This is a genomic window from Thiocystis violascens DSM 198 (assembly GCF_000227745.2).
GTDB lineage: Bacteria > Pseudomonadota > Gammaproteobacteria > Chromatiales > Chromatiaceae > Chromatium > Chromatium violascens.
Genome location: NC_018012.1, coordinates 3,021,957 through 3,079,627, shown reverse-complemented (window position 1 = coordinate 3,079,627; position 57,671 = coordinate 3,021,957). Strand labels below are relative to the sequence as shown.

At 62.4% G+C, this 57,671-nt stretch carries 48 protein-coding genes (2 of these 48 cut by a window edge); 31 read left to right on the top strand and 17 right to left on the bottom strand.

Annotated features, from left to right (window positions below; all coding sequences use genetic code 11):
• The 8 genes from THIVI_RS13635 to glnA all read left to right on the top strand — a co-directional run.
• Positions 1-909, top strand: the 3' portion of a protein-coding gene (locus THIVI_RS13635) for an IS5 family transposase (protein WP_041447215.1). 201 nt of this gene lie to the left of the window's left edge; only the last 909 of its 1,110 coding nucleotides appear in the window; its start codon lies off the left edge, out of view; it ends in the stop codon at positions 907-909.
• A gap of 52 nt (positions 910-961) precedes the next feature.
• Positions 962-1,780, top strand: coding sequence for a CbbQ/NirQ/NorQ/GpvN family protein (locus tag THIVI_RS13630; RefSeq protein WP_014779155.1), 819 nt, complete (start codon positions 962-964; stop codon positions 1,778-1,780).
• A gap of 180 nt (positions 1,781-1,960) precedes the next feature.
• The gene (locus tag THIVI_RS13625; RefSeq protein ID WP_014779154.1) at positions 1,961-3,154 is read left to right on the top strand and encodes an efflux RND transporter periplasmic adaptor subunit; all 1,194 of its coding nucleotides are present in this window, start codon (positions 1,961-1,963) and stop codon (positions 3,152-3,154) included.
• A 12-nt stretch (positions 3,155-3,166) separates the two neighbouring features.
• Positions 3,167-6,271, top strand: a complete 3,105-nt coding sequence (locus THIVI_RS13620; RefSeq protein ID WP_014779153.1) for a multidrug efflux RND transporter permease subunit — start codon at positions 3,167-3,169, stop codon at positions 6,269-6,271.
• A 202-nt stretch (positions 6,272-6,473) separates the two neighbouring features.
• Positions 6,474-7,175 (top strand): FHA domain-containing protein, encoded by a 702-nt coding sequence (locus THIVI_RS22855; RefSeq protein ID WP_014779152.1) that lies wholly within the window; start codon positions 6,474-6,476, stop codon positions 7,173-7,175.
• 118 nt (positions 7,176-7,293) lie between these two features.
• Positions 7,294-8,496, top strand: coding sequence for an efflux RND transporter periplasmic adaptor subunit (locus tag THIVI_RS13610; protein WP_014779151.1), 1,203 nt, complete (start codon positions 7,294-7,296; stop codon positions 8,494-8,496).
• Positions 8,493-11,636: an efflux RND transporter permease subunit gene (locus tag THIVI_RS13605; protein ID WP_014779150.1), complete on the top strand. Its 3,144-nt coding sequence runs from the start codon at positions 8,493-8,495 to the stop codon at positions 11,634-11,636. Before THIVI_RS13610 ends, THIVI_RS13605 begins: the two co-directional genes overlap by 4 nt.
• Before the next feature lie 820 nt (positions 11,637-12,456).
• On the top strand, positions 12,457-13,860 hold the full coding sequence (gene glnA / locus THIVI_RS13600; RefSeq protein ID WP_014779149.1) for a glutamate--ammonia ligase: 1,404 nt from the start codon (positions 12,457-12,459) through the stop codon (positions 13,858-13,860).
• 234 nt (positions 13,861-14,094) lie between these two features.
• Here glnA and THIVI_RS13595 read toward each other — a convergent pair whose 3' ends face one another.
• Complete coding sequence (locus THIVI_RS13595; RefSeq protein WP_157174450.1) at positions 14,095-14,247, bottom strand: hypothetical protein; 153 nt, start codon at positions 14,245-14,247, stop codon at positions 14,095-14,097.
• Between the two features lie 283 nt (positions 14,248-14,530).
• On the opposite strand from THIVI_RS13595, the gene glnL reads away from it, so the two are divergent.
• From glnL to THIVI_RS13580, 3 genes are all read left to right on the top strand, one after another.
• Complete coding sequence (gene glnL / locus THIVI_RS13590; protein WP_014779147.1) at positions 14,531-15,610, top strand: nitrogen regulation protein NR(II); 1,080 nt, start codon at positions 14,531-14,533, stop codon at positions 15,608-15,610.
• Positions 15,603-17,027, top strand: a complete 1,425-nt coding sequence (ntrC, locus tag THIVI_RS13585; RefSeq protein ID WP_014779146.1) for a nitrogen regulation protein NR(I) — start codon at positions 15,603-15,605, stop codon at positions 17,025-17,027. Before glnL ends, ntrC begins: the two co-directional genes overlap by 8 nt.
• 76 nt (positions 17,028-17,103) lie before the next feature.
• Complete coding sequence (locus THIVI_RS13580) at positions 17,104-17,499, top strand: hypothetical protein (protein WP_014779145.1); 396 nt, start codon at positions 17,104-17,106, stop codon at positions 17,497-17,499.
• A gap of 160 nt (positions 17,500-17,659) precedes the next feature.
• Here the strand turns inward: THIVI_RS13580 and THIVI_RS13575 are convergent, their stop codons facing one another.
• Positions 17,660-17,881 (bottom strand): hypothetical protein, encoded by a 222-nt coding sequence (locus tag THIVI_RS13575; protein ID WP_014779144.1) that lies wholly within the window; start codon positions 17,879-17,881, stop codon positions 17,660-17,662.
• Positions 17,882-18,015: 134 nt separating this feature from the next.
• Here THIVI_RS13575 and THIVI_RS13570 point away from each other — a divergent pair, with 134 nt between their 5' ends.
• Positions 18,016-18,480, top strand: coding sequence for a tRNA (cytidine(34)-2'-O)-methyltransferase (locus THIVI_RS13570; RefSeq protein WP_014779143.1), 465 nt, complete (start codon positions 18,016-18,018; stop codon positions 18,478-18,480).
• A 39-nt stretch (positions 18,481-18,519) separates the two neighbouring features.
• On the opposite strand, the gene THIVI_RS13565 is transcribed toward THIVI_RS13570, so the two are convergent.
• From THIVI_RS13565 to THIVI_RS13550, 4 genes are all read right to left on the bottom strand, one after another.
• On the bottom strand, positions 18,520-19,530 hold the full coding sequence (locus tag THIVI_RS13565; RefSeq protein WP_014779142.1) for an NAD(P)H-dependent glycerol-3-phosphate dehydrogenase: 1,011 nt from the start codon (positions 19,528-19,530) through the stop codon (positions 18,520-18,522).
• Positions 19,527-20,009, bottom strand: coding sequence for a protein-export chaperone SecB (gene secB, locus THIVI_RS13560; RefSeq protein WP_014779141.1), 483 nt, complete (start codon positions 20,007-20,009; stop codon positions 19,527-19,529). The genes THIVI_RS13565 and secB overlap by 4 nt, the downstream gene beginning before the upstream one ends.
• Before the next feature lie 58 nt (positions 20,010-20,067).
• On the bottom strand, positions 20,068-20,499 hold the full coding sequence (locus THIVI_RS13555) for a rhodanese-like domain-containing protein (RefSeq protein WP_014779140.1): 432 nt from the start codon (positions 20,497-20,499) through the stop codon (positions 20,068-20,070).
• 178 nt (positions 20,500-20,677) lie between these two features.
• Entirely contained in the window at positions 20,678-21,046 is a 369-nt protein-coding gene (locus THIVI_RS13550; RefSeq protein WP_014779139.1) for an ArsR/SmtB family transcription factor, read from the bottom strand.
• A gap of 106 nt (positions 21,047-21,152) precedes the next feature.
• Here THIVI_RS13550 and THIVI_RS13545 point away from each other — a divergent pair, with 106 nt between their 5' ends.
• The 7 genes from THIVI_RS13545 (at position 21,153) to THIVI_RS13515 (ending at position 29,700) form a co-directional block, all read left to right on the top strand.
• Complete coding sequence (locus tag THIVI_RS13545) at positions 21,153-22,490, top strand: murein hydrolase activator EnvC family protein (protein ID WP_014779138.1); 1,338 nt, start codon at positions 21,153-21,155, stop codon at positions 22,488-22,490.
• A gap of 212 nt (positions 22,491-22,702) precedes the next feature.
• On the top strand, positions 22,703-24,025 hold the full coding sequence (locus THIVI_RS13540; RefSeq protein WP_014779137.1) for a S41 family peptidase: 1,323 nt from the start codon (positions 22,703-22,705) through the stop codon (positions 24,023-24,025).
• A gap of 20 nt (positions 24,026-24,045) precedes the next feature.
• The gene (locus tag THIVI_RS13535; RefSeq protein ID WP_014779136.1) at positions 24,046-24,600 is read left to right on the top strand and encodes a DJ-1 family glyoxalase III; all 555 of its coding nucleotides are present in this window, start codon (positions 24,046-24,048) and stop codon (positions 24,598-24,600) included.
• Between the two features lie 324 nt (positions 24,601-24,924).
• Positions 24,925-26,040 (top strand): MraY family glycosyltransferase, encoded by a 1,116-nt coding sequence (locus tag THIVI_RS13530; protein WP_014779135.1) that lies wholly within the window; start codon positions 24,925-24,927, stop codon positions 26,038-26,040.
• Entirely contained in the window at positions 26,037-27,887 is a 1,851-nt protein-coding gene (locus THIVI_RS13525; protein ID WP_014779134.1) for a polysaccharide biosynthesis protein, read from the top strand. Before THIVI_RS13530 ends, THIVI_RS13525 begins: the two co-directional genes overlap by 4 nt.
• Positions 27,888-27,991: 104 nt before the next feature.
• Positions 27,992-29,140, top strand: coding sequence for a phosphotransferase enzyme family protein (locus tag THIVI_RS13520; protein ID WP_014779133.1), 1,149 nt, complete (start codon positions 27,992-27,994; stop codon positions 29,138-29,140).
• 80 nt (positions 29,141-29,220) lie between these two features.
• Positions 29,221-29,700 (top strand): division/cell wall cluster transcriptional repressor MraZ, encoded by a 480-nt coding sequence (locus THIVI_RS13515; RefSeq protein WP_014779132.1) that lies wholly within the window; start codon positions 29,221-29,223, stop codon positions 29,698-29,700.
• A gap of 27 nt (positions 29,701-29,727) precedes the next feature.
• On the opposite strand, the gene THIVI_RS13510 is transcribed toward THIVI_RS13515, so the two are convergent.
• A complete protein-coding gene (locus tag THIVI_RS13510; protein WP_014779131.1) occupies positions 29,728-30,390 on the bottom strand; it encodes a PilZ domain-containing protein in 663 nt (220 codons plus the stop codon).
• A 667-nt stretch (positions 30,391-31,057) separates the two neighbouring features.
• On the opposite strand from THIVI_RS13510, the gene THIVI_RS13505 reads away from it, so the two are divergent.
• From THIVI_RS13505 to sdhB, 3 genes are read left to right on the top strand one after another with little or no spacing between them, the layout of a single operon-like run.
• Positions 31,058-31,690 (top strand): succinate dehydrogenase/fumarate reductase transmembrane subunit, encoded by a 633-nt coding sequence (locus THIVI_RS13505; RefSeq protein WP_014779130.1) that lies wholly within the window; start codon positions 31,058-31,060, stop codon positions 31,688-31,690.
• Positions 31,687-33,573, top strand: coding sequence for a succinate dehydrogenase (quinone) flavoprotein subunit (sdhA, locus tag THIVI_RS13500; RefSeq protein ID WP_014779129.1), 1,887 nt, complete (start codon positions 31,687-31,689; stop codon positions 33,571-33,573). The genes THIVI_RS13505 and sdhA overlap by 4 nt, the downstream gene beginning before the upstream one ends.
• Entirely contained in the window at positions 33,570-34,337 is a 768-nt protein-coding gene (gene sdhB / locus THIVI_RS13495) for a succinate dehydrogenase iron-sulfur subunit (protein ID WP_014779128.1), read from the top strand. Before sdhA ends, sdhB begins: the two co-directional genes overlap by 4 nt.
• A gap of 132 nt (positions 34,338-34,469) precedes the next feature.
• Here sdhB and THIVI_RS13490 read toward each other — a convergent pair whose 3' ends face one another.
• Both THIVI_RS13490 and THIVI_RS13485 read right to left on the bottom strand, forming a co-directional pair.
• Complete coding sequence (locus tag THIVI_RS13490) at positions 34,470-34,940, bottom strand: hypothetical protein (protein ID WP_014779127.1); 471 nt, start codon at positions 34,938-34,940, stop codon at positions 34,470-34,472.
• 293 nt (positions 34,941-35,233) lie between these two features.
• A complete protein-coding gene (locus THIVI_RS13485; RefSeq protein ID WP_041447597.1) occupies positions 35,234-35,536 on the bottom strand; it encodes a hypothetical protein in 303 nt (100 codons plus the stop codon).
• A 273-nt stretch (positions 35,537-35,809) separates the two neighbouring features.
• Between THIVI_RS13485 and THIVI_RS13480 the strand changes: the two genes are divergently transcribed.
• The 3 genes from THIVI_RS13480 (at position 35,810) to THIVI_RS13470 (ending at position 38,266) form a co-directional block, all read left to right on the top strand.
• Positions 35,810-36,409 carry a histidine phosphatase family protein gene (locus THIVI_RS13480; protein WP_041446998.1) on the top strand — a complete coding sequence of 200 codons (600 nt, stop codon included), beginning with the start codon at positions 35,810-35,812 and terminating at the stop codon, positions 36,407-36,409.
• A gap of 265 nt (positions 36,410-36,674) precedes the next feature.
• Entirely contained in the window at positions 36,675-37,730 is a 1,056-nt protein-coding gene (locus tag THIVI_RS13475; RefSeq protein ID WP_014779124.1) for a 3-deoxy-7-phosphoheptulonate synthase, read from the top strand.
• A 44-nt stretch (positions 37,731-37,774) separates the two neighbouring features.
• Positions 37,775-38,266, top strand: a complete 492-nt coding sequence (locus THIVI_RS13470) for a DUF4124 domain-containing protein (protein WP_014779123.1) — start codon at positions 37,775-37,777, stop codon at positions 38,264-38,266.
• 44 nt (positions 38,267-38,310) lie between these two features.
• Here THIVI_RS13470 and THIVI_RS13465 read toward each other — a convergent pair whose 3' ends face one another.
• Complete coding sequence (locus THIVI_RS13465) at positions 38,311-40,509, bottom strand: xanthine dehydrogenase family protein molybdopterin-binding subunit (RefSeq protein ID WP_014779122.1); 2,199 nt, start codon at positions 40,507-40,509, stop codon at positions 38,311-38,313.
• The gene (locus tag THIVI_RS13460) at positions 40,502-40,966 is read right to left on the bottom strand and encodes a (2Fe-2S)-binding protein (protein ID WP_014779121.1); all 465 of its coding nucleotides are present in this window, start codon (positions 40,964-40,966) and stop codon (positions 40,502-40,504) included. The genes THIVI_RS13465 and THIVI_RS13460 overlap by 8 nt, the downstream gene beginning before the upstream one ends.
• A 283-nt stretch (positions 40,967-41,249) precedes the next feature.
• Here THIVI_RS13460 and THIVI_RS13455 point away from each other — a divergent pair, with 283 nt between their 5' ends.
• From THIVI_RS13455 to THIVI_RS13430, 6 genes are all read left to right on the top strand, one after another.
• Positions 41,250-41,735: a hypothetical protein gene (locus THIVI_RS13455; RefSeq protein WP_014779120.1), complete on the top strand. Its 486-nt coding sequence runs from the start codon at positions 41,250-41,252 to the stop codon at positions 41,733-41,735.
• 509 nt (positions 41,736-42,244) lie between these two features.
• Positions 42,245-43,333: an efflux RND transporter periplasmic adaptor subunit gene (locus THIVI_RS13450; protein WP_041447596.1), complete on the top strand. Its 1,089-nt coding sequence runs from the start codon at positions 42,245-42,247 to the stop codon at positions 43,331-43,333.
• Positions 43,330-46,446 (top strand): efflux RND transporter permease subunit, encoded by a 3,117-nt coding sequence (locus tag THIVI_RS13445; protein ID WP_014779118.1) that lies wholly within the window; start codon positions 43,330-43,332, stop codon positions 46,444-46,446. The genes THIVI_RS13450 and THIVI_RS13445 overlap by 4 nt, the downstream gene beginning before the upstream one ends.
• Positions 46,443-49,484, top strand: coding sequence for a PAS domain S-box protein (locus THIVI_RS22850; protein ID WP_014779117.1), 3,042 nt, complete (start codon positions 46,443-46,445; stop codon positions 49,482-49,484). Before THIVI_RS13445 ends, THIVI_RS22850 begins: the two co-directional genes overlap by 4 nt.
• A gap of 369 nt (positions 49,485-49,853) precedes the next feature.
• Positions 49,854-50,807, top strand: a complete 954-nt coding sequence (locus THIVI_RS13435; protein WP_014779116.1) for an acetylxylan esterase — start codon at positions 49,854-49,856, stop codon at positions 50,805-50,807.
• 258 nt (positions 50,808-51,065) lie between these two features.
• A complete protein-coding gene (locus THIVI_RS13430; RefSeq protein ID WP_014779115.1) occupies positions 51,066-51,794 on the top strand; it encodes an esterase family protein in 729 nt (242 codons plus the stop codon).
• A 58-nt stretch (positions 51,795-51,852) separates the two neighbouring features.
• On the opposite strand, the gene THIVI_RS13425 is transcribed toward THIVI_RS13430, so the two are convergent.
• The 6 genes from THIVI_RS13425 to lpxA all read right to left on the bottom strand — a co-directional run.
• Positions 51,853-52,701: an HDOD domain-containing protein gene (locus tag THIVI_RS13425; protein ID WP_014779114.1), complete on the bottom strand. Its 849-nt coding sequence runs from the start codon at positions 52,699-52,701 to the stop codon at positions 51,853-51,855.
• A gap of 52 nt (positions 52,702-52,753) precedes the next feature.
• The gene (locus THIVI_RS13420) at positions 52,754-54,688 is read right to left on the bottom strand and encodes a GspE/PulE family protein (RefSeq protein ID WP_014779113.1); all 1,935 of its coding nucleotides are present in this window, start codon (positions 54,686-54,688) and stop codon (positions 52,754-52,756) included.
• A gap of 243 nt (positions 54,689-54,931) precedes the next feature.
• Entirely contained in the window at positions 54,932-55,309 is a 378-nt protein-coding gene (locus tag THIVI_RS13415; protein WP_014779112.1) for a c-type cytochrome domain-containing protein, read from the bottom strand.
• A gap of 344 nt (positions 55,310-55,653) precedes the next feature.
• Positions 55,654-56,235, bottom strand: coding sequence for a ribonuclease HII (gene rnhB / locus THIVI_RS13410; RefSeq protein WP_014779111.1), 582 nt, complete (start codon positions 56,233-56,235; stop codon positions 55,654-55,656).
• Complete coding sequence (gene lpxB, locus THIVI_RS13405; RefSeq protein ID WP_041446996.1) at positions 56,232-57,401, bottom strand: lipid-A-disaccharide synthase; 1,170 nt, start codon at positions 57,399-57,401, stop codon at positions 56,232-56,234. The genes rnhB and lpxB overlap by 4 nt, the downstream gene beginning before the upstream one ends.
• Before the next feature lie 179 nt (positions 57,402-57,580).
• Positions 57,581-57,671: the 3' end of an acyl-ACP--UDP-N-acetylglucosamine O-acyltransferase gene (gene lpxA, locus THIVI_RS13400; RefSeq protein WP_014779109.1), read on the bottom strand. 680 nt of this gene lie beyond the right edge of the window; only the last 91 of its 771 coding nucleotides appear in the window; its start codon lies beyond the right edge, outside the window — the gene reads right to left on this strand; it ends in the stop codon at positions 57,581-57,583.

The following is a 57,671-nucleotide window of genomic DNA, read 5'->3' as shown; positions in this document are numbered from 1 at the left end:
CTCGAGGCGCAAGCGCGCGCAACGCCGCGTCGGTATGGGTATACGGATGCGCATCGTCGCCACGACCCCGACCAAAGCTACCCAAGTTGTCTGACCGATGCGGAGTGGGACTTGGTCGCCGCTCTCTTTGAGATGCCGGGCGGGCGGGGTCAACCGCCCCGCGTGTCGCGCCGGAGCATCCTGGAGGCGTGTTGCTACGTGGTGCGCACGGGGTGCGCGTGGCGGATGCTGCCGCACGATTTCGCGCCTTGGCAGAATGTCTACAAGACGTTTCGCCGTTGGAGTGCGGCTGGGAAGTTTGAGCAGATGCATGATCGACTGCGGGGGCAATGGCGCGAACGCGAGGGGCGTGAGATCGCGCCGACGGCGGCGGTGCTGGATGCGCAATCGACCCGCGGCTCGCCGCAGGGTGGACCGAGCGGCTTTGATGCGGGCAAGCAGGTCAAGGGGCGCAAGCGCAGCCTGGTGGTCGATACCTTGGGGTTCGTGTTGGCGGTGAGCGTGGTCGCGGCCAATCTTCAGGACCGCGATGCCGCCTCGGGCGCCGTCGCTGACGCGGCCGCCAAGTACCCCCAGATCAACACGCTGTTTGTCGATAGCGCCTACGCCGGTCAATTTGCCCAAACCACCGAGCAGACCCACGCGATCCGCGTGGAAGTCGTGCGCCATCCAGCCAACAAAAGCGTTGGCTCCTGGCACGTGGACGGGGCGCCTGACCGAGTGGTGATCGCCAACGCCGACGGCTTCGTTCCGCTGCCGAAGCGCTGGGTTGTCGAGCGCACCCATGCGTGGAATGAGCGTGCCCGTCGATTGATCATGCATCATGACCGTCTGCCAGCGGTCTCCGAAACCTGGGTTTGGCTGGCGGAGGCGCGCATCCTGCTGCGGCGGTTGACCACAACGGTTTGATTTTGTCTACACCCTCTTAGATCATTCATCAAACCACACCCGGAGACCGCCGGTGCAGCATGAGCTACGCGTCCTCAAGCCCGAGGAATATTTTATCGAGGACGAACCCTACTACGCGCCGGTCGGCGACGAGATCGCGGTGTTCGAGGCGGCCTATCGCCACGGCCTGCCGATCCTGCTGAAGGGACCGACCGGCTGCGGCAAGACCCGTTTCATGGAGCACATGGCCTGGCGCCTGAAGCGTCCGCTGATCACCGTCTCCTGTCACGACGACCTGACCTCCTCGGATCTGGTCGGGCGCTTTCTGGTGCGCGGCGGCGAGACCGTCTGGGTGGATGGACCGCTGGCCCGCGCGGTGCGCGCGGGCGGAATCTGCTATCTGGACGAGGTGGTCGAAGCGCGCAAGGACACCACGGTGGTGATCCATCCGCTGGCTGACGACCGGCGGGTGCTACCGATGGAGAAGGTCGGCGAACTGCTGGAGGCGCCGTCCGAGTTCTGTCTGGCGATTTCCTATAACCCTGGCTACCAGAGCGTGCTGAAGGATCTCAAGCAGTCGACCCGGCAACGTTTCGTGGCGCTGGAATTCGACTATCCCGGCGCGGTGCTGGAGCAGACGATCATCGAAAAAGAGTCCGGGATCGATGCCGCGCGGGCGCGTCAGTTGGTCAAGTTCGCGCACATGACGCGCAACCTGAAAGGACAGGGACTGGACGAAGGCGCCTCGACCCGGTTGCTGGTGCATGCCGCCAAGCTGATCGTCGGCGGTGTCGATCCGGTGGTCTCCTGCCGCAGCGCCATCGCCCAGGCGCTGACGGACGATCCGGACATGCTCTCGGCGATCAATGAATTGAGCGCATCGCTGTTTTGACGCCTGATCGGGATCGGAATGCTCGCCCCCCAGAGCAAGCCGCCCCTGGGACCGCCGCTCGGCACAAGGGGACGACATTCCCTCACGGACTCGACTCCGCCTATAATAATGAACGATGGCGTCCACTAATTTGCGGCATACTATCCGCCCCACGGCGATTGCGAGTCTGGAGTGTTCATAATGAGGTCGATGTTATTCCGTCTGGCGGCGCTCGCGGCGTGCGCCACTCTGCTGGTTGGCTGCGATAAGCCATCGGGTCCGGCTGCGGGTCCAGGCGCCCAGATGCCCACGCCCGAGGTTTCGGTGGTCATAGCCCACGCCCAATCGGCACCGCTGACCCGCGAACTGGTTGGCCGGCTGGCGGCGACCCGCACCGCGCAGGTACGGGCGCGGGTGGCGGGCATCGTCCTTGATCGGACCTATACCGAAGGCACCGATGTCAAGCAGGGCCAGATTCTGTTCCAAATCGACCCGGCCCAGTTGAAGGCCAAGCTCAACGCCGAGGAAGCGGCCCTCGCCAAGGCCGAGGCGGACGCCGTCAACGCCGCCCTAACGGCGCAGCGCTATACGGAATTGCGCGAGAAAAAAACCATCTCGCAACAGGATGTCGATACCGCCCAAGCGGCCGAACGCACCACGGCGGCGGCGGTTCAGCAAGCGCGCGCCAATGTGGAAAGCGCCCGGCTCGATCTGAGTTACGCCACCGTGCGCGCGCCCATCGCCGGACGCGCCGGGCGCGCACTGGTGACCGAGGGCGCGCTGGTCGGTCAGGGCGAAGCCACGCTCTTGACGACGGTGGAACAGATCGATCCGATCTATGTCAATTTCAGCCAGTCGGTTCAGGAACTCACCGAATTGCAGCGCGAGGCGGCCGGCGCCCAAGGCACTAAAACACCCGCCGCCAAGGCGAAAGTCGAAGTTCTGCTGCCCGGCGGGACGGCGTATCCCGAAACCGGGGCGGTGGATTTCTCCGATCTGGCGGTCGATCCCGGCACCGGCGCCGTCTCGCTGCGCGCCACCGTGCCCAACCCGCACCGCGTCCTGCTGCCAGGGATGTTCGTCACGCTCCGTCTGACCACGGGACAACTGGAACACGCTTTCCTGCTGCCGCACGCCGCGCTATCTCGCGATGCCAAGGGCGCTTCGGTGATGGTTCTGGAGGCCGATGGCAAGGTGGCGCTGCGCCGGGTCGAGACCCACGGCATGACCCGCACCGACTGGATCATGACCGGCGATCTGGCCGACGGCGACCAGGTCATTGTCGCGGGCCTGCAGAAGGTCAAACCGGGCGCGATCGCTAAGCTGGCGCCAGTGGAAACCCCGGCCAAAACACCCTCCGGCTCGCCGCCCGGCCCCGCCGGCGCCAAAGGCTGAGGATCCGCCACCATGCCACGCTTTTTCATCGACCGCCCAATCTTCGCCTGGGTCATCGCGATCCTCATCACCCTGGGCGGCACCGTCGCCATCTTCAAGCTGCCGGTGTCGGCCTACCCGCCGATCGCCCCGCCGCAGGTCAGCATCAGCACCTCCTACCCCGGCGCCAGTGCGGAAGTGGTCGAGAAGACCGTCACCTCGGTCATCGAGCAGCAACTCACCGGCGTCGATAACCTGCTCTATTTCGATTCCACCTCGCGCGCCAACGGCACGGCGCAGATCACCCTGACCTTCGAGAGCGGCACCGATCCGGACATCGCCCAGGTCCAGGTCCAGAATCGTCTGAGCGTGGCCGAGTCGCGCCTGCCCGAGGAGGTCGTGCGCAACGGCATCACCGTGGCCAAGGCCAATAACGACTTCCTGATGGTGGTCGCGCTCAAATCCACCGATCCGGCCATCGACAGCAATGCGCTGGATAACCTCATCGCCGCCCAGATTCTGGATCCGATCCGGCGTTTGGCGGGGGTGGGCGGGGCGACCCAGTTCGGTTCGGGCTATGCCATGCGCATCTGGCTCGATGCCGACAAGCTGCGCGGCTACGGACTGAGCGCCGCCCAGGCGCTGAACGCGGTGCGCGCCCAGAACATCCAGGTGGCCGCCGGCTCCATCGGCGCCGAGCCGGCCCTGCCCGGACAGGGCTTTACCGCCTCGGTCAGCGCCGCCAGCCGATTCACCAGCGCCGGGGAATTCGGCGACATCATCCTGCGCGCCAATGCCGACGGCAGCCATGTGCAGCTCAAGGATGTCGCGCGCATCGGTCTGGGGGGCGAGTCCTTCGGGCGCGAGGTGCATCTGGCCGGGGACGCGGTCGCCGGCTTCGCCATTCAGCTCGCCCCGGAAGCCAATGCGCTGGACGTGGCCGAGGCGGTGCGCGTCAAAATGGACGAGCTGGTCCGCTATCTGCCCGATGGCGTGGGCTGGGTCACCCCTTACGACAGCACGCAGTTCGTGCGGATCTCGATTCAGGAAGTGATCAAGACTCTGGCCGAGGCGGTGGTGCTGGTGTTCCTGGTCATGCTGCTGTTTCTGCAGAATCTGCGCGCGACCCTGATCCCGACCCTGGTGGTGCCGGTCGCCATCACCGGCGCCTTCGCCGGCATGTATCTGGCGGGATTCTCGATCAATGTGCTGAGCCTGTTCGGGCTGGTGCTCGCCATCGGTCTGGTGGTGGACGACGCCATCGTGGTGGTCGAGAACGTCGAGCGGCTGATGACCGAGGAAGGTTTGTCACCGAAAGAGGCGGCACGCAAGGCGATGGATCAGATCACCGGCGCGGTCATCGCCATGACCCTGGTGCTAGCGGCGGTCTTCATCCCGATGGCACTGGTCGGTGGCAGCGTGGGCGTCATCTATCGTCAGTTCTCGCTGACCATCGCCATCTCCATGGGCATTTCCGCGCTCATGGCACTGAGTTTCACCCCGGCGCTCTGCGCCACCCTGCTGCGCCCGGTCCACGACAAAAAGCCAAATTGGTTCCTGCGTGGCTTCAACAGCGGCTACGGCTGGGTCGCCCGCGCCTATCTGGCGCGGGTCGGCGGTGCGATCCGCCACGCCCCTCGCTGGATGGTCGCCTTCATCGCGCTGGTGATCGTTGCCGGGTATCTCTACGTCAAACTGCCGACCAGCTTCCTGCCGGAAGAGGATCAGGGCTACGCCTTCGCCATCATCCAGCTTCCGCCTGGCGCCAACATGCAGCGCACCGCGGCGGTCCTGAAGGAGATGGAATCGATCCTCAAGCGGCATCCGGCAGTGGATCGGGTGCTGCACGTGGCCGGGTTCAGCTTCGTGGGTCAGGGCGAAAACGTGGGACTGGGGTTCATCCGGCTGAAGCCCTGGGACGCGCGCACCGATCCGGCCGAGCAGATCAAGGCGTTCATTCCGGCGGCCAATGGCATGCTGCAATCCATCCAGGGCGCGCGCATCTTCGTCGTCAACATGCCGACGATCCGGGGGCTGGGGCGCTTCGGCGGTTTCGACTTCCGGTTGGAGGACCGCGCCGGTCTCGGGCATGATTCCTTGATGCAGGCACGCAATGCGCTGCTCGGGGCGGCGGGTCAGAATCCGGTCCTGGCAGGGGTGCGACCCAATCAACTGGAAGACGCGCCAGAGGTACAGCTCACGGTGGACCGTCTTCAGGCGCAGTCGATGGGGCTCGACCTGGGTGACATCTACAGCGCCATCCAGCTCATGCTGGCGCCGGTCTATGCCAATGATTTCAACTATCAGGGGCGCGTGCTCAAGGTGCTGTTGCAGGCGGACGCCGCCTATCGCAGCCGTCCGGAAGACCTGGAGCGCTATTACATCCCGAGCAGTCAGGGCGGGCTCGACGACATGGTCCCGCTGAGCAGCGTGGTCACGCCCACCTGGGGCACCGCCCCGCCGGCCATCGACCACTACAACGGCTATGGCGCGATCCAGATCAACGGCGGCGCGGCCCCCGGACACAGTTCCGGTCAGGCCATGGCCGCGATGGCGTCGATCGTCGAGAACGATCTGCCGTCAGGCATCGGCTACGAATGGTCGGGCGCCTCGCTCCAGGAGATCATTTCCGGACAACAGGCGCCGATCCTGTTCGCGCTCTCGCTGCTGGTGGTCTTTCTGGCGCTCGCCGCGCTCTACGAGAGCTGGTCGATCCCTGCGGCGGTGATGCTGGTGGTCCCGCTGGGCATGCTAGGCGCTCTTAGCTTCACTTGGTTGCGCGGGCTGGAGAACGATGTCTATTTCAATGTCGGTCTCATCGCCGTGATCGGTCTTTCGGCCAAGAACGCCATTCTGATCATCGAGTTCGCCAACACCCTGCGCCAGTCCGGGCACAGTCTGCTGGAATCCACCCTGGAAGCCTGCCGGCTGCGTTTCCGGCCCATTCTCATGACCTCCATTGCCTTCATCCTGGGCGTCACCCCGCTGGTCATCTCCACCGGCGCGGGCGCCAACAGCCGTCACGCCATCGGCACCGGCGTCATGGGCGGGATGGTCGGCGCCACCCTGCTCGGGGTGCTGTTCGTCCCGGTCTTTTATGTCGTCGTGCGGCGATTGATGGGGGATAAACTGGAATGACGTCCAGGATAACGAACCGTTGTCGTCGAGGCGATAACGGGTGGGCGACTTGATCGCCGACGCGGATTGACTGCTCTCGCGGAGCGGGTGTGACGGCTTGACCCGAACTGATAGCATCTCACAGGACACCCTGGAAATCAGGTAGACGAGTACGCGTCCAGCCCGTTCGATAACCCCAGTCTCTAAAAAGGAGTTGCGACCCATGCCCTTTCTTCGACTGTATTCCGGCACGCACCTTCAAAAGCAGTGGCCATTGCTGACGGACCGACTGACCATTGGCCGTGCGAGCGATAACGACATTGTTTTGCAAAACCCGAGTATCTCCAAATACCATGCTGTGATCGAGAAGGAAGGCAACGCCTTCGTGCTGGTTGACAACCGCAGCGCCAATGGCGTCTTTATCAAAGGTCAACGGATAGAGCGGCAAACCCTCGCTTTCTGGGACGAAATCCAGATCCATCCTTATAAACTGGTCTATATGGCTCTCGCGAAACTGCCAGGGGAGGAAGAGGGGCTGGAGGCGCATGAAGCCGGCAAGATCCAGAAGGATGCGACCATGATGGTCAATAAAGACGAGATCGTCAGGTTGCTCGATCAGATGAAACAGCAAAAGTCTAATGTCGTGTATCTCATACGCGAGGGCGCGGCCGATCGGCTTGTCCTGGACACCTCGACCTTCACCCTCGGACGTGCGCGCGACAGCGATATCCGCTGCGGTGGCTGGTTTTCCCCTGCCTTGGCGGCCAAGATCGAGCGCCGCCTCGATGGCCACTATCTGGTGCCCGCAAAACGTGGTCGCGTCATGGTAAACGGACTGGCGATCCACGACGCCGTTCGACTGGCGGAAAACGATCGGCTTAATGTCCAAGGTGTGGCATTGCGTTATTACATCCGACCGCTCTGAGAATGGCTGCGCGAGACAGAGGCAGCTTGCGTTCATCAGGGTCTCGCGTTAGCTTCGCACGTCTTTCTCGCGCCGGTCTGGCGTGCCTGGATTTCTCTCATTCTGGAGCGGTTTAACGATGCCAACTCATTCCCCCGATTCGGCTTTCCAGGCGCGGCGGTCCGTCCCGGACGCAGGTTCTCGCGGCGGCTGGCCCGTGCGCTTTCTGGTGGCCGGGATCGCGCTGACGTTCCTCGGTTGCGGGAAGCCCGAGCCGGCCGCCACCCCGCAGATGCCGCCCCCGGCGGTGGTCGCGGTCGCGGCCAAGTCGCAGGCCATCGAGGACGAGGCGCGCTTCGTCGGCCGGGTGGTGGCGGTGAACCGGGTCGAGCTGCGCGCGCGGGTGGAGGGGTTTCTGAAGGAGCGCCGGTTTACCGAGGGCGATCCGGTCGCGGTGGGCGATGTCCTCTTCCTGATCGAGCCGGAACAATACGAGGCCGTCGTGGAGCAGCGTCAGGCGGACGTGACGAAGGCCCAGGCCGACGCGCAGAACGCCGAGGCCCAGCTCAAGCGCGGCCAGGAACTGCTGACGCAGAAGAATATCGCCCAGGCCAAGGTCGACGAATTGCAGGCGGCGGCCTCCGTCGCCAAGGCGAGCATCGCCCAGGCCAAGGCCGCGCTCACGGCGGCCCAACTGGATCTGAGCTATACCCGGATCACGGCCCCGGTTGCCGGACGGATCGGTCTGGCGCAATACACCATCGGCAATCTGGTCAGTCCCTCCTCCGGGGTGCTGGCGACCATCGTCAGCCGCGATCCGATGTATGTTCAATTTCCCCTGACGCAACGTGAACTGCTCCAGGCGCGACGCGATGTCAAGGAGCGGGGTATGGACAGCAAGAACGTCGTGGTGAAGGTCCGTCTGCCCGACAAGACGCTGTACGAGCATCCGGGACGCCTGGATTTCGTCGATGTCACCACCGACGCGGGGACCGACTCGGTGATCCTGCGCGCCGCGTTGCCCAATCCCGACGGCTTGCTGGTTGACGGTCAGTACGTGGGTCTGGTGCTCGAAAGCGGCGAGCCCAAGTCGGCGATCCTGATCCCTCAGTCGGCGATGCAGATCGACCAGCAGGGCGTCTATGTTCTGATCGTCGATGGCGAGAGCAAGGCGCAGGTGCGCCGCGTCGAGACCGGTCCGGTCAAGGGGGCGAACATCGCCGTGACCAAGGGACTTGAGGAGGGCGAGTTAGTCATCGCCGAGGGCATCCAGAAGGTGCGTCCTGGCCAGGTGGTCAAGGCCGCGCCGGCGCAGGCGCCGAACGAGGGCGCGGCGCCATGATCTCCGATACCTTCATCGACCGACCGCGACTGTCGATCGTCATCTCGGTCGTCATCACGCTCGCCGGGCTGATCGCGATCACCCAGATTCCGATGGCGCAGTTTCCGGACATCGTCCCGCCGCAGGTCTCGGTGACCGCGTCCTATCCCGGCGCTAGCGCGTCGGTGGTGGAATCCACCGTCGCCCAGCCGATCGAGTCCCAGGTCAACGGCGTCGACAACATGCTCTACATGAAGTCGACCAGCGGCAACGACGGCAGTTATTCGCTGAACGTGACCTTCGCGCTCGGCACCGATCCCGACATCAATACGGTCAATGTGCAGAATCGGGCGAATCTCGCCACCGCCCAGCTTCCGGAAGAGGTCAAGCGTCAGGGGCTGACGGTCAAGAAAAAATCCACCGCCATGCTCCAGGTGGTGGCGATCTACTCGCCAAAACACGCCTATGACGCGCTGTTCCTGAGCAATTACGCGACCATCAACGTCATCGACACCCTGGCGCGGGTGCCGGGCGTGGGCGAGGTCTCGCAGTTCGGGCCGCTCGACTACAGCATGCGCATCTGGCTGGATTCGGACCGGCTGACCGCGCTCAGTCTCACCCCGTCCGACGTGATCTCGGCGATCCAGAGTCAGAACGTTCAGGCGGCGGTGGGTCGCATCGGCGCGCAGCCCATGACCCCGGACCAACAGTTTCAGATCACCCTCCAGACCCAGGGTCGGCTGAGCGACGCAGGCGAGTTCGAGAACATCGTGGTGCGCGCCAATCCGGACGGTTCCAACGTCCTGGTCAAGGATCTCGGGCGGGTGGAACTGGGCGCCAAGCAGTCCGACCGGATGAGCCGGCTGGATGGCAGCGAAACGGCGGCGATGGCGATCTATCTGGCCCCCGGCGCCAATGCGGTGGCGGTGGCGGATGGCATCCAGGCGGCGATGGATAAACTCGCCGAACGCTTCCCCGACGATCTGGACTACGCGGTCGTCTACGACACCACGGATTTCGTCAAGGCGAGTCTGGAAAAGGTGATCCACACCCTGTTCGAGGCGTTCGCGCTGGTGATCCTGGTGGTGTTCGTCTTTCTCGGCAGTTGGCGCGCGACCCTGATCCCGCTGATCGCCGTGCCAGTCGCCCTGATCGGCACCTTCGCCTTTCTGCTGATGATCGGTTTCTCGGCCAATACCATCTCGCTGCTGGCCGTGGTGCTCGCCATCGGGATCGTGGTCGATGACGCCATCGTGGTGGTCGAGAACGTCGAACGCATCATGGAGGAAGACGGCCTGGCGCCGCGCGAGGCGGCCAAGAAGGCGATGGGCCAGATCACCGGCCCCATCATCGCCATCACCCTGGTGCTGCTGTCGGTCTTCCTGCCAGTCGCCTTCATTCCCGGCATCACCGGGCAGTTGTTCCAGCAGTTCGCCGCCGTGGTCGCCTTCTCGATGCTGATCTCGGCGATCAACGCCCTCACCCTGTCGCCGGCGCTGTGCGCCATCCTGCTCAAGCCGACCCATCACAAACGCGGACCCATGCGGTATCTCATGCGCGGGATCGACCAGGTTCGCGATGGTTATGCCGCGATCGTCGCGCGTCTGGTGCGCTTCTCGCTGCTCGTGTTGGTGCTGGTGGCGGGCGTCGGACTGGCCACCGGTTGGCTGTTCAAGATCACCCCGACCGGCTTTCTGCCCGAGGAGGATCAGGGCGCCTTCATGGCGCAGATCCAGTTGCCCGAGGGTGCTTCGGTCAACCGTACCCTGGAGGTCGTCAAGCAGGTCGAAACGCTGATCGGCCAGGATCCGGCGGTCGCCCATGTGCTGACGGTGCCGGGTTACAGCATCCTCGACGGCGTGGTGCAGTCCAACAGCGCACTGGCGGTGATTCGGCTCAAACCCTTCGAGGAGCGGACCACGCCGAACCTCAAGGCGACCGCCGTCATTGACCGGGTCGCTGTCCAGACCGCCAGCATCCCGAGCGCCCGTGTCATGCCCTTCAATCTGCCGCCGATCATCGGGCTCGGCACCGGGGGCGGGTTCGAGTACCAGCTTCAGGATCTCCAGGGCCGCACGCCGGTCGAGCTGGCCGCCGCCATGCGCGGTTTGGTGCTGGCCGCCAATCAGGATCCGGCGCTTTCGCGGGTCTTTTCCACTTGGGCGACCAATAACCCTCAGGTTTTTCTCGATATCGACCGCGAGAAGACACAGACGCTGGGGGTTCAGGTCAATGACATCTTTACCGCGCTCCAGGCCACGCTGGGTGGTTATTATGTCAACGACTTCAACAAATTCGGGCGGGTTTGGCAGGTACAGATCCAGGGCGAGGAGGGTGATCGGCAGCAGTTCGACGATGTCTATCGCATCCATGTCCGCAATAGTCAGGGAGAAATGGTGCCCATCCGGGCGGTGATGACCCCGAAACTCATCCTCGGCCCGCAACTCCTGCAGCGCTATAACAACTACCGCAGCGTCACCATCCAGGGCGGACCGGCTCCGGGGCGCAGCTCCGGCGAGGCGCTGACCGCCATGGAACGGCTCTCCGCCACGACCCTGCCGAGCGGCTATGGGTTCGAGTGGACCGGCACCGCCTTCCAGGAAAAAGAGGCCGGCGGCAAGACGCCGATCGTGCTCGGTCTGGCGGTGCTCTTCGCCTATCTGTTCCTGGTCGGACTCTATGAAAGCTGGTCGATGCCGGCGGCGGTGCTGCTGTCGGTCACCGTCGGCGTGCTGGGGGCGATGTCCGCGCTCTGGATTGCCGGGTTGCCTAACGATCTTTACGCCCAGGTCGGTATCGTGGTGCTGATCGGACTGGCGAGCAAGAACGCCATTTTGATCGTCGAGTTCGCGATGGAGGAGCGGGCGGGCGGCAAACCCTTGCTGGAAGCCGCCACCCATGCCGCGCGGATGCGGATTCGCGCCGTGCTCATGACCAGCTTCGCCTTCATCCTCGGGCTGGTTCCGCTCATCATCGCCAGCGGGGCCGGGGAGGCCAGTCAGCGCGGGGTTGGCACCGCCGTCTTTGGCGGTATGCTCGCCGCCTCAATGGTTGGCATCTTTCTGATTCCGATGCTGTATGTGGTGTTTCAGCGGTTGCGCGAGAAGGTGCATGGCGGGGGAATGGATAGGGACACCGAGATGCACGGCGCGAGGAGATAACGGCTGCCGTATCCTGACCGTAGGAGCCCGCTTGCGGGCGACGGGCGAGCCCTCGAAAGATCTTGATGCCAGTCGCCCGCAAGCGGGCTCCTACGGTGTGATTCCAGCGATTCTCCGCAGTGTTGATTGTGGCTGCGTCCGAAGCCGAGACCGATAAGACCTAATGCGACCAGTGCGAGGTTGGGAGATAGCGGGATCGCATCCAGGGCATCGACGTGGATGCCGAGCCATCCGTCCGTCCGTCCACAAATCTCCGCCGTGGTCGAGCCGACGCACACCATTACAGACGCACGGGCGGAGCGCCACCCAGTGGTGGCCGCCCATCTGGGAAGTTTGGATAGATGCGCGCACTATATTAGTGCGTGATATCATCATGGCTCGCTATTTGAGTGCGTGACGATCCACGGGTGTGATCGGTGCGTTTCAAGTGAGGGCGTCTGGACGTACTCGAAATGGTCTGCTGAACATGAGGGATTGGCCGAGCGTCGCTGACCATCATTGATGCAAGCCGGCCTTGGCAAAGCCAGACGCATCCTGGATCCGCCTTGGGCAAAGCCTGCCCATTTCTGGCTCTATCATTGCATGCGTTCGTCGAAGCCCAGGATTATGCTGCTCATGGCCGGATTGATTTGGGTTGGACGAGAAGCCGCCTATTCTTCGTCAGCTTGAGCGGTTTTTTCGCATCGAGCAAGGCAGTCCATCGCCTGTCAGGTTCCGGGGCCGGATGCCGGTTTTTTCTGAATTTACAACAACACGCAAGCGCCGCACATCGTTATCAACCGGTCTCGATTTTCAATTACACAGCATCGGAGACAATTCTATGACAGACGTCATCAAGATGATCAAAGACAACGAAGTGAAGTTCGTCGATCTTCGCTTCACGGATACCCGCGGGAAGGAGCAGCACGTCTCCATGCCAGCCAGTGTGATCGACGAAGACATGTTCAGGGACGGCAAGATGTTCGATGGCTCGTCGATCGCCGGGTGGAAAGGCATCGAGGCATCCGACATGGTTCTGATGCCGGAGCCCGATACCGCCGTGATGGACCCCTTCACCGACGAAAATACCCTGATCATTCGCTGCGATATTCTCGAACCCGAGACCATGACCGGCTATGAGCGCGATCCTCGCTCCGTCGCAAAGCGCGCCGAGGCTTACCTGAAGTCAACCGGCGTGGCGGATACCGCCTACTTTGGCCCGGAGCCCGAGTTCTTCATCCTGGACGACGTCCGCTGGGGCGCCGACATGAGCGGTTGCTTCTACAAGATCGACTCGGAAGAGGCCGGCTGGAACTCCGAGCGCGTCTTCCCGGATGGCAACATGGGTCATCGTCCCGGCACCAAGGGCGGCTATTTCCCTGTTCCGCCGGTCGATTCGCTGAACGATCTGCGCGCGGCCATGTGCTTGACGCTCGAGGAAATGGGCGTTCCGGTCGAGGTCCATCATCACGAGGTCGCCACTGCGGGACAGTGCGAGATCGGCACCCGCTTCGATACGTTGGTCCGCCGCGCCGACAAGAACCAGATCACCAAGTACGTGATCCAGAATGTCGCGCATGCCTATGGCAAGACGGCCACCTTCATGCCTAAGCCGATCGTCGGCGACAATGGCACCGGCATGCACGTTCATCAATCGTTGAGCAAGGACGGCCAGAACCTCTTTGCCGGCGACAAATACGGCGGTCTGTCCGACACGGCGCTGTATTACATCGGTGGCATCATCAAGCACGCTCGCGCGCTGAATGCCCTGACCAATGCCTCGACCAATTCCTATAAGCGACTGGTCCCTGGATTCGAGGCCCCGGTCATGCTGGCCTACTCGGCGCGCAACCGCTCCGCCTCCATTCGCATCCCGTTCAGCGCCAGCCCCAAGGGCCGCCGCATCGAGGTGCGTTTCCCGGACTCCACCGGCAACCCCTACCTGGCATTCTCGGCCATGATGCTGGCCGGTCTGGATGGTATCCAGAACAAGATCCATCCCGGCGATGCCATGGACAAGGATCTCTACGACCTGCCGCCCGAGGAGGCGAAGTCGATTCCGACCGTCTGCTATTCGCTGGATATGGCGCTGGACGCGCTGGATCAGGATCGCGACTTCCTGACCGCCGGGGGCGTCTTCAGCGACGATTTGATCGACAGTTACATCACCTTGAAAATGGCTGAAGTCACCCGGTTGCGCATGACCACGCATCCGGTTGAATTCGACATGTATTACAGCCTGTAAAGGACTTCGGCGGAGACATTCGATCTCTCAGTGCAAGGACGCACGAACAGCAAGCATGTACTTTGGCCGATGTACATTTCCCGATGCTAGGCTATCCCATGCGGATGACGCGCAGTTTCCTGGTCCTTATTCGGCGTTTGCGATTGTCTTACCGAGCGCGAACGAGACCCTCATTCAGGAAACCGGCGATCTCTCCATCGCGTTCATCCTCGATCTGCCGCTCGTTGAGGGTCACTAGATCGATGTGTTGCTCGATGAGGCGATGATTCCGCTGACAAAGCCGGCAACCCCATTAAATTGACCGGCGTCGCCTTCGGTAGCCATCGAATACGGATACGCAATAACGAAGGCTTCACCGTCGCCCAGACGCCCCTCCACATATTTCATCTTCGCAAACCCGAGCAACCAGGGCAATCGCCCTGAGGATCGACGCGACGTCGATGCCATGCGATCACGAACGAGTCGCTGGTCCGTCAGGACATGATTCTCCGGATCTCGAAATTGGTATGAATTCTGCTTTTTACAATGGAGCACCATCATTGCGCCCGAATGGCCCACTCCGTTGGATTCCGGTATCGAAACCCTAAACATGACCGAAGATCCGGACCATCGGTGCTTTCAGCCTTGGTTCCGGTCGGAGGCGAAGCAGACAGCCACACGGATCCATCCAATGACAATTCGACACTTGGGCAAAACGACTCTCGAACGGATGATTCTTGACCATCTGAATACCGCGGTCATGTTATTCGACAAACAGTTGTGCCTGACGTATCTCAATCCGGCGGCCGAAATCCTGTTCGAGGTGAGTTCGAGGCACTTGGTTGGTCAGCATGCGGCGCATCTGCTTCCCTGCCCCGACAGCAATGTCGAGCAACGTTTGGCCTCCGCGCTTTCCTCGCGTCATCCATTTACGGAACACGAGATCAATATCACGGTTGCCGATCGCACCAAAACAGTGAACTGCACCGTTCTGCCCCTGTTCCATTTTGACGCGGAAGACGAGGTGCTGGTGGAACTGAATCAGGTCGACCGTCAATTACGCATTACACGCGAGGAGCATCTGCTGTCGCAGCATCAGGCCACTCAGACACTGATCAGAGGCTTGGCGCATGAAATCAAGAATCCACTTGGCGGTCTACGAGGCGCGGCGCAGTTACTGGAACGGGAACTCCCCGATCCCGGATTGCGTGAATATACGCGAATCATTATCGACGAAGCCGATCGCTTGCAGGCCCTGATGAACCGGATGCTCGGCCCGAATCGGATGCCGCGTCGCGCAATGGTCAACATTCACGACGTGCTTGAACATGTCCGTGGGCTGATCCTCGCGGAATCGCCGCTCGGTCCCGACATTCAACGCGATTACGATCCCAGTATTCCAGACTTTATGGCCGATCAGGATCGTCTGATCCAGGCGTTTCTGAATCTTGCCCGCAATGCCGCCGCGGCCGCTGGTGTCCATGGCCATGTTGAACTCAAAACCCGGGTATTAAGACAATTCACGATCGGAAACCGCCGCCATCGACTGATTCTATTGGCTCAGATACGTGATGACGGCCCTGGCATCCCTGACGAAATTCGCAATCAGATTTTTTTTCCCATGGTCTCCGGTTATCCCGGAGGCAGTGGACTTGGGCTGCCCATCGCCCAGGAACTGGTCAGTCAGCACGGTGGACTGATCGAGTGCAATAGTCGTCCAGGCGACACGGCGTTTATCGTTTATCTGCCGCTGGAGTCAGACCATGACTAGAGAACCCAAGGTATGGGTCATCGATGATGACCGATCGATTCGCTGGGTGCTTGATCGCGCACTCCGCAAGGCGGAGATGCATGTGACCTGTTTCTCGAACGGAGTGGGGATCATCGAGGCGCTGCAACGGGAACAGCCCGATGTCATCCTCACCGATATCCGCATGCCGGGTATCGATGGCCTTGACCTGCTCCGTCAGGTGACGGCCCGCTATCCGGGGCTACCCGTCATTATCATGACCGCGCATTCCGATCTGGACAGCGCGGTCTCGGCGTTTCACAGCGGTGCGTTCGAATATCTTCCCAAGCCTTTCGACCTTGACGAAGCCGTCTCCCAGATCAGTCGCGCCTGCCGCCGCGGGCGCGATGAACGCACCGAAGAGGTCGCGGAAGCCAAGGCACCGGATATCATCGGCGAGGCTCCCGCCATGCAGGAAGTCTTTCGCGCCATTGGCCGTCTTGCAAGATCCAACATCACCGTTCTCATCAATGGCGAATCCGGAACCGGCAAGGAACTGGTCGCGCGCGCCTTGCACCGGCACAGCCCAAGAAGCGATCGGCCGTTCATCGCGCTGAACATGGCGGCCATTCCGCGCGACCTCCTGGAATCCGAGTTGTTCGGCCATGAGCGCGGCTCCTTTACCGGGGCACAGGCACGACGCGAGGGACGCTTCGAGCAAGCCGATGGCGGCACGCTGTTCCTGGATGAAATCGGCGACATGCCCGCCGAAATGCAGACCCGCCTGTTGCGCGTCCTGGCCGATGGCGAGTTCTATCGGGTTGGTGGCATGGCGCCAATCCGGGTCGATGTCCGCATCATTGCCGCCACTCATCAGAATCTGGAAGAGCTTGTTCGCCAAGGCCGCTTCCGAGAGGATCTCTTCCACCGTCTCAATGTCATTCGCATCCACTTGCCAGCCCTGCGGGATCGACGCGAGGATATTCCGTTACTGATGCGTCACTTCCTGGCCCAAGCCGCCTTGGAATTAAGCTGCGAACCCAAGAGCCTGTTACAGGGTGCGATCGATCACCTGAAACGACTCGATTGGCCGGGCAATGTGCGACAACTGGAAAACGCGGCGCGCTGGCTGACCGTCATGGCGTCGAGCAAACACATTCAGGCCGAAGACCTGCCGCCCGAGTTGAATGCCACCTTCGTGGAGCCATCGAACGATGACTCCTGGGAACTGGTTCTGCGCCGCTGGTCTCGCCAGAAGTTGAATCAGGGGCAGGAAGCGCTACTTGATAAGGCATTACCGGCCTTCGAGAGGATTATGATTCAATCGGCCCTGGAACATACCGGCGGCCGACGTCAGGAAGCCGCCCGCCTTCTCGGCTGGGGGCGAAACACCTTGACAAGAAAAATCAAGGAGTTAAGCATCGACTCTGGAGATCCGCCCGCCAACGAAGACAGTTAAACGGCTTCAGGTATCGCGAGAGTCCTTTGCGAAAACACTACATTTATTCGTTCGACATGTGGATCGGGAGATCGATTTGGACAGCACCAGCATTGAACTCAAAGGCGCCGAGATTTCCTCGATCGACCTGGATCAAGGATGTCTTCGCATGCGGATCGCACGCGCCTCTCTGATCAAAACCTTGACTGGATCGACCGAGAGAACCCGCTGGTGGCAGGCTGGAGTCTTGCGCATGGATGACGCGGTTCTGTCGTCGCCACTTCCGATCGGCCCCTTGGTTTGCGCTGGCGGAGATCTTGACGAAAACATTTACACATATCGAGACATGATTCCCATCCCGCTCGCCAGCCGAGGTTACATCCGCTGCGAACTGCGCTTCGAGGGCGCGGCCTTGCCTTTCGTCGTCACCGCATCTGCGGTAGAACTCGAGATGAAGGGCACTCCAAAATACCTTGAGCATCTGAGGACATAAAAAACCCGCGCGATGGCGCGGGTTTTATGGCGATTTCAAGATCGCCTTACCCGTGGAGATCTGTCTCTCGGTCACTTAGACCGAGTCCACACCGGGGTTTTCACGTTCATGCCAAACCCGGTCGAACACTTGCGACCATATCTGGCATGATGAATGCAGCTTAGCGTACTGAGCCAACGATTTCGTGAGCAATATCCACGACACGATTGGCCATGTCGAGATATTCCTGGCGATAGTCCGCCAGCAACCCTTCAGTGGAAGCCCAGTAATCCTTTCCGGACACACCGTGTTTGTGTTCGTAATCGATAAACTGCTTCTGCATTTCAAGCATCTTATCGATCAGTTCCTGTTTTTCTGATTTCAGCGCGGCGATGTCGCTCATGGATGTGTCCCCCATCGGTTGTGGGTCTGTTATGGAAATATAATTCAGTAGATACCGAAGCTGTAATATAGCATGCGCGATTGAACAGAAGTCAATCCGACAAAACTTCTAGGTTTACCCCTCGGATCAGTCACGTGTTTGATGTCATTCTCTACGAACCCGAGATTCCACCCAATACAGGCAACGTCATGCGCCTGAGCGTCAACGCGGGAGCACGTTTGAATTTGATTCAACCGCTCGGATTCTCCCTGGATGATCGTTTGCTGCGACGGGCGGGACTCGATTACCGCGAATGGGCGGATGTTCATGTCCACGCATCGCTGGACGACTGCCTTGATAGTCTCTCCCGACCGCGCGTGTTCGGCGTCAGCACCAAGGGCGACGTTTCTTATACGTGCCCCCGGTATCAGGCTGGCGATGTGATGCTCTTCGGCCCCGAAACACGCGGACTTCCAGACACCATACTTGAGGCTTTACCAAGCGAGCAGCGCATCCATATCCCGATGTATCCCGGTAACCGCAGCATGAATCTATCGAATGCGGTTGCCGTCGTTCTGTTCGAGGCTTGGCGTCAACACAATTTCGCGGGTGCGCGATAGTGCGCCAACCCACTGAGTACGAATCAGCTTTTACGTCAGTCAACCGATCTCCGGTCTGGGCTCGCGCTCCAGCAATGCGCGCGTGGCCTGATCCGGCGAAACCTGCTCGTAGAGAACGCGGTAAACCTGCTCGCTGATGGGCATCTCAACGCCGAGCTTCTCGGACATGGCGTGAATCGATAACGCCGTCACCACCCCCTCGACCTCCTGGCCAATGTCAGCCAGCGCCTCCGTGACGCTCAGCCCGCGCGCGAGGGCCAGACCCATGCGACGGTTACGCGACTGATTGTCCGTGCAGGTCAGCACCAGATCGCCGACGCCGGCAAGCCCGGTAAAGGTCTCGGCGCGTCCGCCCAGCGCGGTACCGATGCGAATGAGTTCAGCCAGCCCACGAGTGATCAGAGCGGCGCGGGTATTGGCGCCGAATCCCAGGCCATCCGCGATGCCGGTCGCGATCGCGAGCACATTCTTCGCGGCGCCACAGACCTCGACGCCCACCATATCCTCGCTGGTATAGGCGCGGAAACGTTCGCAATGCAGGAGACGCGCAATCCGTTCCGCAAAGACCGCCTGGCTGGACGCGACTGTGACGGCGGTCGGCAGCCCCCGAGCGACTTCCAGGGCAAAACTGGGGCCGGAAACCACGGCAAATTGCCGCGCCCCCAGTTCCTCCTGAGCGGCTGCATGCAGGAGTTGACCGGTCGCCGGATCAAGACCTTTTGTCGCCCAGGCAACCCCGATACGCTCGGGGAGTCTCTCGGACAAGGCGTTGGCCACAGGTCGGAAGGCATGACTCGGAACCGCGATCAAACAATCGGTCGCCCCATCGAGCGCCTCGTCCATGGAGTCGGTCGGCATCAGCTCCGGCGGCAAGGGAAAGCCTGGAAGAAACTGGCTGTTCTCGCCATTCCTGCGCAGTGCCTCGATTTGCGCCGCCTCATGCCCCCACAATCTCACGTGATGGCCATTTCGACACAGCAGTATTCCGAGCGCGGTACCCCAGGAACCCGAGCCGAACAGCGCAACGGTTGCGGAGGATGCTTGGCTCAATGTTGGCTCGGCGTGACGCCGCCGGCTTGGGACTGCTCCAGTGCCTGCTGTTGATGTTGGGCAAAGAGCGCATCGAAATTGACGTGCTGAAGGACGAGCTGCGGGAAACTGCCCTTGACGACAAGGTCGGAAACCACTTCGCGGGCATAAGGAAAGAGCAGCGTCGGACAATAGGCGCCCAGCATGGGGCCAAGCTCCGCCTCCGAAAAGCCATTGAGGCTAAAGATGCCGGCCTGTTGGACTTCGACAATGAAGGCCGTCTTCTCTCCCACCATGGCGGACACCGTCACCGAGAGGACCACTTCGTAAAGATGCTCGTCGAGATGATTGATTTTGGTCGTGAGGTTGAGATCGTGTTTCGGCTTCCATTCTCCCCGAAAAATCTCTGGCGCATTCGGCGCCTCGAAGGACACATCCTTCGCATAAACGCGCTGAACGGAGAATTGACGTTCTGTCGGTTGCTGCTCGTGTTCGGCCATGCTGGATTCCTGATGAGAGTGGGAACAAAGGTAACGGATGCCGACACCGAATCCAAATTCAGCGTTTTTTGCGGGTCAGCGGCAGGCTTGCGGACTCCCAGGCCATGAGACCGCCTCGAAGATTGTACACTTCCTCGAAACCTTCCTTGCGGAGCTGGGTGCAGGCCATGGACGATTGCGATCCGGATCGACAGCTGACGATGATTGGTTTTCCTTTATACTTTGCCAGGGTTGCCATCTGATTTTTAAACCCATTCATCGGTATATTCAGGGCGTTGATGATATGTCCCTTGGCATAATCCGCCGCCGGCCGCACGTCGATGACCGCGGCATCCCGATGATTCATCATCTCTGTGGCCTCCATGGGATCGACGCTGCCTTTGCTGCCAACCAGAATATTGTGGGTCAGTAGCCCGAGAATCACGGCCAACGCCAAAAACAGGTACCAGTGATTCACTACGAACTCGGCGAGTTGGTCTAATAACGGCATCGGTCTGCTGTCTCATGTAGGGTTGTAGCGCCACTTTAGGCAAGCGACGAATGAGTCGCGCGATTGACCGGCATCCGTGAACGCATCTCGCGTACGCGCACACCCTGTCATCGGCTTGAGGCAAGTTTTGAAGTATAAGGATCGCGCGTGCGCGCGTCATCTCGGGATCGGCCGGGCGTTAGCGGACGTGGTGGCAGAAAACCTCGCGCATCATCCCGATCAGACGCAGCGTGCGTCCGTCGCTGACCCGGTAGTAGACGCGATTGGCATCCTTGCGGGAGGCGAGGATGCCCTTGTCGCGGAGAATGGCCAGATGCTGGGAGATATTGCTTTGGGACGTTCCGACATGGTCGACGATTTCCTGGACGCTGATCTCCCGATCGCCAAGCGTGCACAGGATCTTCAGTCGCAGCGGATGAGACATTGCTTTCAGCGAACGGGAAGCACGTTCGATATCGTCGTCATCCGCGAAGAGATCCATCTCCTCCCGGTCGTTTTCCGGCAGGTTCAAGATCGGTCTGGGAGGATGGCTCAGGTTAGTCGCCATTGCATCGCATCTGATTAATTTATCACCATACAATAATAAACTCTTTTCTTGCCGACTGCGAAGCGTTCGCGCCATCGACACCTGGTTCGCGACCGTTCGGGTTCTGATGATCCTGGTCTCTCCGATGTTAAATGCCTGGCACCACCGCGACGATCGCGTCCGCGAAGTATCCGCCCGCACGGCGTCCGCCTGCTTTCCCCGACGGCTCCAGGGTCGCCGATCGTTCTGCGTCGCGTGCCTCCTGCTGGCTGGACTCTCCCTCGCGCAAGCCGAGGACGAACGCGAGCCCTCGCTCGAAAGACGCAGCCAGGAGTTACTCGACATCGAGGAACGGGCCGCGGCGATCGGCGCGGAATTGATCGGGCGCAAGGCCGATCGGCTCGCGCTCATCGACGAACTGGAAGCGCGCGAGCGCAATGTTGCCGAACTCAGTTTGGCCAACCGCGAACTCGAACGCCTAGTGAGGGAACAAACTCGCGTTGCCACGGCGCTCAGGGCACGTCAGGCGGAGGAGCGCCAAGCCTTGCGGAAGGAGCAGGATCTGCTGATCGAACTGGTGCGCACCGCCTATGTGATGGGGCGCGCGGATCGCTTGCGCCTGCTCCTCAATCAGGAAGATCCGACCCAGGCAAGTCGCGTCCTGTCGTATTTCGCCTATTTCAATCGAGAGCGGGTGAGGCGCATCCTCTCGGTTCGGCAACGCGCGGAACGTCTCGCCGACCTGGCGCGCGACGCCGAACAGGAAGCCGAACGGCTGGCCGAACTGGCCAGGAGCCAGGAAGCGACGCGTCAGCGGTTGGAGCAGGCAAAGCAACAACGCGCCCTCGTTTTGGCGCAGTTGGAGGAAACCATCGCAAACCGGGCGGAAAATCTGCAAACTCTGCGAAAAGACGCCGAATCGCTCCGACTGCTGGTTGAACACCTGCGCCAACGGGCGCAAATTCGGGCTGAACTAGGCATTCATCGAGCACCGTTTCGAGAGCGCAAGGGCGAACTCGCCTGGCCAATCCTGGAGGGTCGCATCCTGGCGAGTTTCGGGGCGCCCAAGGAAGACTCGGAGTTGCGTTGGGATGGCGTGTTGCTGGCGGCACGGGAGGGCGAGGAGGTGCGGGCGGTGAACGACGGGCGAATCGTCTATGCCGATTGGCTGCGCGGCTTTGGGATGCTCCTGGTGATCGATCATGGCGACGGCTTCATGACGCTGTACGGCCATAACCAAACCCTGCTGCGAGAGCTTGGCGAGTGGGTCGCGACCGGCGAGGAGATTGCCCTCAGCGGGAACAGCGGAGGACGCGACAAGCCGGTACTCTATTTCGCGATTCGACATAACGGACAGCCGCAGGATCCCGTCGCCTGGTGCGGCGGATCGGGTCGGCAGGGAGGCATGGCGGCGGCGCGCGCGATCGCTATCGAAGGCGAGATTCAGCGCTCCCCCGCTTTGTGAAGCGCGAACAAACATGCGATGCTAAGGTTGTCGCATCGAAACCGCGTCCAGATTAACATGCGCCGTTTTGTGCCTGGATGCGCTGGACTGGATCGTGCCAGCAAGCGTCGCCCACCGACGCGGTTTCCCAATTCTCCGGCGATTCCAACGAAGTGTGCCTGTCCCGACGAACGGCACGCAGTCTCAAACCAACTATTGATTGAATCATCACCATGATGCGCCCTCGGTTTGCATTGCTGTTTAGCATTGGGTTCCTTGTCTGTGTGGCGGCCCGTCAAGACGGGATTGCCCATGCCGAGGCGCCCGTCGCCGCTCCGGTTAAAGACCAGGCGCAAAGCCTCCCGCTCGATGAATTGCGGACATTTGCCGATGTCTTCGGACGGATCAAAGAGGACTATGTCGAAGAGGCTCAGGACAAATCCCTGATCGAAAATGCGATCCGCGGCATGCTGGCCGGACTCGACCCCCACTCCGCCTACCTTGACACAGAGGAATATCGCGACCTGAAGGTCGGCACCAGCGGAGAATTCGGCGGCCTGGGCATCGAGGTCGGCATGGAGGACGGCTTCGTCAAGGTGATTGCCCCCATTGACGACACGCCGGCCCAGCGCGCTGGCGTACAGTCGGGCGACATGATCATCCGGATCGACGACAAGCCCGTGAAAGGCTTGAGTCTGAACGACGCGGTCAAAATGATGCGCGGCGAGCCGGGAACCAAAATCCAGCTCACGGTGATGCGCGGCACCGATCAAAAACCTTTCGAGTTGACCATCGAACGCGCGGTCATCCAGGTCGAGAGCGTCAAAAGCCGCATCCTGGAGCCAGGCTATGGGTATGTCCGGCTCTCGAATTTCCAGGGGCCGACGACCGATGACATGCTCAAGGCCATCGAGGAACTGAAGCTCGCGAGCGGCGGCGCGTTAAAGGGCCTGGTGCTGGATCTGCGGAACAATCCCGGCGGAGTCCTGAACGGCGCGGTGGGTGTCAGCGATGCCTTTTTGACTGGCGGCCTGATCGTCTACACGCAAGGACGGGTCAAGGACAGCAAATTGCAGTTCAAGGCCGGCCCCGACGATGTCCTGGCGGGCGCCCCGATCGTCGTGCTCGTCAACGGCGGCAGCGCATCGGCCTCCGAGATCGTCGCCGGCGCCTTGCAGGATCACAAGCGCGCCATCGTCATGGGCACCCAAACCTTCGGCAAGGGTTCGGTCCAAACGATCGTTCCGATCGATGACGCCACCGCGCTCAAATTGACGACCGCGCGTTATTACACCCCGTCGGGGCGCTCGATTCAGGCCCAGGGCATCACCCCGGACATCACGCTCGAACGCGGCGAATTCAAACCGCTGACCGATCAGGACATGAGCGCGCTGAAAGAAGCGGATCTGGTGCGCCATCTCGGTCAGGAAACGCCGAAGCCCGACTCGAAAGAAAATGCCGCCAACGCGCCGCTGATCGCCGAGGACTATCAATTGGCCGAGGCGCTCAATGTGCTCAAGGGATTGAATATTCTTGGCCGCCCAGCCAGCAAATAAACCTTTGCCGGAGAAAGATCATGCCCAGGGTACTCGTTCCCCTCGCGCAAGGTTGCGAAGAGTTGGAAGCCGTGACCATCGTCGATCTCTTGCGTCGAGCCGAGATCGACGTGGTCACCGCCAGTCTGCATGACGGCCCCGTCACCGCGAGCCGAGGCACGGTGTTGCTGGCCGATACCGCGCTGGACGCCGTACTGGACGAGGATTTCGAGATGATCGTGCTGCCTGGCGGACTGCCTGGAGCCAAGCATCTGGAAGCCGATCAACGATTGCTTGCCATGCTGCGGCGTCAGCGGTCCGCCGGACGGTATGCGGCCGCGATCTGCGCCGCGCCCCAGGTTCTGGCGCGCGCCGGGCTGCTCGATGAGAAAACGGCGACCAGCTATCCTGGATCGGTGAACGCGGCCGAGTATCCGCGGGTGAATTTCGTCGACCGCCCCGTGGTGGTGGACGGGCTGATCGTGACGAGTCGCGGGCCGGGCACCGCCATGGATTTCGCGCTGCGCTTGATCGAGTTGCTACGGGGCCGCGAGCGGCGCGATCAAGTGGAACGCGCGCTGGTCAGAGCCACTTAGAAACTGTCCATTAACTGTTTCCCGATTTGAACTGTACTCTGTGCTTGGCGACCTTGAATCCGTTCGTGGTGAGTCCTGAGCCCGTCGAAGGGTCGAACCATGAACGGATTCAAGGTCAACATCGGAGCGCGATTTTCCGATCATCCTCGACCCTTCGGCAAGCCTGTCCTGAGCGAAGCCGAAGGACTCAGGACGAACGGAAAATCGGGAAATCTTTTCCGGAAATCATTCTGTCGGGCAAAATCGGGAAATTGTAAGTGGATAGTTTCTTAGGACAAGTCGGTCAGGGCGAGTCGTCCTGGGCGGTTCGCGCAGGACAGATTGATGAACCCTGAATCGCCGATTCTCGCGGCATTGCCGGTCGCGTCCCTGTTCTTGAGTCTGCTCGCTACGCGTTGGCTGATTGCAAACGCGACGGCTGGCAGAGGGCCGATGGATGTTCCGAATGCCCGCTCGCTCCATCGGACCCCGGTGCCTCGTACTGGCGGTCTCGCGGTCTTGTCGGGTTTGCTCGGTCCGCTGCTCATCCTGGCGGGACTGGGCGTGTCCGCGCCGGAGTTCGTCTGGCTGTTCGGGGCTCTGGCGCTCGTGGCCACCGTCTCCTTTTTCGATGACCTTGGCGACGTCTCGCCCTGGATGCGGTTGTTCGCCCACTTCCTGTCCGCGCTCCTGTTGATCGTTGGCGGTTTTCAGTGGTCGGTGCTCGATCTGCCTGGCGTCGCGCTGGCCCTGCCGACCCTCGTGGGAGGGGGTTTGACCATCCTCTACAGCGTCTGGATGATCAATCTCTATAACTTCATGGACGGCATGGATGGTTTCGCCAGCGGCATGGCGGTCTTCGGTTTCGCGGCACTGGCAATTCTGGGCTGGTCGGGCGGCGAGCCGCTGTTCGGTCTCGTCGCCACCTGTATCGTCGCGGCAGCCGCGGGGTTTCTGAGCGGGAACTACCCACCGGCTCGCATCTTTCTTGGCGACGCGGGCTCCTCAAGCCTCGGCATCCTGGCCGCGGGACTCTCGCTCTGGGGCGTCCAACTCGGTCTCTTCCCAATCTGGACCGCCTGGCTTGCCTTCTCGCCCTTCATCGTCGATGCCACCTGGACGCTGCTGACCAGACTGATCCGGCGCGAACGGATCTGGGAGCCGCACCGCTCCCATCACTATCAGCGACTGGTGCTTGCCGGCTGGGGGCATCGCAAGACGTTGCTGCGCGCCTATGTCCTGATGGCGGCCGCCGCCGCCTGCGCGGTGGCATCGCCACGACTCGCCACGCACGAGCAATGGCTGCTGCTCGCGGCCTGGGCGGCGATCTATGTCTTGATTCACATCAAAATCGCCCTGATCGAACGCACTTCGACTCCACTCAGTGCAAGCGCTGTGACTTCGCACCGTTCCAGTGACTCGACGCAGCACAACCCAAGGTCGACACCGAATCGCCCATGAATCCGATGATCGACCGGTTGCGGTCACGTACCGCAGCCTTTGCCCATGATCTGCTGACCATCCCGGCAAGCTGGCTGCTGGCCTATTGGCTGCGCTTCAATCTTGATCGGATTCCGCCGGATTTCGTCGCCAGCGCGCTGCAGTCGCTGCCCTGGGTCATCCTGATCCAGGGCACGATCTATTGGCTCTTCGGTCTGTATCGCGGCGTCTGGCGCTTTGCGTCCGTCCCGGACCTGGTGCGGATCACCAAGGCGGTACTCGCCGGAACCGCGGCGATCGTCGTCCTGCTGTTCATCGTCAACCGCTCGGCCCTGGTCCCGCGCTCGGTCCCGGTGCTCTATCTCGGGCTGCAACTCCTGCTCTTGGCGGGGCCACGCTTGATCTATCGCTGGCTCAAGGATCATCGACTCAATCTGTCGTCCGGCCAGCGGGTGCTGATCGTCGGGGCCGGACGCGCCGGCGAGATGCTCGCCCGCGACATGCTCCGCGATCCGCATCGCGCCTATTTTCCGCTCGGCTTCGTCGACGACAAGCTGCGCCGCCAGGGCGCCGAGGTCCATGGCGTCCCCGTGCTGGGACCGACCGAGTCCATCCCCGAACTCGTCGAGCGCCTGGGGATCGACCTCCTGATGCTGGCCATTCCGAGCGCGACGGCGCGCGAGATGCGACGGCTGGTCGAGCTTTGCGAACACGCCGGCGTGGCATTCCGAACCGTCCCCGAACTGCGCAGCCTGATGTCGGGTCAGGTCAATCTCAGTCAATTGCGGCCGGTGTCGATCGAGGATCTGCTCGGACGCGAACCGATCCAACTCGACTGGAGCGCGATCCACGACGGGCTCGCGGGTCGCGATATCCTGATCACCGGGGCCGGCGGATCCATCGGCTCCGAACTGGTCCGCCAGATTGCCGGCGCCGGACCGGCCCGCTTGATCCTCATCGATCACAGCGAATTCAATCTCTACCGCATCGAGATGGAGTTGCTGGAGACCTATCCGACACTGCGTTTTTCGCGCCATCTGCTGGATGTCGCCGACGCGCGCGCGGTCGCGGCGCTGTTTCGGGACGAACGTCCTGGAATCGTCTTTCACGCCGCCGCCTACAAGCATGTCCCACTGCTTGAAAACCAGCTCCGCGCGGCGGTCCGCAACAATGTCATTGGCACGCGCATCGTCGCCGAGGCGGCGGCGGCCAGCGGCTGCGAGCGCTTCGTCCTGATCTCCACCGACAAGGCGGTGAATCCGTCGAATGTGATGGGCGCGACCAAGCGCATCGCCGAATCGATCTGTCAGATGTTGGACGGCCAGTCCGCGTGCCGCTTCATCACCGTGCGTTTCGGCAATGTGCTGGGATCGGCGGGCAGCGTGGTGCCCCTGTTTCAGCGTCAGATCGCGCGCGGCGGCCCGGTCACCGTCACCCATCCGGACATCGAGCGGTTTTTCATGACCATTCCCGAGGCCTGTCAGCTCATCATGCAGGCCGCCACGATCGGCGACGGCGGAGAAATCTTTGTCCTCGACATGGGCGAGCCCATTAAGATCCGCTATCTTGCCGAGCAGATGATTCGCCTGTCCGGACATGAACCGGGCGAGGGGATTGCCATCGACTATGTCGGTCTGCGTCCGGGCGAAAAGCTCTACGAGGAGCTGTTTTATGCCTCCGAAGAACTCGTTGCAACGCGACACCCCAAGATCCGGGTGGCGCGGCGCGGCACCGAACTGAACCGCGCGGAGATCGGCCAGGAACTTGCGTCGCTCCAGCGCGCCGCCGAGACCGCCAACGCCGTCGACATGCTCGCGGCTTTTGGGGCGCTGGTTCCGGAATGGCATCGCATGACCGACGGGGCTTAAAGTGATTTCCGTGAAAGACCTAACTGTCCGTGTTGCCGACCGGAGGTCAGTGGCGAGCGCTCGCGAGAGACCTTCCGGTCAATTCGCATGGGCCGGAAATTGCCTTGATCATCAATCGATCCTTGCCAATCACCCCGCTCGGCCAGTCGTTTAGCCGCATGCGCCAGCAACCGCCCCACTGCCACGAGATCGCCGCCCGGTTCGCCATCGCCCATCCGCTCGGCGCCATCGAGCCGCTGGGGCGGGGGCTGATCAACGACACCTTCAGTCTGGACGCGGGCGGCCAGCGTTACGTGCTCCAGCGCATCAACGGCGCGGTCTTTCCCGCCCCCGAGCGGATCATGGCCAACCTGCGCGTCCTCGGCGCGCATCTGGCCGAACGGGCCGATACGGGGCTGCGCCTGCCGTCCCTGATCGCGACCCGCGAGGGGGGGGATTTTCTCCGCGACGCGGATGGCGCCATCTGGCGGTTGATGGAATTCATCCCGAATGCCGTGACCCTGACGCGCATCGAGCATGACGCCCAGGCACGCGAGGTCGGCGCCGTGCTCGGGCGTTTCCATCGCCTGGCCGCATCGCTGCACAGCGAGCGGCTCGCGCTTTCCCTGCCGGGCTTCCATGCCACCCCGGAGTATCTGACGCGTTTTTTGGCCGTCGCCGGGCAGGAGGCGAGGCAAGAAGGACAGGCGATTCGCGACTGTCTCGATTTTGTCCTTGAACGGCGGGGGCTGGCGGACGTGCTGGAGGCGGCGCAAGCGTCCGGGGCGATCCCGCTCAGGGTCACGCACGGCGATCCCAAGCTCGACAACATCCTGTTTGCGCGCGACGGCGGGCATGCGCTGGCACTGATCGATCTCGATACCGTCCAGCCGGGTCTGATCCAACATGATCTGGGCGACTGTCTGCGCTCCTGCTGCAACCGCGGCGGCGAGGGAACGCGGGATCCCGCCGGAGTGCGGTTCGATATGACGCTTTGCGCGGGCATCCTCGCTGGCTACGCCAATGAAACCCGCGGCGTTCTCGCCCAGGCCGATATCGATCTGCTCTATGACGCGATCCGTCTGATGCCCTTTGAACTGGGTCTGCGCTTCCTGACCGACCATCTGGAAGGCGACCGTTATTTTCGGATCGATGAACCGGGCCAGAATCTGCGCAAGGCACGCATCCAATTCGCCCTGGTCGCGGAGATCGAGCGCCAGGAAGAGGCGCTCCGGGTGCTGATCGCCACTTGCTTTGCCCATGCGCTAAACTAAACTGCATTGCGCCGGTCGCCGTCCATCATGGAAAGATCAGTTCGCTGAAAAGAACGCATGTCAATCTGGAAGCGGTTTACATGAATCATCTGCTCGGCGAATTCGACGGCAAACTAGACGCCAAGGGGCGTCTGGTTCTGCCTGCCGGACTCCTGCGGCAACTGTCGCCGGAGACTGCCCAGCATTTCGTCATCAATCGTGGATTCGAGCGCAATCTTAGCCTCTATCCCTACGCGGAATGGCAGCGCGTCAGCGCGCGCGTCAATCGACTCAATCCGTTCGTGCAAAAGAACCGCCAGTTTGCCCGCTATTTCTATCGCGGCGCCACCGAACTGCGCCTCGATGCCAGTAACCGGCTGCTCCTGCCGCGCCGTCTGCTGGAATACGCGGAGATCGAGAGTCAGGTCGTGCTGGTCTGCTTCCCGTCCTTCATTGAACTCTGGGCCGAGGAATCCTACGGGGACATTTTCGACATCGAGCCTGCGGCGTTTGCCAGTCTGGCCGAGGAAATCATGGGAGAGCACCGCGCGGATCCGGACGCCGAAGACGAGAGCGATTGACCGCTGCTGGCGCTGGGTGGAACTTGCCTACCGATCCGGTACCAGCCCCGACACAGGCTTCTCCGCTTGCAGTTCTTTGTGACGCCGCAGAATATAGCGACCCAACCGATCCCGGTTCTCCTCCGAGAGTGGCTCGAAACGGATTCCCAACTGGATGCGACGATCGTCCAGCCGCGTCTGCCGCACCACGTAGCCAAGCAGACGCAGATACTCGCCCTGTCCAGGCAGAACCAGCCGGAGATCGCGTAACGGCTGATTCAGATCCGGAAGCCGATCCGCCCGTTGCTCGATCGCCATCCCGGTATAGGAGAGATTGACCACCCGCGGTTGTTCGAGTCTCCCGCTCTTGTCCTGGAGCTGCATCTCGTCGGTCCCCGGCGGCACCCGCCAACTGCGCGAGCGAGCGCCGCCCTCCAGCACCTCGGGCACGCCGATTTCGAGGGTCAGTTCTCCATTGTCCGAGCGGGTTCTCGGCTTTAGCGGGAAACGCAAGCGGTGCCCCTGCCAGCCGGCCTGGAGTTCGATCAGAGGGCTTTCCGAAAACCCGCCCAGAAGACCGGCAGCATCCTCGGAGATACGCAGCCAGCCACCTACCTCATCCTCGGGTGCTTGCCCGGAATCGGCGGCTTCGAGTTGCCGGATAAACTCCAACTCATCGCTCGAAAGGATCTCGTTACGGCTCGATGGCACTGACAATTACCTGAATAGCATGCGGTTCGACCATTGATCTCGTTCACAACGAACGTTCGGCCACGTCTCTTTAGACTTCAGACAAAACTGCGGACACGTGCCGGGCTGAAATCTATTATCTTTGTAAAGATAGTCCGAATATTTCATAAATTCGCCGATGAGTTCATTGGGCGTTAATCTGAATCGGTTTCCGGCGATACCCAGCCGACGAAGAATCATGTCTGGCGAGGGTAGCGAACATCCCGTCCGCTGGACGTATCGGCATTCCCGTCACTCGTGGAGGAGCATGTCGCTTCTCCTCGAACCGTTGATCGCTTGTGCTCAAGGGGTTTGGACGACAGCCCTTGAGGCCGAATGCCAGGGATGATTATCGTCGATCAGCCACGTTTTCGACTCCCGCCAACCGCATGGATTTTTTTTACCCTTCGACGTCTTTGGTTTTCCAGCGTATCCCGGAGGCACACAGACGCTGCTTGACGAGGGGTTCATCACCGAGAACGAGACCAATAACGCCTCGCCGCATTGACCTAACTCCGCTTCCTCACCGCGCACGCTCCGCGACCCGCGACCGCCGGCACGGAATTTCGCCAACCGAATTGCGCACGATCACTGAACCGCCCGGTCCATTAGCTTATGCTGAACTTCCGCCGCCACGGACGATCCCGCCATGCGCCAATTCGCCGCCGATCCGCGCTTTCTGCTACGACGACTGCATTCGCTGCTGGGCCTGTTGCCGGTCGGCGCCTTCCTGATCTTTCATCTGTGGGAAAACTCCCAATCCCGTTTCGGGGCGGAGCACTATAACGGCGAGGTCGTCGCCTTTTTGCAGGGGATGAACTATCTGCCGGCCCTGGAGATTGTCCTTATTGCCCTGCCGCTGCTGTTCCACGCCGGCTATGGACTGATCGTCGTCAACCAGATGCGCGCCGAACCGATCCGCTATCGCTATCTCAGAAATTGGCTCTACTGGCTGCAACGGATCTCCGGGATCGGCATCCTGATCTTTCTGCTGCTCCATGTCGGCATGACGCGCATCGAGGGCCTCTGGCGCGTCTCGGTTCGGGAGGATCTGTTCGGACACATGCAGCATCTGCTCTCGCAACCCTGGATGTTCGGGATCTATCTGGCCGGGCTGCTGCTCTCGGTCTTTCATCTGGCCAACGGACTCTCGGCCATGGGCATCGTCTGGGGTCTGACGACCTCGGCCCGCGCCCAGCGGCGGTTCGGCTTTGTCTGCGCTGGCCTCGGTCTGCTGCTCGCGGCCATCGGAGTCCATGGACTGATCGGGTTTCTGCCATGAAGACCACACCCAAGGCGATCGTCATCGGCGGCGGGCTGGCCGGACTCTGGGCGACCCTGCGCATCGCCGACGCGGGCTTTCCGGTTCAGGTGTTCTCGCTGTTCGAGGTCAAGCGCAGCCATTCGGTGTGCGCCCAGGGCGGCATCAACGCGGTTCTGGACACCAAGGGCCAGCGCGATTCCATCCACCAGCACATCGTCGATACGCTCAAGGGCGGCGAATATCTCGCCAATCAGCCGCCTGTCAAGAGCATGTGCGAGGCCGCGCCGGGGCTGATCCGCACCTTCGAGCGCATGGGCGTGACCTTCTCGCGCACCCCCGAGGGGCTGCTCGATCAACGCCTCTTCGGCGGCGTCAAGAATAAGCGCACCTGTTTCGCCGGCGCCAGCAGCGGTCAGCAATTGCTCTATGGCGTCGATCAGCAGGTGCGCCGGCTGGAAGCGCGGGGCCAGGTCAGCAAGTTTGAGTGGTGGGAATTTCTGTCCCTGCTCAAAGACACCGACGGCGTCTGTCGCGGCATCCTTGCGATGGACCTCAAGAGTCTGGAAGTCCGTGCCTTCCCGGCGGATGCGGTGGTGATCGCCACCGGCGGTTTCGGCCAGATCTACGCCCCCAAAACGACCACGTCGAGCCATTGCACCGGGGCCGCCGCCAGCCGCTGTTATCGACAGGGTGCCTGGTTCGCCAATGCCGAGTTCTTCCAGTTCCACCCGACGGCCATGATCGGGCGCGACAAAAACCGTCTGATGAGCGAGGCCGCCCGCGGCGAGGGCGGGCGCATCTGGACGCCGCGCAATCCCCGTGACGCGCGCGCGCCGAACGCGATCCCCGAAACCGCGCGTTTCTATTTCCTGGAAGAGTTCTTCCCGGCCTATGGCAACACGGTGTCCCGCGACGAGGCCTCGCGCGCGATCTGGCACGTCACCCGAGAGATGGGGCTAGGCATCCAGGGCACCGACCGGGTCTATCTGGACCTGACCCATCTGGACCGGGCCTTCGTCTCCAATCGGCTCGGCGCCATCCTGGACATCTACCGCAAATTCGCCGGAACCGATCCGCTCGCCGAGCCGATGGAAATCTTTCCCGCCGCGCATTACCCGATGGGCGGACTCTGGGTCGATTTCGAGCGCGACGAGTTTGGCGGGATGCGCCCGGACAGTCCCCGCAACCAAGCCACCAACATCCCCGGACTCTATGCCTGCGGCGAATGCGATTACGCTTATCACGGCGCCAATCGGCTCGGTGCCAATTCGCTCCTGTCCGCGAGCTTTTCGGGACGGGTCGCCGGCGAGTCGGTGGTGAGTTATCTCAGGGGACTCGACCATCATCGGATGTCACTGGATCAAGCCGGGGTCGCTTCCGACATCGACCGTCAGCAGCGGCTCAATCAAACCCTGATGCGTTCGGATGGTTCCGAGAACCCCTACCGGCTCCACCAGGAACTGGGCGCGCTCATGACCGCCAGGGTCGGCGTGGTGCGCGTCAATTCCGAGCTTGCGACGGCGCTGGACGAATTGCGCGATCTGGAGCGGCGAGCCGCTTCGGTCGCGCTCGGTGATTCGAGCGTCTGGGCCAATCAGACCCTGGTCTTCGCCCGCCAGCTTCAGGACATGATCCGGCTCGCGATGGTCGTCGCCAAGAGCGCGCTGGAGCGCGACGAATGCCGGGGCGCGCACCACAAGCCCGCGTTCAAGATCCCGCTGCCCGAGGGCAAGTTCGCCGGCGATCCCGAGTTCGAGGACTACCGCGCCCGCTGGCGGGCCAACAACGACCAGTGGCTCAAGACCACCATCGCTGAATTCAGCGCCGAGGGTCCACGGATCCACGACGAGGAGATTGACCTGAGCATCTGTCCGCCCACCGAGCCGCGGGATTACCGATGAAGGGATTGCCCGCGAAGACAACGTCAATTCGCTTCAGGATTCGCCGTCAGGACGCCCCTGGCAGCCCATCCTACTGGCAGGAATTCGCGATCCCCTATGCGCCGGATCACAATGTCATCTCGGCCCTGATGGTGGTGCGGAACAACCCGGTCACCGCGGACGGCCAGCGGGTCGCCCCGGTCGTCTGGGATCGCAACTGCATGGAAGAGGTCTGCGGCTCCTGCGCCATGCTCATCAACGGCGTGCCGCGTCCGTCCTGCTCGGCGCTGATCGACAGCCTGAGGCAACCCATCGTGCTGGAACCGTTGCCCAAGTTTCCGGTGGTGCGGGATCTGCTCGTGGACCGCTCGCGGATCGACGAGGGATTGCGCAAGGTTCGGGCCTGGATCGAGATCGACGGCGCCTGGGATACGCATGAGGGCGCGCCGCGCATCTCGCCGGGCGAATGGTCCGCCAATTATTTCTACAGCCGCTGCATGAGCTGCGGCTGCTGCATGTCGGCCTGTCCTCAATTCGGCCCTCACTCGGACTTCATCGGGCCTGCCCCGCTGGCGCAGGTGCGTCTGATGAACGCCCACCCCACCGGCCGCTACGACCAGGCCGAGCGGCTGCACGCCATCATGGGCGATGGCGGAATCAGCGACTGCGGGAACGCACAGAACTGCGTGCGGGTCTGCCCGAAGGCCATCCCCCTGACCACCGCCATCGGCGAGTTGGGACGCCAGACCACGGTGCAGGCGATCAAGGATCTGTTTGGCGGGTAAACCGCGTCTGGTGCGGCAGGCGAGGTGTCGAGTGAACGCTGTCCTGCGAGCGTCAACTCAAGAAACCGTCCAGCAATTATTTCCCAAATCGCTGAAACCGACGGCCAAATCGCCCGCAAGCGGGCTCCTGCGTTAACGCGAGGATTGCTGACGCGGGTTACGAAAGGGAAGAACACGGCCTTCCCAAGCCGCGCTCTCGGCGGACTGGCGTTCCAGCATCCGCTGGAGTGCCGGTCCCAGTTCGGTCATCAGCCTCTTTTGCGCTACTTGCGCACCGCTGACGTAGTAGATGATGTCGCAAGGAACCGGCGCGCTGAGCGATTCCCGTCCCGGCGCCGGTCGCCAGGCCAGCCGAATCAGGCGTCCGCCCTCGCCATCCTGATGCGCGTAGCCGCCCAGCGCATCGACGAACACGATCTCATCATGCTCGACCACCGCCAGATATTGCATGGAACGGATAGGGACGAAGAGACTGCCTCCAGGGCGAGTCCGTCCCAGCAGCAGTCGCAGGCGGTTATGGAGTCCGGCCGAAATGGCGCTCGTCTCGCGCGCGAATTCGGTCTCGGGGCGGAAAAAGGTCTCGCGGACAAAATAGCGCGACATGGTATCGGCCTCCGGGTCGCGGCGGATGGGTCGCTCAACCGCGTCTCGCCCAGCAATTCTCGGTTTGAACGTCACTGTATGAGCAGTGATGTCCCAGAAGTTGCTCGTGGTGTCTTGAAGCTGCTCGTGGTGTCCTGAAGCCGTTCGTGGTGAGGCCCTCGAACCACGAACGGCTTCACGCGCCGAGGCTCTGGATTTCACGCCCGCCCCCAATAACAACCTCCCCCAACCCATGATCGACGCCGACGGAACCAAGCGTGGTCGCATCGACGCGGATCACGCAAGGACGCGGTTTAATCGTTCTCGTCAAGCTCCGGATCCCAGCCGGCCATGCGCGCGCGCTCCACTGCCTCCGCATAGATCCGCGCATGTCGCTCGCGCAGCTCCGGCGGTAGATTGGAGGCCAGGTGGCCATAGGGCATCCAGGCATCGCTCACCTTGTCGTAAAGCGACTCGATGCCCTGGACGGTCCAGCCCTCGCAGGTTTCGTCTTCCGGGATGATCCCGAACACCCAGGCATCCCGGATGATATTGGCGGTCGGCGTCATCCCGCCCTGTTCCTGACGGTGGATCCCCTCGTAAATCTTGGCGTTCATCGCGTTGTCCCGATCAGGTTGATACTTGCCGAGTGCGTTGGAATTGGCGAAACCGCGAGCATACTGTGCATTGCGTGAACCTAGCGCCAGCATTCGCCAACCGCGCCTGGTCAGACGCGGCATAAAACTGTAACGTCTTAATCATGCTTTCGCCATGGGCGTCCGACTCATTATTTGGCGCGGGGAGCGACGACCATGACAGTCGCTTCTCGTCGCGCGCTGTCGATCATGCCGCGATGGCGACCGAACAGAAGCACCGAATGGGGCGCAATCATGCGGGACACACTGGTGGATCTGATCCGTCACGGCGAGCCGACCGGCGGGCGGCGTTACCGCGGCAATGGCACGGACGATCCGCTCTCCCCGCTCGGTTGGACCCAGATGCGCCAGGCGCTCGGCGATGCCGCGCCCTGGGATCGGATCCTTAGCTCGCCGATGACTCGCTGCCGTCTTTTCGCCGCCGAACTGGCGGGGCGTCATGGGTTGCCGCTGGTGATCGAGCCCGGTTTCATCGAGGTCGGGATGGGCGCCTGGGAGGGCCGTTCGCATGCGGAGATCGCCGCCGCCGATCCGGCGGCCTACGAGGCTTTCCAGCGCGATCCGGTCGGCTGCCGCCCGCCCGGCGCCGAACCGCTCGATCATCTGCTCGCCCGTATCGCTGGCGTCTATGAACGTCAGGTGACGGTCTATCCGGGACGCCATCAGCTGATCGTCTGCCACGCTGGCGTCACGCGCGCCATCCTCGGCTACCTCCTGCGCGCCGAGGCGGAGCGCTGGTATCGGTTGCGGGTCGATTACGCCGGACTCACCCGCATTCGCCACGGCCGCTTTGGGGCGAGCGTCGAATACGTGAATCGGCACAGGCTGAGTTGATTGGACGTCCGAACCCCAGGGACAGACGCGAATGTTCGGCCGTCCGCATCCGTCTTGCGTTGGAATGGGCGTGCCGCCGCCGGGAAGCGCCGACTGCAGGTCGGCAATCCCAGGGCTGCCGGTGATGCGGAAGCCGATGCCCTCACTCATCTGCCGTCGTCGCACCCCCTATCGATAGAATCGCCGCGACAACTGACAACTAAAGTTTGACGCTCGGGTTTCCGTTTATACTTCATCGCTTTCGCAACCGCCCCGGCGCTCCACCATGCACCGCACCGACGACCTGCGCATTCGCGACATCACCCAAGTCCGCTCGCCCCGTGCCTTGCACGAGGAATATCCGCTTTCCGAACAAGCCGCCGAGACCGTACACGCAACCCGCCACGCAATCCAGCGCATCCTCCACGGCGGCGATGACCGTCTGCTGGTCGTGGTCGGTCCCTGCTCGGTTCACGATCCACAGGCCGCGCTTGAATACGCGCAGCGTCTTCATCCCTTGCGCGAGGAACTGAGCGAGCATCTGTTGCTGGTCATGCGGGTCTATTTCGAGAAGCCGCGCACCACGGTCGGCTGGAAGGGGCTCATCAACGATCCCAATCTCGACGGCAGTTTCGAGATCAACAAGGGTTTGGGGATCGCCCGCAAGCTGCTGCTGGATCTCAACGAGATGGGGATTCCGGCCGGCACCGAGTACCTGGATCTGATCAGTCCCCAGTACATCGCCGATCAGGTGAGTTGGGGCGCGATCGGCGCGCGGACCACCGAGAGTCAGGGACACCGCGAACTTGCCTCCGGGCTGTCCTGCCCGATCGGCTTCAAGAACGCCACCAACGGCGACGTGCGGGTCGCCATCGACGCCATCCACGCGGCGGCACGGCCCCATGTCTTCATGTCCGTGACCAAGGAGGGTCAATCGGCCATCTTCAGCACCACCGGCAACGTGGACACCCACATCATTCTGCGCGGCGGACAGCGGCCCAACTATGACACCGAAAGCGTCAGCATCGCCGCCGAACAGATCGCCGACGCCGGGCTGACGCCCAAGATCATGATCGATTTCAGCCATGCCAACAGCGGCAAGCGGCCCGAGAAGCAGTTGCGCATCTGTCAGGATGTCGCGGGCCAGATCGGCCGCGGCGACCGGCGCATTATCGGGGTCATGATCGAGAGTCATCTGATCGCCGGACGTCAAAACCTGGATGCTGGCGGCGACCTCATTTTCGGTCAGAGCGTCACCGACGCCTGCGTCGGCTGGGACGACACCGCGCCCATGCTGCGCGAACTCGCCGAGGCCTGCGCGCGACGACGCGAGTGCTGCTGACGGGTCTGGTCAGGATCGTTGAGAAGAGGGAACGGAGACCGCGCATGTTGACTTTCGGGATTGACCGGCCCAGCCGCCTCGCGCTCGGCCTGATCGGACTTGCTCTCGCCGCGCACCCGGCCGGGGCCGGGCTGTACAAATGCCAGCAGGCGAACGGACAGGTCAGCTATCAGCAGACCGCCTGCGCGGACAATGCCGGAGGCGGCGCGCTGGCGGTCGACACCCGCGCTCCGACTGACGGCGGATCGAAAAGCCGGGATTATTCGATCGAATCCCAGGTCCAGGAGATGCGGGCCGAGCGGGAGCGGGTGTCTGGGGAGCGCGAGCGCGCCCGCAAACACGCCGAGACCGAGGCGCGTCGGTCACGCGCCTCCGCCCGCACCGAGCATGATCCAGCCAAATGCGCGAAGCAGCACGCCGAGGTCGCCAAGTGGCATCAAAAGATCCTGAACGGCTATCGCACCCGCAGCGAAAAGGATCTCAACGAAAACAAACTTGCCTATCATCAGGCGCTGGCGGATCGTTATTGCGAATGAAGGGGCAAGGCGCCTGGCGCCGTGCACGCCGAAGCAACCCGGCCTTATCCGCCCAACTGGATCGGCAGAGAACGCACCGGCTGTCCGGTGAGCGCGGACAGGGCGTTCGCCACCGCCGGGGCGATGGGCGGCGTCCCAAGTCCGCTGACCCCGCCCGGCGCGGCGTCACCGCGCACGAGATGGACCTCGATCGCGGGCATCTCATCGAAGCGTAACAGCGGATAATCGGCGAAATTGCCCTGTTCCACCCGGCCCTCCGACAGGGTAATGGCGCCCTTGAGCGTCGCGGTCAGACCGAAGACGACACCGCCCTCGATCTGGGCGCGCACGATCTCGGGATGCACGACCTGACCGCAATCCACCGCGCAGACGACCCGATGAACCCTGATCTGGCCGGCGCTCGCCGAGACCTCGGCGACCGTGGCGATGAAGCTGCCGAACGCCTCCGCCAGCGCGATCCCACGGGCGCGTTCCGCCATTGGCGGAGCGCTCCAGTCGGCGCGTTCGGCGGCCAGCTCCAGAACCTGCCGATGACGCGGACGGTCCGCGAGCAGGGTGCGCCGCAGGGCCAGCGGATCCTGGCCCGCGAGGCGCGCCAGTTCGTCGAGAAAGCATTCGGTGACGAAGGCGTTCTGGGTGTGTCCTCCGCCCCGCCAGAAACCCACGGGCACGGGGGTGTCGGCACGCCGATATTCCACTCGCCGATGAGCGATCGCGTAGACGAGATCGGCGGCGCCCGCGATCAGCGTCGGATCGAGACCCTCTGGCATGTCTGACGGGCGCACCCGCGCGAGCAGCGAAGGCCCGACGATGCGATGGAACCAGGCCGTCGGTTGGCCTTGTTCGTCGAGTCCGCCACGCAACCGATGCAGGGTCATGGGGCGATAAAAATCGTGCCGAAGATCGTCCTCGCGGGTCCAGATCACCTGGACCGGACGCCCCAGTAGCTTGGACAGTTCGACGGCGTCGATCACGAAATCCTGCTCGCGCCGACGGCCGAAGCCGCCCCCTAGCAGGGTGGTGTGGACCGCGATCCGCTCCGCCGGCAATCCAGTGAGGCGCCGCGCCGTCTCCCGGACGCCCTGCTGATCCTGGGTCGGGACGTAGACGGCACAGCGGTCCGGCCCGACATCGGCGCTACAGTTCATCGGCTCCAGGCAGGCATGGGCCTGAAACGGAACCTCGTACACGACTTCGACCTGTCGGTGCGCGGCGTCCAGCGCGGCGCTGACATCCCCCTGGCGGTGCGCGAGCGCGGCGCGGCCGGTCAGCGCGGCGCGGAAACGGGCGCGGATGCGCTCGCTATCCGCCGCGCTGTTGGTGGACGGGCGGCAGTCGATCTCCAGGATCTCGCGGGCGCGCAACGCGGCCCAGCTCGTCTCGGCGACCACCGCGACGCCATGACGCACCGTCAGAATATCGATCACTCCAGGAATTTTGCGCGCGGCGTCACCGCGCCAATTTCGCACGTGGCTTTCCAGGATGGGACAGCGTTCGATGGTCGCGTACAGCATGCCCGGAAGGCGCACATCGAGCCCGTAGCGTGCCTGGCCTGTGACCTTGTCAGGGGTATCGAGACGGCGCGGACGGGTTCCGATCAGGGTCCAGGTGTCGGGCGACTTCAGTGCGATCGGCTCGGAAGACGGTTCGGAGACCGGCAAATCCGCCGCCAGGACGGCCAGTTCGGCATAGGCAAGACTGCGCGTGCCGTCCGCGTGATGGACGCGCCCGCGCCGCGCTTGGCATTCCTCGTCAGGCACTCCCCAAGTGGTGGCAGCGGCGTTGATCAGCAGGCGACGCGCGACCGCACCCGCCTCGCGCAGTCCGGTCCAGGCATCGCGCAGCGAGGTGCTTTCGCCCGTCGCCTGCTCGCCCAGGAGCCGATTGATATAGTCGGAACCGATTGGCGCCAGTTCGATCTCGATCTGATCGAGTCCGACCTCCAGTTCCTCCGCCAGCAGCATGGGTAGGGTCGTCATGACGCCCTGGCCCATTTCCGAGCGTGCCAGAACCAATTGGATTCGGCCGTCGCCATGGATGCGGATCCAGGCATTGGGCGCGAATTTGGCGGGCGGATCCGCCGGACTTGGAATGGCAGGCTCCGGCATCGCGTCGGCTGGGGTGGGTGGCGGATCGGCGCGCGTGGGCAGAACCATCCCCAGCACCAGTCCGCCACCTGCCAGCGCGCCAATCTTCAGCAATGCACGACGGGTTAGCCGAACATTTTCAGGCAGATCAACCATCCCGAGCCTCGGGATTCGCGGCGCGCTGGATTGCCCGGCGGATGCGCGTGTAGGTTCCGCAGCGGCACAGTACCCCGGACATGGCGGCATCGATGTCGGCATCGGTCGGTCGTGGGTGCTCGTTCAACAGCGCCGCCGCGGCCATTAACTGGCCAGACTGGCAGTAACCGCACTGCGGCACCTCCTCGACGATCCAGGCCAATTGGAGCGGATGGCGTCCGTCCGGCGACAAACCTTCGATCGTGGTGACGGTCTTACCCGCAACGGCGGACAGCAGCGTGACACAGGCATTGACCGGCGCGCCGTCCAGATGGACGGTACAGGCGCCGCACTCGGCCTTGCCGCAGCCGTATTTGGTGCCGGTCAAGCCAAGATGGTCCCGCAGTACCCAGAGCAAAGGGGTACCCGGATCGAGATCGAGCTCGCGAAGCTCGCCATTCAGCGTCACGGAGATCATGGTATCCCCAACAGAATCAAGCGGACAAAAGGGACATTAGCATTGCAGATTTAAGGTCGCCACGAAAGCACGCGAACGGGCTCCATTGGCGGAGCGGCAGCCTTCACCGCTGGCGCCTCGGCGGGATGAATGACCTTCGGGTCCACAACGACAGCCGGTCTGTCGGTAACGCTGGCGATCGCGGATGGCGGAAAAACCTCATCCGTATTTGCACGGATAGCCCATCGAAATTTCCCCATTCATACTGACAATTCAAGTCAATTGATGAAAAAAGGTGAAAGCGATGGACGACATGGCGCATCAGACTGCCACGATCTCCAGCGGCGTGAGTGCCCGCGATGATTCGCGAGCCGAGGATCAATCCGCGTCGGGTGGGGCTCCCAACAACCTGTTTGCCAAACCGTTGGAAGCGACTCAGGAGATGGTGGATTCTTTTTTCAAGCTACAGTCCAAATTTGCCGGTCATGAAGCGGCATTCTCGAAGCTCTGGCTCGATTGGTGGAATCAGTCGGAATCGATGTTCCTCTTCTGGACCGACGCTCAGCGTCAACTGATCGATTCTTGGCGGCAGGGGATGAATGGGTTTTTCCCTTTGGAGTCTGATTCAGCGTCTGGCAGCGCGACCACTGCCTTGGGGAGTTGGCGCAGTGCGACCTCGCAAGCACTCCATCTGCAAAACGAATGGCTTCGGTTATGCGTCGCCTCGTTTGGCGAGGATCGGACCGGGAACACGACAAAGGCGCGGCAAGAAAGCGATTTGGATTCATAATTATCGGAGGAAATCCGCCGCTCTTTCCGCGCTGCGGTCGCGCGGCCATGCGCCGCGTCGCCGTCCTTCTTCGGTATCCGCGCGTTTATCGGGCTCGCTCGTACGCCCCGGCGTCCATCGTCGTCGCCTGCTCCACTGCCCGCCGGCCATTGTCGACCGTACGGAGTCGGCGCCCGCATGCGTCAGCCGATCATCCAAAATCGGCCAATTGATCTCCCCGTTCTCGGACCAGGCAATAAAGTGTCTTGGGTTCATCCTGATCAAGGATGTCAACCAGTGCAATCTCGTTCCTTGATCTATCGAAGGATGCGCATCATCTTTCCGGTAACGCGCATCTATGATTGAAACCGCATCGACTCCAACATTTTCAGTGTTTGCGCTAACCTGGCCGATCATTCAAAACGACGCATGCCGTCGTGGATGCAGGTTCGTTCAGTCGTTTGGTCACGATCTGAAAAAATCAAACACGAGATCTTTGCCTTTTGGAGATACGCTTGCGGTATTTTTCGATGACGCAACTGAACGGGCGGCTGCTGATCTGTCTGCTCCTGTGGGCTCCCGCCGCTATGGCGCAAGCCGCCGACAACCCGCCGGAGAAGCCGATTCCGGTCTTGGCGGCCGAGGTCGTCCGCCAGTCGCTGGCTGATCGGGTCGAGGCGCTCGGGACGCTCAAGGCCAACGAGTCAGTCGTCATCACCGCCAATGTGACCGAGACCATTTCCAGACTGCATTTCGAGGACGGTCAGCGGGTGCGCGCCGGGGATCTGCTGGTCGAGATGACCAACGCCGAGGAGCACGCGCTGCTGGAAGAGGCGCGGGTTCGGGCAGGCGAAGCGGAGCGCCAATATCAACGGGTGAAGGCGCTGGTGGCACAACGTTCGGCTTCCGAATCGCTGCTCGACGAACGCAAGCGCGATCTGGATACCGCGCACGCAATCCTGGTGGCGCTGGAATCGCGCCTAGCGGATCGCGTCATCCTGGCCCCCTTCGATGGTGTCCTTGGGTTCCGCGATGTCAGTCGCGGCGCACTGGTCGAACCTGGCGATCCGATCACGACGCTGGACGACGACCGCCTCATGAAGCTCGATTTCGCCGTCCCGAGCGTCCATCTGCCGTCGCTGGTCCCCGGACTGCGGATCGAGGCCCGGACCAGCGCGCATGGCGAGCGGGTCTTTACCGGCGTGGTGCGCGGCATCGACAGCCGCATCGATCCGGTGACCCGCACCGCGCAGGTGCGCGCCATCCTCCCGAATCCGGAGCGGCAACTGAAACCAGGGCTACTGATGCGCATCGATCTGCTGGTCGATCCGCGCGAGGGTCTGGTCATTCCGGAAAAGGCGCTCCTGCACCAAGGGCAGGAGCATTTCGTCCTGGCCCTGAGCGACGGGAAGGAGGGACCGACGGCACAACGTCGTCAGGTCGAGATCGGCACCCGTCAGCCGGGCTGGGTGGAAATCCGCGCGGGACTCCAGCCGGGCGAGCGTGTCGTGACCGACGGCAACGACAAGGTTCGCCCCGGTCAGCCGCTGCGGATTCTCGACGCGATCGGCGGTGACGGCACCCGGAATCCGCCCGCCGTGACGGATGCCGCGCCATGATCCTCTCGGACCTCTCGATCACCCGGCCGGTGCTCGCCAGCGTGCTCTCGCTCCTGCTGGTCGCCTTTGGGTTGGTCGCCTTCGACCGTCTGCCGCTGCGCGAATTTCCCGACATCGACACGCCCGTGGTCTCGGTCGAGACGATCTATCCCGGCGCCGCAGCCAATGTGGTGGAGAGCCGCATCACCCAACTCATCGAGGATCGCATCGCCGGCGTCGAGGGCATCCGCACGGTGGAGTCGACCAGCCAGGACGGGCGGTCGGCGGTCACGGTTGAGTTCCACATGGACCGCGACATCGACGGCGCCGCCAACGACATCCGCGATCGGGTCTCCGGCATCCTGGATCAGTTGCCGGCGGAGGCCGAGCCGCCGGAGATCCGGAAGGTCGACAGCAACGAGGATGTCATCCTCTGGCTCAACCTGACCAGCGACCGTCTGACCCTGCCGGAACTCACGGACTACGCGCGCCGTTATCTGGTGGACCAATTCTCGGTACTAGATGGCGTCGCGCGGGTTCAGGTCGGCGGCAATCAGGTGTTCGCCATGCGCATCTGGCTTGACCGCAGGGCGCTGGCGGCGCGCAATCTGACGGTGGCGGAGGTCGAAAACGCCCTGCGCGCCGAAAACCTGGAACTGCCCGCGGGCGAGGTCGAGTCCCTCGACCGTCAGTTCAGCGTGCGGGTCAATCGCGCCTTCAAGACCCCCGAGGATTTCGCGCGTCTGGTGCTGGCGCGCGGCGAGGACGGCTATCTGGTGCGTCTCGGCGATGTCGCGCGGGTGGAGCGCGGCACCGAGGAAAACCGCACCTTCTTCCGGGGCAACGCGGTGCCCATGATCGGCATCGGCATCGTCAAACAGTCCACGGCCAACACCGTCGCGGTCGCCGATGGCGTCAAGGCCGAGGCCGCCCGGCTCAATCCGCTGCTCCCCGAGGGGATGGCGATCAAGCAGAGCTACGACAGCTCGGTCTTCGTCAAGGGCGCCATCGACGAGGTCTACAAGACGCTGGCGATCGCCATCGGTCTGGTCACGCTGGTGATTTTTCTTTTTCTCGGCAGCCTGCGGGCCACGCTGGTGCCTGCGGTCACGGTGCCGGTGTCGCTGGTGGCGACCTTTATCCTGCTCCTGGCGCTCGATTTCTCCATCAATATCCTGACCCTGCTGGCGCTGGTGCTGGCGATCGGTCTGGTGGTCGACGATGCCATCGTGGTGCTCGAAAATATCCACCGAAGGATGGAAGAATATGGCGAGACGCGCTTGGTCGCGGCCTATCGGGGCACCCGTCAGGTCGGCTTCGCGGTGATCGCGACCACCCTCGTGCTGGTCGCGGTCTTCGTGCCCATCGCCTTTCTGCAGGGCGATGTCGGACGGCTCTTCGGCGAATTCGCCCTGACCATGGCGGCGGCGGTGAGCTTCTCGTCCTTTGTGGCGCTGTCGCTGTCGCCGATGCTGGCCTCCCGGATCCTGCCCGCCACGCACGCCAGTCAGGGGCGCGCGGTCCTGTCCCGTGGCGTGGATCGCGCCTTTCAATGGGCGCGGCGCGGCTATGGTCGAAGCCTGCGTTTCCTGTTGCGCCAGCCCTGGATCGTGCTGCTGGCCTTCGTGTTCACCCTGATCGGCGCGCTCTGGCTGTTCGAGCGCATCCCCCAGGAATACACGCCCAAGGAGGATCGCGGCGCCTTCTTCATCCTGGTCAACGGTCCCGAGGGCGCTTCCTTCGAGTATATGAAGGATTACATGGACGAGATCGAACGACGCCTCTTGCCCTATACCGAGAGCGGCGAGGCGATCCGGCTGCTGGTCCGTGCCCCGCGCGCCTTCACCAATACCTCGACCTTCAATTCCGGCATGGTGGTTATGGTCCTGAACGACTTTGGCCTGCGCCGCTCCGGCTGGGTCATCATGGACGAGGTGCGCGCCAAACTCAGCGATCTGCCCGGCGTGCGCGCCACTCCGGTCATGCGACAGGGTTTCGGGTCGCGCATCGCGAAACCGATTCAGTTCGTCATCGGCGGCGGCACCTATGAGGAACTGGCCGTCTGGCGCGACCGCTTGCTCGCCGCCATCGAGCAGGACAATCCTGGACTGACCGGCATCGATTGGGACTACAAGGAGACCAAGCCCCAGCTTCGGGTCGAGATCGACTATGACCGCGCCGCCGATCTGGGCGTCACCATCGGCAACCTCGGACGCACCCTGGAGACCATGCTCGGCTCGCGCAAGGTCACGACCTATCTGGATGCCGGCGAGGAATACGATGTCATCCTGGAAGGCGAGCGCGCCGAACAGCGCACTCCCGGCAGTCTGGATAACCTCTATGTGCGCTCCGATCGCAGCGGCGCGCTGATCCCGCTTTCCAATCTGGCGCGGGTGATCGAGTCGGCCGACTCCCAGAGCCTCAAACGCTACAACCGGATCCGCGCCATCACCATCGAGGCGAATCTGGCGGAGGGGCTCTCGCTCGGCGCGGCGCTGGCCGATCTGGAGGCCAAGGTGCGCGACCATCTGCCCGCTCAGGCGCGGATCGACTACAAGGGTCAGAGTCGGGATTTTCGCTCCAGCAATGAGGGCGTGCTCTTTGTCTTCGCCCTGGGTCTGGTCGTGGTCTTTCTGGTGCTGGCGGCGCAATTCGAGAGCTGGATGCATCCGCTGGTCATCATGCTCACGGTTCCGCTCGCCATGGCCGGCGCCCTGCTCGGACTCTGGCTTACCGGGCAGACGCTGAATATCTTCAGCCAGATCGGGCTCATCATGCTGGTGGGACTGGCGGCCAAGAACGGCATCCTGATCGTCGAATTCGCCAATCAGTTGCGCGATCAGGGACATGAATTCCGCGCCGCGCTGCTGGAGGCGTCCGATGTGCGTCTGCGTCCGATCCTCATGACCGGACTGACCACCGCCGCCGGTTCCGTGCCCCTGCTGTTGTCGAACGGGGCCGGCGCCGAGACCCGCGCCGTGATCGGCACCGTCGTCCTCGCCGGCGTGCTCGCCGCGACCTTCTTCACCCTCTTCGTGGTCCCGGTCGCCTATGACCTGCTGGCGCGCCACACCGGCTCGCCGGGGGACGTGAAACGACGGCTGGAGCGGGAGATTCTCGAACAAACACCATGAAATCAACGGACTCTCAAGGCCATCGTCTGGGTGATTTCATCGGGAAAGGTCTCGGAATTTCACGCCTCCAACTGAAACTCTGGCTTGGCGTGGGCGCGAGCCTGCTGATCGGTCTCACGGTTTTGCAAATCGAGCACTACCGCGTGGCGCGCGCGGAAACCATGGAGACACTCCTCGCCGAAGCCAGAGCCCTGCGGACGGTCCTGACGGCCAGCAGCCGGGTCTATCATCAGTCCTTCCTCAATCATGGACTGCCCCTGGCCTGCGAGACCATCGATCTGCTGCCAACCCATGCACTCGCGAGGATCGCCGAAGAACTTGGGAAACAACGTCCAGATGAGCTGCAAATCCAGGTCGTCGGTCTGGAACGCCTCGATCAGAACCAAGGGCCAGACGACACCGACGCGGATGCCATTGCGTATTTCGCGCAACATCCCACGTCGTCGGAACGTCTCGCGCAGGTCTCCGCTTCCGATGGACGGCGCTTCTATCACTACGCGCAGCCGATCTGGACCGAAGCCTATTGCCTGGCCTGTCACGGCGATCCTCAGCAGGTTCCCGCGAACATTCGCGACCGTTATTCGCCCGCGTCCGGTTTTCATGAGGGCGATCTGCGCGGGATCATGAGCCTTTGGCTGCCCATCGATCAAATCGAGCAGCGCGCCTTCGAGCATTTCACCCGCTCGCTGCGCGACCATCTCGTGGTCTTCCTGCTGCTGTTCATCGTCGGCGGCACCTTATTGCAGCATTTCGTCATCGGCAAACTTCGTCACCTCCAGAACGCAGCCAAGGCGCTCGCCAACGGCCAGTACGCCGCGCGTGTCACGGTCGCGGGCAACGACGAACTCGCCGAACTGGCTAATGACTTTAATCGCATGGCCGACAGTATCGCGCTGCGCGATCGACAGTTGGCCGAGAGCGAGGAGCGCCTGCGGCTGTTCGTCGGCTATGCCCCGGTCGCGCTCGCGATGTTCGACCGCGACATGCGTTATCTCGCGGTTAGCCGACGTTGGCTCCTTGACTATGGAGTGGCGGACGTCATTGGCCGTTCTCACTACGAAATTTTTCCCGAGGTCCCGGATCGCTGGAAAGACGCGCATCGACGCGGTCTGGCCGGCGAGGTGGTGCAGGAGGCCGATGACCGGTTCGAGCGTCGGGATGGCAGCGTGCAATGGCAACACTGGGCCGTGCGGCCCTGGTATCGGTACGATGGACCTGTTGGCGGCATCGTCATCTTCACCGAGGACATCACCGACAGGAAGCAGGCCGAGGATGCGCTGCGGCGTGCCAATCGTTACAACCGCGGCCTGCTCGAAGCCAGTCTCGATCCCCTGGTCGTCATCGACCCGGAAGGGCTGATCAAGGATGTGAACGCGGCCACCGAAGCGTCCACGGGGTATTCGCGCACCGAACTTGTCGGGACCGAGTTTGCCAGCTATTTTTCCAATCCGGAGCGCGCGCGGGCAGGCTACCGCCAGGTCTTCGAGCAGGGACAGGTGCGCGATTATGACCTGGAGTTGATGCACCGCGATGGCCGGGCGACCCCCGTGCTCTACAACGCCTCGGTCTATCGCGATCATGACGGGGATGACGAGCGGGTGTTTGCCGCCGCGCGCGATGTGACCCATCTCAAACGACTCACGGACATGCTCAAGGCGCGTCTGCGCCTGATCGACGGGGCCGAGACCCGCTCGATGGAAGAGGTGCTGAGGGCGAGTGTCGACGAGGCCGCGGCCCTGACCGGCAGCCTGATCGGTTTTTATCACTTTCTGGAACCCGATCAGGAAACCCTGGTACTGCAAACCTGGTCGACGCGAACCGTGCGCGAATTCTGTCAGGCGGAAGGAGCCGGGCTCCATTACCCGCTCTCGGCGGCCGGCGTCTGGGCCGATTGCGTGCGCCAGCGCCGGGCGATCATTCAGAACGACTACGCGGCGCTCCCGGCGCGTCACGGCCTGCCGCCGGGACATGCCCAGGTCATCCGCGAACTGGTGGTTCCGGTGTTCCGCAACGAGCGCATCGTCGCCATCCTCGGTGTCGGCAACAAGCCGCGCGACTATGAGGAGAGCGATCTGAACATCGTTTCCACCTTCGCCGACCTGGCCTGGGATATCGTCGAGCGCAAGCGTGCGCAAGATGCCCTGAGCGAGAGCGAGTCAGGCTATCGCCGGATCGTCGAGACCGCCCACGAAGGCATCTGGGCCATGGACGAGCGGCATCTGACCACCTTCGTCAATCCACGCATGGCAGCCTTGCTTGGTTACGATCCCTCGGACATGCTGGGCCGCCCGGTCGAGGAGTTCATGTTCCCGGAGGATCTGGAGATGCATGGGGAGCGGATGCAGGCCCGGCATCGTGGCGAGCACGAACAGTACGAACGTCGGTTTTGCCGCAAGGACGGCACGGAACTCTGGACGCTGGTCTCGGCGGTGGCCATCCAGGACGCGCAACAGGGTTTTGGCGGCTCGTTCGCCATGTTCACGGATCTCACCGAGATCAAGGAGCAGCAACGCCGTCTGGAACAGATGGCGCACTTCGATCCACTGACCGGCCTGCCCAATCGGACGTTGCTGGCCGACCGTCTGCGGATTGCCCTGGCGCATGCCCGGCGCGAGGAATGTCTGCTGGCGGTCTGTTATCTCGATCTGGACGGCTTCAAGCCGGTCAACGATACCTATGGACACGCGGCGGGCGATCGACTGCTGATCGCGGTCGCCGGACGGCTGACTCAATCCGTGCGCGAAGGCGATACCGTCGCCCGGCTGGGCGGCGACGAGTTCGTGCTGCTGATGGGAAATCTGGCCAGTCGGGACGAATGCGAGCACCTGCTGACACGTCTGCTGGCGGCCATCTCCGAACCCTATGCCCTCGACGCGGAGACCAGCGTCGCGATCTCGGCGAGTATTGGCGTGACCCTCTACCCGTTCGACCACGCCGACCCCGATACCCTGCTGCGCCATGCCGACCTGGCGATGTATCAGGCCAAGCAGGCCGGGCGCAACGGCTTCCGTTTTCTCGAGTCCGATGATGCGGCATAAGCCCATTCGGCTCGGCGACTGCGCATCCTCCGGCAGGGTCTACCGCTAAACCAGGCTTGTGGGAGTAAGGAACTGTCCATTAACTGTTTCCCGATTTGAACTGTACTCTGTTCGTGGCGACCTTGAATCCGTTCATGGTTCGACCCTTCGGCCGCGCTCAGGACTCACCACGAACGGATTCAAGGTCAACCTCGGAGTGCGATTTTCCGTTCGTCCTGAGCTTGTCGAAGGATGAACGGAAAATCGGGAAATCGTATGTGGACAGTTACTAAGTTAAGCCGTTCATGGTTCGACCCTTCGGCTATGCTCAGGACTCACCACGAACGGCGTAACTTAATGGCAATGCCTTAACCACTGCGAGCCATGCCCATGTCCTTCGCTCACGGCTATCCCTACGATCCCAGCTACGGCTACGACCTGGACGCACTGCTCGCGGTCGAGCCGCCGCCCGAGCCAGCCGATTTCGTCGCCTTCTGGCGCGCCCGCCAGGCTCGCGCCCTGACGGTCGATCCCAACCCCCGCCTGCGCCGGTCGAGCCTGTCGCATCCGCATTTTCAGGTGCATGACCTGGAATACGACTCCACCGAGGGTGTCCAGATTCGCGGCTGGCTGTTGACACCGTTGCATCAACCGCCACGGCGAGGCTTTATCCTGGGACACGGCTATGGCGGGGTCGAGCGCCCGCCGCTGGATCTGCCGCGCCCGGATGGCGCTTACCTGATTCCCTGTTTCCGGGGTCTTGGCCTGAGCCGCTGTCCGCCGATTTCGGAAGACCCCAACTGGCACGTCCTCCATGACATCCATGATCGCGACCGTTACCTCCTTGGGGGCTGCGTGGACGACATCTGGACCGGCGTCACCGTCCTGCTGCGACTCTTCCCGGATCTCGACGGACGCCTCGGCTATCTCGGGATCAGCCTCGGCGGCGGTCTGGGCGCCATGGCGCTGGCCTGGGATGAACGCCTCGGGCGCGGTCATCTCAATGTGCCGACCTTCGGTCACCAGCCGCTGCGGCTCACCCTGCCCACCACCGGCAGCGGGGCAGCGGTCCAGTCCTTCGTGCGGACTCAGGGTCGGGTTCCGGAAACCCTGGCGTATTACGATGCCGCCCTCGCCGCCAGGCATATCCGCCAGCCGATGCAGGTGGCCGCCGCCCGTTTCGATCCGATCGTGGCGCCGCCGGGACAGTTCGCGGTCTACAACGCCATTCCTGGCGACAAGGGCTTGTTCGTGCTGGAGGCCGGACACTTCGACTATCCCGCCCGGCGGCGCCAGGAACAGGATCTCATGGCCGTGCTCTGGGCCTTCCTCGCGCCGCTCTGACGGTCTCGCCAATCCTTAAAAACTGTTCATTTTCTACTTCCCGATTGCTGCCGGACAGTGCAGCTCAAGTCGGGAGACAGTTGATGGATACTTTCTTAGGCTGACCGCGCTTGGGATGCCTCGGCGACCGACGCAAGTCACATGGCCGCAATCTTCATCCATTAGGATTCCGCGGACGCGATCCGGTGACCCTGGCCGCGCGCACCGACTTCACTGCATCGAACCCTATCGACTCTCTCTTTTCGCAAGGTCAAGGCGATGAACCGCGAATATCACCGTTGGTATAGCCACCGGCTCGGCCGGGAGATGGAACTGCTGGTCTTCGGGCACGCCGGGGCCAAGGTGCTGGTCTTCCCGACTCGCGACGGACGTTTCCATGAGTACGAGGATCTGCGCCTCGTCGAGTCGCTCCGACACAAGATCGAGGCCGGACAACTCCAACTCTATTGCGTGGACAGTATCGACTGGGAATCGCTCTACTGTTTCTGGAATCACCCCGCCGACCGTATCCGTCGCCATCATGCCTTCGAGGACTATGTCCTGAACGAAGTGCTGCCCCTGATGGCGGCGAAAAATCCGCACCCCTGCACCATCTCCCACGGGTGCAGCCTGGGCGCTTTTCATGCCGTCAATATCGCCTTCCGTCACCCGCACCTCTTCCGCAAGGTCGCGGCCTTCTCCGGGCGCTATGACCTGAGTCTGAACGTGGAGGATTTCCGTGACCTCTTTGGCGGCCACCGGGACGATCTGACCTATTTCCACACGCCCACCCAGTACCTCCCCAACCTGGGCTGTCCGGATCGTCTGGCGGCGCTGCGACGGTTGGACATCGTGCTCGTGGTCGGCAGTCAAGACCCTTTCCTCGACAATAACCGCTATCTCAGTCGCCTGCTGTGGGACAAGGGCATCTGGCATACCCTGCACGAATGGGACGGGCGCGCCCATCAGGGCCACGCCTGGCGGCGGATGGCCCCTTTGTATGTTTGAATGATCCGGCGCTCGCCAGCGGTCCGTTCCGTTGGAGAGATCCGCAACGCGACCTGCCTCATGACAGCTCGTTCGCCTCGGCGACCGCGTCCTCCAGCAGGATCTCCAACTGCGCCAGCTTGATCTCCTTGAGACCCAACGCCTGGGCCTCCGGCGTGGCCGCCAGGACGATGTCGGGATCGGCCGTCTGACCGATGCCGAGTTTGTGACAGACGATATCCAGCAACCGGGTGATGACCAGGAGCGTGTCGTTCTCGTCGAATTCCCGCGCATGATGATCGCGGGCAATCCGCGCGTAGCTTCCCGGCAGTTCCCATTTGACCATCAACCGATAGCCCATCTCCTGGTGCATGGCATCCAGGATTTCGCCTACCAGCGATTCCGTGAGCGGCAATGGATGGCTGCGATCCACCGCTAGGCGTTCCAGTACCTTGAGCAAAAACAGCTCGCCGATATCGTGCAGCAGCCCAGCCAGAAACGCTTCCTCGGCCAGAGACTTGTACCCCGTCTGCTCCGCCAGCCAGCGCCCGCCGGTGGCGCAGACGAAGGTGCGGCTCCAAAGTGCCGGCAGACAGGCGCTGACGGCCTTGACGTGCGCCTTGTTCACCAGTAACAGAGACGCCAGCATCGCCAGACTGGTGACCCGATTCATCCCCAACCGCACCACGGCCGCGCTGACCGTCTCCACCTGTTTCAGCCCGCCATAAAAGGAGGAATTCGCGAGGCGCAGCAGATGGCTGACCAACGACTGATCTTTCATGATCAGGTCCGCGATCTGGTTCATGGAAACGGTGTCGGATTGATTGAGTTTTTGCAGTTCCAGCGCGACCGGATTGAACACCGGCAGTTGCAGGCTGTCGGTCTCGAAACGTTCCTCGATCAGATCCTTCAGTGACTTTTCGCTCACGGATACCTCGCGTCATCCGGGCGTGAGGCAGGGAGACGAATCGAGCCTCGCATCATCGCACCGGAGTCTCGCCGACCAGCCGCAGGATCTCCCGCAGCGGTCGTGGCCGTCCCAGCCGCGGCAGATGACGTAGCACTTCATGCAGGCTGGTTGCGCCCGCGGCGGCCTTGGCCAGACCATCCTCCAGAAGCGTGATCAGCCCCGAGGTCTCGATGCTGATCCGACGGATCTCCGAGGAGGTTCGCTTGTTAAGAATGGCGTCCTTGACCATTTCGTTCAGCACCAGCAGTTCGAACACCCCGACCCGCCCGGCATAGCCCGTGTAGTGGCATTCGCGACAGCCGCGTCCCTGCCGAAAATTGGCGCCGGCCAGGTCGTTCTGTTGACAGCCGAGCCGATGCAATTCGTTGGCATTCGGACGATAGGGCGCGGCGCAATGTTCGCAGACATGCCGCAACAGGCGCTGGGCCAGCACCGAGACCACGGTGGAGGAGATCAGGAAGGTCTCGATCTGCATGTTCATCAGTCGCAACAGACCGCCGATGCTGTCCTCGGTATGGAAGGTGGTCAGCACCTTGTGGCCCGTCAGGGCCGCCTGAATGGCCGATTCCGCCGAAAACTGATCGCGGATCTCGCCCAATACGATCACGTCTGGATCCTGCCGGACCATATGCCGCAGGGTTTCCTCGAAGGTTAGATTGATCTTGGGGTTCAGATTGCACTGGGCAATCCCGTCGATGACATATTCCACCGGATCCTCGGCGGTGATGATGCTACGCTCCATGTCGTTGAGATAGTTGACGCAGCCATAGAGCGTCGTGGTCTTGCCGGAACCCGTGGGGCCGGTGATCAGGATCACCCCGCTGGGAACCTCCAGCGCATCTTCGACGAACCGCTCCAACATCCGCGGTGCCAGACCGACCTCCTTGATATCCAGCAACTCCGCCTTGCGGCTGAGCAGGCGCAGCACGATTTTTTCGCCGAAGATGGTGGCATAAAAGGATGCGCGCACGTCGCTGCGGCGACCGCTCTGGGGGTCGTCGAAACGAAAACCGCCGCCCTGATGGCGACGCTTCTCGGCGATATCGGCCTTGCAGAGAACCTTCAGACGGCTGCTGATAATCGGCGCGATCGCCCGATCCAGTTCCTTATGCAACATGAGGATGCCGTCGTGACGCAGGCGCACGCGCAGTTGCTGGCGCATGGGTTCGAGATGGATATCGCTGGCGCCCAACTCCAGCGCCTCCACGATCAGCCGATCGACCACGCTGGAGGCATCGGCCTCGTTCACCTCCGCCGGACGCTGACGGGTATGCTGGCGGCTGTTCTCGTAGGCGGTGATGGTATCCTCGACCGCGCGACGGGTACTGATCACCGCGAGAACCTCGCCAAAGGTACCCTCCGCCGCCTGTCTGGCAAAGGTATCCAATGGATTGCGAAAGGCGACCTGCACCGTCTCGCCCTTCCGGCGCATGGGGACCGCCTGGAAACGTCGGCACCAGTCGGGAGTGACCTGGTACAGCAGATCGTGATCGATGTCGGTAAAACTGGGTTCCTCGTACAGAAAACCCAGTTGGTCCGCCAGCACCTCGATCAGTTGATGTTCCTGAATGAGGCGTTTTTCCAGCAGAATTTCGCCTAGCCGCTTCCCTTGAAACTCCGGATCCTGCTGCGCGTCGAGCGCAGCCCTAAGTTCAAGCGGTTTGAGATAACCCAATTCCACCAGCAGGTTGCCCAAAGGGACAATCTGGCGATTCTCGCGCAGGGCCTGCCGTAGCTGCCGGGCATCGAGGTACCCCAGCTCCTGCAGTACCTGGGTCAGGGAATGATCGTCCCGGAGCTTGCCGAGGACACGGCGGGCGTGAATCAGCTGCTCATGGGTAACGATCCCGCCATCCTCCAGGATGGCGGCAATCTGTTTGCCGGTATCCTGGACACTTGGATCGAGTTCCGCCTCTGTCGTGCCGTGGTGTTCCGGGTGGTGCATGGATGGTCTTCCCGGTCTTGGGCGATTTCCGGGAACATTCATGCCCGAGCCCAAGGCTTCGAATAGACAGGAGAATCCGGAGATGAGTCATGTTGGCGAGAATGAACGCCGTGCGAGCGATCCCGCCATCGAGTCAAGCCCCGCGCAAGGATGCGATCATGCCATGGCGGCACTTGACTCGAGTACGCAGAGGATGCGTGGCGCCAGGCCGAATGAACCCGACACCAGACGCGAATCGGCCAATCAGTTATTCTTGGCGCCTTGCGCGATCCATCGCTCGATCGTCTCGATCTCCTTGTCACTGATGGGATCCTTGCCATGCGGCATCTGGATCGATTTATCCACTTCTCCAGCGACGAGACGATAGAGACTGCTGGAGAGCGGATCGCCCGCGACCACCACGGGACCGAATTTCGTGCCTTTCATCAGCGAATCGTAGGACTCTATCAAAAAACCGCTGGCAACATGGCCCTGCCCGCCATTCAGGTGACATTCGACGCAATGTTTATCGATGATCGGCCTAATATCCTTCTCATAGCTAACTGACGCATATTTGCCGCAGCCGGCCAGGAGCAGCGCCACAGGCAAGCCAAGAATGGCGGACTTTACGATTTTTTTCACTCTATTTCCCTCCGCTGACACAACTCAACGTGCGCAATCCCCCAATCAAGGATGGCGTCAGCCATCGGTTTGGAGGAGTCCGCGACAAATGTTCCGACATCGATCATTTCGCGCCTTGAAACATAGTCTGTCCGGGTTTCTCAAAACCATGAACAAACCAGCAGATTTGATCGATAGCTGATGAATGCTACGCTTGACGAATCTGGGCAGCAAGACGCTTAACGCTTGCATGAAATACAACCATCAGCCCGTCCAGTGTAAACATTTCATTGGCGCCCGTAACCATTGATTCAACATGCGGCCGAATCTGCTCCGCGGAACAAGCCCTTCATGCGGAAAGCCGTTTAGTTGGACTCGATCAAGGTCCGTACTGGCCCAAAGCTGCGGCGATGATGAGGGCAGACCCCAAGCGTCCGCAAGGCCGCGAGATGGACTCGGGTGGGGTAGCCTTTGTGAGTCGCGAAGCCATAGCCTGGAAAATCCAGGTCCATCTGCTCCATCAAGCGATCGCGTGCGACTTTCGCGAGAATGGAGGCCGCGCCGATGGCTGGAATCAGACCGTCGCCGCCAATGATGGCTTGCGCTTCAAGGCCAAACTCAGGACAACGATTGCCATCCACTAAAACGCGTTGGGGCCGGATCGCGAGCGCGGCTACCGCACGTTGCATGGCGAGCAGCGAGGCCTGGAGGATATTGATCCGGTCGATTTCCTCGACCGTCGCCCAGGCAACCGCCCAGGCGAGCGCGCGCGCGCGAATCTCCCGATCCAGGATGGCGCGGCGCGGCGCGCTGAGCTTTTTTGAATCGGCGATGCCGTCGATCGGACGGGCCGGATCCAGGATCACGGCGGCGGCGCTGACCGGTCCCGCGAGTGGACCGCGCCCCGCCTCGTCGACTCCCGCGACCAGGATGACCGCTTCGCTCATGCCTTCTGCTGTCCGATGAGCCCAAGGATGGCGCGGGCTGCCTCACGGGCTGCCTGGCGGCGCAATTCGCGATGGATGCGCCCATATTCGTCCTGGATCCCGGCCACGCGCTCTGGATCGTCGAGGAAGTCCAGCAACGCGGGCGCCAGCCGTTCGGCGCGGCAGCGATCTTGAATGAACTCCGGCGCCAGCGCGCGCCCCGCCAGCAGATTGGCCATCGCGATATAGGGCACCTTGATCAGACCGAGGCGCTTGACCAGGTGATAGGTGAGCGGATGGACGCGATAGGCGACCACCATTGGCCGCTTGAGCAGCAGCGTCTCCAGGGTCGCGGTTCCCGAGGCGGTGAGCACGCAATCGGCGGCGGCGATGGCGTCGCGGCTGCGTCCATCCACCAGGGTGACAGGAAGCTCGGGTGCCCGGCGCGCCAGTTCAGCCTCGAACCGCGCCCGCAGGCCGGCAGTGACCAAAGGGACCACGAAGCGCAGGTCTGGTCGCGCGGTCAGGCATAAGCGGGCCGCGTCGATGAAAGGCGCCGCCAGACGCTGCATCTCGCCCACGCGGCTGCCGGGCAGGAGCGCGATGACCGGGAAGGCTGGCGAGAGTCCAAGCCGGGCGCGCGCGGCGTCCCGATCGACCTCTAGCGGGATCTCGTCGGCCAGCGGGTGTCCGACATAGGTCGCCGGGACGCCATGCTGTCTGAGGAAGGTCTCCTCGAAGGGAAAGACGCTGAGCATCAGATCGACCGCGCGCCGAATCCCCTTGACCCGGCCGGGACGCCAGGCCCAGACGGTCGGACTGACGAGATGCACGGTCTTGATGCCCGACGCGCGCAGTCGTCGCTCCAGACCCAGATTGAAATCCGGCGCGTCGACGCCGATGAAGACCGCCGGCCGATGGGCGAGAAAATAGCGCCTCAGCTCGGCCCGCAACCCGAGCAATTCGCGCAGATGTCCGAGCACCTCCGTCAGGCCCATCACCGATAGACGTTCCATCGCAAACAGGGTCTCGCAGCCGACCTCCTGCATGCGTGGCCCGGCCACGCCGACAAAGCGGGCGTCGGGGAGCATCTCACGTAGCTCACGGATGAGCGCGGCGCCAAGCAGATCGCCGGAAGGCTCGTTGGCCACGATCCCAACCGTCAATGTAGATCCTGTCGTTTTCATCGGGTCCGTTCACTTAAAAAGCGTAGTCAGCTTCCAGCTTCCAGTGGCCAGCTTCTTGAATCAAACACTTGGTCATCGCGCCACACTTGCTGGGATTCAGCCAGCGGGGGGCGGCTTCGATCAGCGAAAACCATGGCAAAATACCGGCTGGAGGCTGACCGCTGACCGCTCTTGTCAGGTTAACGCACAAGACTGCGTTGGCTGTCGGCGATGAAATCCGCCAGCACGGCAAGTTGCGGGGCCGTTTCAGCCATCCCGCGAATCCGCGCG

Bases quoted from the DNA above. Each gene is read 5' to 3' on its own strand.
- THIVI_RS13625 (WP_014779154.1), top strand. From the start codon at position 1,961: ATGAGGTCGATGTTATTCCGTCTGGCGGCGCTCGCGGCGTGCGCCACT.
- THIVI_RS13620 (WP_014779153.1), top strand. From the start codon at position 3,167: ATGCCACGCTTTTTCATCGACCGCCCAATCTTCGCCTGGGTCATCGCG.
- THIVI_RS22855 (WP_014779152.1), top strand. From the start codon at position 6,474: ATGCCCTTTCTTCGACTGTATTCCGGCACGCACCTTCAAAAGCAGTGG.
- THIVI_RS13610 (WP_014779151.1), top strand. From the start codon at position 7,294: ATGCCAACTCATTCCCCCGATTCGGCTTTCCAGGCGCGGCGGTCCGTC.
- THIVI_RS13605 (WP_014779150.1), top strand. From the start codon at position 8,493: ATGATCTCCGATACCTTCATCGACCGACCGCGACTGTCGATCGTCATC.
- glnA (WP_014779149.1), top strand. From the start codon at position 12,457: ATGACAGACGTCATCAAGATGATCAAAGACAACGAAGTGAAGTTCGTC.
- THIVI_RS13595 (WP_157174450.1), bottom strand. From the start codon at position 14,247: ATGAAATATGTGGAGGGGCGTCTGGGCGACGGTGAAGCCTTCGTTATT.
- glnL (WP_014779147.1), top strand. From the start codon at position 14,531: ATGACAATTCGACACTTGGGCAAAACGACTCTCGAACGGATGATTCTT.
- ntrC (WP_014779146.1), top strand. From the start codon at position 15,603: ATGACTAGAGAACCCAAGGTATGGGTCATCGATGATGACCGATCGATT.
- THIVI_RS13575 (WP_014779144.1), bottom strand. From the start codon at position 17,881: ATGAGCGACATCGCCGCGCTGAAATCAGAAAAACAGGAACTGATCGAT.
- secB (WP_014779141.1), bottom strand. From the start codon at position 20,009: ATGGCCGAACACGAGCAGCAACCGACAGAACGTCAATTCTCCGTTCAG.
- THIVI_RS13555 (WP_014779140.1), bottom strand. From the start codon at position 20,499: ATGCCGTTATTAGACCAACTCGCCGAGTTCGTAGTGAATCACTGGTAC.
- THIVI_RS13550 (WP_014779139.1), bottom strand. From the start codon at position 21,046: ATGGCGACTAACCTGAGCCATCCTCCCAGACCGATCTTGAACCTGCCG.
- THIVI_RS13545 (WP_014779138.1), top strand. From the start codon at position 21,153: ATGATCCTGGTCTCTCCGATGTTAAATGCCTGGCACCACCGCGACGAT.
- THIVI_RS13540 (WP_014779137.1), top strand. From the start codon at position 22,703: ATGATGCGCCCTCGGTTTGCATTGCTGTTTAGCATTGGGTTCCTTGTC.
- THIVI_RS13535 (WP_014779136.1), top strand. From the start codon at position 24,046: ATGCCCAGGGTACTCGTTCCCCTCGCGCAAGGTTGCGAAGAGTTGGAA.
- THIVI_RS13530 (WP_014779135.1), top strand. From the start codon at position 24,925: ATGAACCCTGAATCGCCGATTCTCGCGGCATTGCCGGTCGCGTCCCTG.
- THIVI_RS13525 (WP_014779134.1), top strand. From the start codon at position 26,037: ATGAATCCGATGATCGACCGGTTGCGGTCACGTACCGCAGCCTTTGCC.
- THIVI_RS13515 (WP_014779132.1), top strand. From the start codon at position 29,221: ATGAATCATCTGCTCGGCGAATTCGACGGCAAACTAGACGCCAAGGGG.
- THIVI_RS13505 (WP_014779130.1), top strand. From the start codon at position 31,058: ATGCGCCAATTCGCCGCCGATCCGCGCTTTCTGCTACGACGACTGCAT.
- sdhA (WP_014779129.1), top strand. From the start codon at position 31,687: ATGAAGACCACACCCAAGGCGATCGTCATCGGCGGCGGGCTGGCCGGA.
- sdhB (WP_014779128.1), top strand. From the start codon at position 33,570: ATGAAGGGATTGCCCGCGAAGACAACGTCAATTCGCTTCAGGATTCGC.
- THIVI_RS13490 (WP_014779127.1), bottom strand. From the start codon at position 34,940: ATGTCGCGCTATTTTGTCCGCGAGACCTTTTTCCGCCCCGAGACCGAA.
- THIVI_RS13485 (WP_041447597.1), bottom strand. From the start codon at position 35,536: ATGAACGCCAAGATTTACGAGGGGATCCACCGTCAGGAACAGGGCGGG.
- THIVI_RS13480 (WP_041446998.1), top strand. From the start codon at position 35,810: ATGCGGGACACACTGGTGGATCTGATCCGTCACGGCGAGCCGACCGGC.
- THIVI_RS13475 (WP_014779124.1), top strand. From the start codon at position 36,675: ATGCACCGCACCGACGACCTGCGCATTCGCGACATCACCCAAGTCCGC.
- THIVI_RS13470 (WP_014779123.1), top strand. From the start codon at position 37,775: ATGTTGACTTTCGGGATTGACCGGCCCAGCCGCCTCGCGCTCGGCCTG.
- THIVI_RS13465 (WP_014779122.1), bottom strand. From the start codon at position 40,509: ATGGTTGATCTGCCTGAAAATGTTCGGCTAACCCGTCGTGCATTGCTG.
- THIVI_RS13460 (WP_014779121.1), bottom strand. From the start codon at position 40,966: ATGATCTCCGTGACGCTGAATGGCGAGCTTCGCGAGCTCGATCTCGAT.
- THIVI_RS13455 (WP_014779120.1), top strand. From the start codon at position 41,250: ATGGACGACATGGCGCATCAGACTGCCACGATCTCCAGCGGCGTGAGT.
- THIVI_RS13450 (WP_041447596.1), top strand. From the start codon at position 42,245: ATGACGCAACTGAACGGGCGGCTGCTGATCTGTCTGCTCCTGTGGGCT.
- THIVI_RS13445 (WP_014779118.1), top strand. From the start codon at position 43,330: ATGATCCTCTCGGACCTCTCGATCACCCGGCCGGTGCTCGCCAGCGTG.
- THIVI_RS22850 (WP_014779117.1), top strand. From the start codon at position 46,443: ATGAAATCAACGGACTCTCAAGGCCATCGTCTGGGTGATTTCATCGGG.
- THIVI_RS13435 (WP_014779116.1), top strand. From the start codon at position 49,854: ATGTCCTTCGCTCACGGCTATCCCTACGATCCCAGCTACGGCTACGAC.
- THIVI_RS13430 (WP_014779115.1), top strand. From the start codon at position 51,066: ATGAACCGCGAATATCACCGTTGGTATAGCCACCGGCTCGGCCGGGAG.
- THIVI_RS13420 (WP_014779113.1), bottom strand. From the start codon at position 54,688: ATGCACCACCCGGAACACCACGGCACGACAGAGGCGGAACTCGATCCA.
- rnhB (WP_014779111.1), bottom strand. From the start codon at position 56,235: ATGAGCGAAGCGGTCATCCTGGTCGCGGGAGTCGACGAGGCGGGGCGC.
- lpxB (WP_041446996.1), bottom strand. From the start codon at position 57,401: ATGAAAACGACAGGATCTACATTGACGGTTGGGATCGTGGCCAACGAG.